The 57,671-nt window shown below is 36.7% G+C and carries 42 protein-coding genes and 1 pseudogene (2 of these 43 running past the window's edge); 12 read left to right on the top strand and 31 right to left on the bottom strand.

The window, feature by feature from the left end:
* The 5 genes in view from ACFOUY_RS07460 to ACFOUY_RS07440 are tightly spaced (at most 1 nt apart) and all read right to left on the bottom strand, a layout consistent with a single transcriptional unit that may run on beyond the window.
* Window positions 1–1,155: the 5' portion of a beta-ketoacyl-[acyl-carrier-protein] synthase family protein gene (locus tag ACFOUY_RS07460; protein WP_378959863.1), read on the bottom strand. 126 nt of this gene lie to the left of the window's left edge; 1,155 of the gene's 1,281 nt are visible here — the first part of the coding sequence; its start codon is at window positions 1,153–1,155; its stop codon lies off the left edge, out of view.
* Window positions 1,152–1,592, bottom strand: coding sequence for a 3-hydroxyacyl-ACP dehydratase FabZ family protein (locus ACFOUY_RS07455; RefSeq protein ID WP_378959862.1), 441 nt, complete (start codon window positions 1,590–1,592; stop codon window positions 1,152–1,154). The genes ACFOUY_RS07460 and ACFOUY_RS07455 overlap by 4 nt, the downstream gene beginning before the upstream one ends.
* 1 nt (window position 1,593) lies before the next feature.
* Window positions 1,594–2,646, bottom strand: a complete 1,053-nt coding sequence (locus ACFOUY_RS07450) for a type III polyketide synthase (RefSeq protein WP_378959861.1) — start codon at window positions 2,644–2,646, stop codon at window positions 1,594–1,596.
* The gene (locus ACFOUY_RS07445; RefSeq protein ID WP_378959860.1) at window positions 2,643–3,353 is read right to left on the bottom strand and encodes a methyltransferase domain-containing protein; all 711 of its coding nucleotides are present in this window, start codon (window positions 3,351–3,353) and stop codon (window positions 2,643–2,645) included. The genes ACFOUY_RS07450 and ACFOUY_RS07445 overlap by 4 nt, the downstream gene beginning before the upstream one ends.
* On the bottom strand, window positions 3,354–4,487 hold the full coding sequence (locus tag ACFOUY_RS07440) for an NAD(P)/FAD-dependent oxidoreductase (protein ID WP_378959859.1): 1,134 nt from the start codon (window positions 4,485–4,487) through the stop codon (window positions 3,354–3,356).
* Between ACFOUY_RS07440 and ACFOUY_RS07435 the strand changes: the two genes are divergently transcribed.
* Entirely contained in the window at window positions 4,488–4,808 is a 321-nt protein-coding gene (locus tag ACFOUY_RS07435) for a hypothetical protein (RefSeq protein ID WP_378959858.1), read from the top strand.
* 212 nt (window positions 4,809–5,020) lie between these two features.
* Here the strand turns inward: ACFOUY_RS07435 and ACFOUY_RS07430 are convergent, their stop codons facing one another.
* Both ACFOUY_RS07430 and ACFOUY_RS07425 read right to left on the bottom strand, forming a co-directional pair.
* The gene (locus ACFOUY_RS07430; protein WP_378959857.1) at window positions 5,021–5,464 is read right to left on the bottom strand and encodes a pyridoxamine 5'-phosphate oxidase family protein; all 444 of its coding nucleotides are present in this window, start codon (window positions 5,462–5,464) and stop codon (window positions 5,021–5,023) included.
* A gap of 603 nt (window positions 5,465–6,067) precedes the next feature.
* Window positions 6,068–8,497, bottom strand: a complete 2,430-nt coding sequence (locus ACFOUY_RS07425; protein WP_378959856.1) for a bifunctional YncE family protein/alkaline phosphatase family protein — start codon at window positions 8,495–8,497, stop codon at window positions 6,068–6,070.
* Between the two features lie 525 nt (window positions 8,498–9,022).
* Between ACFOUY_RS07425 and ACFOUY_RS07420 the strand changes: the two genes are divergently transcribed.
* From ACFOUY_RS07420 to ACFOUY_RS07410, 3 genes are all read left to right on the top strand, one after another.
* Window positions 9,023–10,939, top strand: coding sequence for a sialate O-acetylesterase (locus tag ACFOUY_RS07420; protein WP_378959855.1), 1,917 nt, complete (start codon window positions 9,023–9,025; stop codon window positions 10,937–10,939).
* Window positions 10,940–10,963: 24 nt separating this feature from the next.
* Window positions 10,964–13,165 carry a glycoside hydrolase family 52 protein gene (locus ACFOUY_RS07415; RefSeq protein WP_378959854.1) on the top strand — a complete coding sequence of 734 codons (2,202 nt, stop codon included), beginning with the start codon at window positions 10,964–10,966 and terminating at the stop codon, window positions 13,163–13,165.
* A 200-nt stretch (window positions 13,166–13,365) separates the two neighbouring features.
* Complete coding sequence (locus tag ACFOUY_RS07410) at window positions 13,366–14,427, top strand: LacI family DNA-binding transcriptional regulator (protein ID WP_378959853.1); 1,062 nt, start codon at window positions 13,366–13,368, stop codon at window positions 14,425–14,427.
* A 55-nt stretch (window positions 14,428–14,482) separates the two neighbouring features.
* On the opposite strand, the gene ACFOUY_RS07405 is transcribed toward ACFOUY_RS07410, so the two are convergent.
* The 12 genes from ACFOUY_RS07405 to ACFOUY_RS07350 form a co-directional block, all read right to left on the bottom strand.
* Window positions 14,483–15,661: a glycoside hydrolase family 88 protein gene (locus tag ACFOUY_RS07405; protein ID WP_378959852.1), complete on the bottom strand. Its 1,179-nt coding sequence runs from the start codon at window positions 15,659–15,661 to the stop codon at window positions 14,483–14,485.
* Window positions 15,662–15,688: 27 nt separating this feature from the next.
* On the bottom strand, window positions 15,689–17,812 hold the full coding sequence (locus ACFOUY_RS07400) for a polysaccharide lyase family 8 super-sandwich domain-containing protein (RefSeq protein ID WP_378959851.1): 2,124 nt from the start codon (window positions 17,810–17,812) through the stop codon (window positions 15,689–15,691).
* A gap of 16 nt (window positions 17,813–17,828) precedes the next feature.
* Complete coding sequence (locus tag ACFOUY_RS07395) at window positions 17,829–19,295, bottom strand: glycoside hydrolase family 28 protein (RefSeq protein ID WP_378959850.1); 1,467 nt, start codon at window positions 19,293–19,295, stop codon at window positions 17,829–17,831.
* A 17-nt stretch (window positions 19,296–19,312) separates the two neighbouring features.
* The gene (locus ACFOUY_RS07390; RefSeq protein WP_378959849.1) at window positions 19,313–22,180 is read right to left on the bottom strand and encodes a glycosyl hydrolase; all 2,868 of its coding nucleotides are present in this window, start codon (window positions 22,178–22,180) and stop codon (window positions 19,313–19,315) included.
* Window positions 22,181–22,190: 10 nt separating this feature from the next.
* On the bottom strand, window positions 22,191–23,024 hold the full coding sequence (locus ACFOUY_RS07385) for a sugar phosphate isomerase/epimerase (protein WP_378959848.1): 834 nt from the start codon (window positions 23,022–23,024) through the stop codon (window positions 22,191–22,193).
* Between the two features lie 3 nt (window positions 23,025–23,027).
* Window positions 23,028–23,843 carry a phytanoyl-CoA dioxygenase family protein gene (locus ACFOUY_RS07380; protein WP_378959847.1) on the bottom strand — a complete coding sequence of 272 codons (816 nt, stop codon included), beginning with the start codon at window positions 23,841–23,843 and terminating at the stop codon, window positions 23,028–23,030.
* A gap of 54 nt (window positions 23,844–23,897) precedes the next feature.
* Window positions 23,898–24,668: a 6-phosphogluconolactonase gene (locus ACFOUY_RS07375; RefSeq protein WP_378959846.1), complete on the bottom strand. Its 771-nt coding sequence runs from the start codon at window positions 24,666–24,668 to the stop codon at window positions 23,898–23,900.
* Window positions 24,669–24,685: 17 nt separating this feature from the next.
* The gene (gene nagA / locus ACFOUY_RS07370) at window positions 24,686–25,876 is read right to left on the bottom strand and encodes an N-acetylglucosamine-6-phosphate deacetylase (protein WP_378959845.1); all 1,191 of its coding nucleotides are present in this window, start codon (window positions 25,874–25,876) and stop codon (window positions 24,686–24,688) included.
* A gap of 150 nt (window positions 25,877–26,026) precedes the next feature.
* Window positions 26,027–26,665, bottom strand: a complete 639-nt coding sequence (locus ACFOUY_RS07365) for a carbohydrate-binding family 9-like protein (RefSeq protein ID WP_378959844.1) — start codon at window positions 26,663–26,665, stop codon at window positions 26,027–26,029.
* A gap of 127 nt (window positions 26,666–26,792) precedes the next feature.
* Window positions 26,793–28,373, bottom strand: a complete 1,581-nt coding sequence (locus ACFOUY_RS07360; RefSeq protein ID WP_378959843.1) for a RagB/SusD family nutrient uptake outer membrane protein — start codon at window positions 28,371–28,373, stop codon at window positions 26,793–26,795.
* Window positions 28,374–28,393: 20 nt separating this feature from the next.
* Entirely contained in the window at window positions 28,394–31,522 is a 3,129-nt protein-coding gene (locus ACFOUY_RS07355; RefSeq protein WP_378959841.1) for a SusC/RagA family TonB-linked outer membrane protein, read from the bottom strand.
* Window positions 31,523–31,759: 237 nt separating this feature from the next.
* The gene (locus ACFOUY_RS07350; RefSeq protein WP_378959884.1) at window positions 31,760–33,172 is read right to left on the bottom strand and encodes a sugar MFS transporter; all 1,413 of its coding nucleotides are present in this window, start codon (window positions 33,170–33,172) and stop codon (window positions 31,760–31,762) included.
* Between the two features lie 616 nt (window positions 33,173–33,788).
* Between ACFOUY_RS07350 and ACFOUY_RS07345 the strand changes: the two genes are divergently transcribed.
* The 4 genes from ACFOUY_RS07345 to ACFOUY_RS07330 all read left to right on the top strand — a co-directional run bounded on the left by ACFOUY_RS07345 (window position 33,789) and on the right by ACFOUY_RS07330 (window position 38,097).
* Entirely contained in the window at window positions 33,789–33,998 is a 210-nt protein-coding gene (locus ACFOUY_RS07345) for a hypothetical protein (RefSeq protein ID WP_378959840.1), read from the top strand.
* 141 nt (window positions 33,999–34,139) lie between these two features.
* The gene (locus ACFOUY_RS07340) at window positions 34,140–35,246 is read left to right on the top strand and encodes a fatty acid desaturase family protein (protein ID WP_378959839.1); all 1,107 of its coding nucleotides are present in this window, start codon (window positions 34,140–34,142) and stop codon (window positions 35,244–35,246) included.
* A gap of 65 nt (window positions 35,247–35,311) precedes the next feature.
* Window positions 35,312–36,802: a gluconokinase gene (locus tag ACFOUY_RS07335; protein WP_378959838.1), complete on the top strand. Its 1,491-nt coding sequence runs from the start codon at window positions 35,312–35,314 to the stop codon at window positions 36,800–36,802.
* A gap of 2 nt (window positions 36,803–36,804) precedes the next feature.
* A complete protein-coding gene (locus ACFOUY_RS07330; RefSeq protein ID WP_378959837.1) occupies window positions 36,805–38,097 on the top strand; it encodes a GntT/GntP/DsdX family permease in 1,293 nt (430 codons plus the stop codon).
* 36 nt (window positions 38,098–38,133) lie between these two features.
* On the opposite strand, the gene ACFOUY_RS07325 is transcribed toward ACFOUY_RS07330, so the two are convergent.
* From ACFOUY_RS07325 to ACFOUY_RS07295, 7 genes are all read right to left on the bottom strand, one after another.
* Window positions 38,134–39,336 (bottom strand): GAF domain-containing sensor histidine kinase, encoded by a 1,203-nt coding sequence (locus tag ACFOUY_RS07325; RefSeq protein WP_378959836.1) that lies wholly within the window; start codon window positions 39,334–39,336, stop codon window positions 38,134–38,136.
* Window positions 39,337–39,800: 464 nt separating this feature from the next.
* Window positions 39,801–41,216 carry a TolC family protein gene (locus ACFOUY_RS07320; RefSeq protein WP_378959835.1) on the bottom strand — a complete coding sequence of 472 codons (1,416 nt, stop codon included), beginning with the start codon at window positions 41,214–41,216 and terminating at the stop codon, window positions 39,801–39,803.
* Entirely contained in the window at window positions 41,200–42,516 is a 1,317-nt protein-coding gene (locus tag ACFOUY_RS07315) for an HlyD family secretion protein (protein ID WP_378959834.1), read from the bottom strand. The genes ACFOUY_RS07320 and ACFOUY_RS07315 overlap by 17 nt, the downstream gene beginning before the upstream one ends.
* A 12-nt stretch (window positions 42,517–42,528) precedes the next feature.
* Complete coding sequence (locus tag ACFOUY_RS07310; RefSeq protein ID WP_378959833.1) at window positions 42,529–44,202, bottom strand: peptidase domain-containing ABC transporter; 1,674 nt, start codon at window positions 44,200–44,202, stop codon at window positions 42,529–42,531.
* A 1-nt stretch (window position 44,203) separates the two neighbouring features.
* Window positions 44,204–44,884, bottom strand: coding sequence for a TetR/AcrR family transcriptional regulator (locus ACFOUY_RS07305; protein ID WP_378959832.1), 681 nt, complete (start codon window positions 44,882–44,884; stop codon window positions 44,204–44,206).
* Window positions 44,885–45,423: 539 nt separating this feature from the next.
* Window positions 45,424–45,663, bottom strand: a complete 240-nt coding sequence (locus tag ACFOUY_RS07300) for a hypothetical protein (RefSeq protein WP_378959831.1) — start codon at window positions 45,661–45,663, stop codon at window positions 45,424–45,426.
* The gene (locus ACFOUY_RS07295; RefSeq protein WP_378959830.1) at window positions 45,636–46,316 is read right to left on the bottom strand and encodes an arylesterase; all 681 of its coding nucleotides are present in this window, start codon (window positions 46,314–46,316) and stop codon (window positions 45,636–45,638) included. The genes ACFOUY_RS07300 and ACFOUY_RS07295 overlap by 28 nt, the downstream gene beginning before the upstream one ends.
* 105 nt (window positions 46,317–46,421) lie before the next feature.
* Here ACFOUY_RS07295 and ACFOUY_RS07290 point away from each other — a divergent pair, with 105 nt between their 5' ends.
* Both ACFOUY_RS07290 and ACFOUY_RS07285 read left to right on the top strand, forming a co-directional pair.
* Entirely contained in the window at window positions 46,422–47,111 is a 690-nt protein-coding gene (locus tag ACFOUY_RS07290) for an ABC transporter ATP-binding protein (protein ID WP_378959829.1), read from the top strand.
* Window positions 47,104–49,650, top strand: a complete 2,547-nt coding sequence (locus tag ACFOUY_RS07285) for an ABC transporter permease (RefSeq protein WP_378959828.1) — start codon at window positions 47,104–47,106, stop codon at window positions 49,648–49,650. The genes ACFOUY_RS07290 and ACFOUY_RS07285 overlap by 8 nt, the downstream gene beginning before the upstream one ends.
* 12 nt (window positions 49,651–49,662) lie before the next feature.
* Here ACFOUY_RS07285 and ACFOUY_RS07280 read toward each other — a convergent pair whose 3' ends face one another.
* Window positions 49,663–49,986 carry a hypothetical protein gene (locus tag ACFOUY_RS07280; protein WP_378959827.1) on the bottom strand — a complete coding sequence of 108 codons (324 nt, stop codon included), beginning with the start codon at window positions 49,984–49,986 and terminating at the stop codon, window positions 49,663–49,665.
* A gap of 277 nt (window positions 49,987–50,263) precedes the next feature.
* Here ACFOUY_RS07280 and ACFOUY_RS07275 point away from each other — a divergent pair, with 277 nt between their 5' ends.
* The gene (locus ACFOUY_RS07275; protein WP_378959826.1) at window positions 50,264–51,181 is read left to right on the top strand and encodes a DNA adenine methylase; all 918 of its coding nucleotides are present in this window, start codon (window positions 50,264–50,266) and stop codon (window positions 51,179–51,181) included.
* On the opposite strand, the pseudogene ACFOUY_RS07270 reads toward ACFOUY_RS07275, so the two are convergent.
* The 4 genes and pseudogenes from ACFOUY_RS07270 to ACFOUY_RS07255 all read right to left on the bottom strand — a co-directional run bounded on the left by ACFOUY_RS07270 (window position 51,162) and on the right by ACFOUY_RS07255 (window position 56,381).
* Window positions 51,162–51,418 (bottom strand): annotated as a pseudogene (locus ACFOUY_RS07270) (DUF7004 family protein). The gene ACFOUY_RS07275 and the pseudogene ACFOUY_RS07270 sit on opposite strands and share 20 nt — an antisense overlap.
* A 109-nt stretch (window positions 51,419–51,527) precedes the next feature.
* The gene (locus ACFOUY_RS07265; RefSeq protein WP_378959825.1) at window positions 51,528–53,981 is read right to left on the bottom strand and encodes an outer membrane beta-barrel protein; all 2,454 of its coding nucleotides are present in this window, start codon (window positions 53,979–53,981) and stop codon (window positions 51,528–51,530) included.
* 36 nt (window positions 53,982–54,017) lie between these two features.
* On the bottom strand, window positions 54,018–55,961 hold the full coding sequence (locus ACFOUY_RS07260; RefSeq protein ID WP_378959824.1) for a M56 family metallopeptidase: 1,944 nt from the start codon (window positions 55,959–55,961) through the stop codon (window positions 54,018–54,020).
* 27 nt (window positions 55,962–55,988) lie between these two features.
* Window positions 55,989–56,381 (bottom strand): BlaI/MecI/CopY family transcriptional regulator, encoded by a 393-nt coding sequence (locus tag ACFOUY_RS07255; RefSeq protein WP_378959823.1) that lies wholly within the window; start codon window positions 56,379–56,381, stop codon window positions 55,989–55,991.
* A gap of 194 nt (window positions 56,382–56,575) precedes the next feature.
* Here ACFOUY_RS07255 and ACFOUY_RS07250 point away from each other — a divergent pair, with 194 nt between their 5' ends.
* A protein-coding gene (locus ACFOUY_RS07250; protein WP_378959822.1) for a hypothetical protein crosses the window boundary here: on the top strand, window positions 56,576–57,671 show its 5' portion. The gene runs 272 nt beyond the window's last position; the window shows 1,096 of its 1,368 coding nt (coding positions 1–1,096); its start codon is at window positions 56,576–56,578; its stop codon lies off the right edge, out of view.

Here is a 57,671-nt window from a genome sequence, read left to right as displayed (position 1 = left end):
GGAGGAAATTTCTAAATTCAAATCCTTGCAATTTATGTTTGGGAAGATAAATCCTTCGTGCAACTGCAGCACGGAAGCGACGCATTCGATGCTGCCCGCCGCACTGATACAATGACCAATCATTCCTTTCAGCGAATTTATATAAGGAAAATTTTCTTTTGAGCAGCCAAGCGCAATCTTCCAGTTTTCAATCTCGAGTGCATCTTTGCTTGTTGCAGTCAAATGTCCATTAATAACATCGATATCTCCTGGTTTAATTCTGGCATCCTCGATTGCTTTTAAAATACAACGCTGAACAGATACCGAGTTAGGGGCGGTCATTGTCCCCTCACCACGCTGACCACCAGAGTTTATATGGCCACCGATTATCTCTGCATAAATCCTGGCATTTCTGGAGACCGCGCTTTCAAGAGATTCTAATACCAGTGCGCCTGCCCCACTCCCGGGTACAAACCCGCTTGCAGTTTTGCTCATTGGCCTACTCCCGCTTTCGGGCGAATCATTGTGCTTGAATGTACAAACCTTCATCGCATCAAAACCGCCCCATATATATGGACCACTATCACTTGTGCTACCGGCAAGCATTCTTTTTGCTTTACCGGACTTAATGTGTTCATAGGCCATCAAGATACTTTCAGTACCAGTTGCGCAGGCAGCAGAATTCGTACTGACCCTGTTTCCAAAACCGATTTTACCGCTGATAAAAGCACTGACACCACTAGCCATGGTTTGCGCTACAACACTACTACCTAGCTTTCTTATTTCAAGTTCATCGATTTTGTTGATCGCCCATCTAAACTTATCAATCCCAGAAGTTCCAGTTCCAAAGAATGTGCCACTATCCCAGTCAGGCTCAGCTGTATCGGCGATTTCAAGGCCAGAATCCCGCCAGGCATCGAGCCCTGCAATAACCCCATAAACAATCCCGGAACTATCTAAGTTTCTTATTTCAAGAGGCGTAAAGTATTGTGCTATCCGTACTGCATCAAGGTTGGGTTTACCCGCTATTTGGCAAGAAAAACCCAACCTTTCAAGTTCGGGCTGATGGCTTATGCCAGACACCCCATTTTCTATGGCATAACGAAATTCCTCAACAGTTGTTCCATTCGGCGCACATACGCCTAAGCCCGTAATCACAACCCTATTTTGGTTCATTTGTTAGCTGTTATCATGCCTGATATTATACCTTTACAAACCGTCTCGCCTGCAGCATTTTTCATAACGACTCTACATGATAATTTATTAAACCTGAAATAAATCTTTTCACTTTCAACCAAAACTTGCTCGCCCGGATACACAGGTTTTAAAAAATCAATTTCACTGGAGGTCATCGCGAGGCCAAAACCTTTTCCTATTGAGGTTTTCCCGACCAGATAAATACCTAAACACACCAAGCCAATCTGCGCCATGGTTTCTGTAAGTATGACTGCTGGAGTAATAGAAAAATCTTTGAAGTGTGACTTATAAAAGAAAAGCGTTTTATCAAACGTATAGGTACCTTTTACGCCGTCTTCATCCACATGCAACAGTTCTCCAACGAATAAAAAGTCCTTCCCATAAGGAAGTTTGCTAAGAATTTCTGCTTTAGTCATATTACCACTTCAAAAGTATTCTTTGTGCAGAAAAGCCTGGTCCAAAACTAAGCATCAAGCCCGTTTCCCCAGAACCAGGATTACTTTCCATATAGCTCTGTAACACATACAGCACCGTCGCACTACTCATATTACCATATTGTTTTAATACCTCTTTGGTCTGGTTAATATTTTTGCCGAGCTGACCAAATAGTTCTTCTACAACCTGGATAATTTTCCTTCCACCTGGATGAAAAATAAGATGGTCTATATCCGAAATTTCCAACCCGTTTTTTAGTAAAAAAGGATGAATTATTTCAGGAAAATGCTCGGCAATGGTTTCCGGCACTTCCACATCAAGCACCATCTGAAGTCCGGTATCGGTAAGCTTAAAGCCCATCATATCTTCGGACTGGTAAAAATGATACATTTCTTCTGCAAGAATTTCTGGTCCCTGATCAGATTCATGAGAGCTGAGCAGCACGCAAGCGGCCCCGTCTCCAAAAATTGCTGCACTGACGATATTGGCCATTGAAAAATCATTGAGCTGAAATGTTGCTGTCGGCGATTCGACAGCAATAACTGCGGCTCTTGTTCCAGGATTTGCCTTTAAAAAGTTTTTAGCATAAATCATCCCAGACACCCCTGCTGCGCAGCCCATTTCGGTAACTGGAAGCCTTACAATATCTTGCCGTAGGCCAAGGGCATTAATTAGGTAAGCATCAAGCGAGGGTATCATAATCCCGGTACAGCTTACGGTAATGATAAAATCTAAATCGACTGGTTTCCAGTCTGCTTTTTCCAAAGCCGAAGAAAGACATTGTTTACCGAGCTTGATCGCCGCCCGAACATAAATATCATTTCGCTTTTCAAAAGTTAAGTCAGAAAATACTTCTTCGGGGGACATTATCGAATACCTTTTATCCACCGCAGCTCCTTCAAATATTTTTTTAACCTTTCTGATAAATCGGTCGTCCTGTCCCGCTAACCAAATATCCAAAAATGGCAGAATTTCCGAAGTTGTTCTCGAGAAATCAGGTAAAGCTTTGCTTATTGTTTTTATTTTTACGCTCATCTTGTTTTAATAACCCATAAATACCTGAAAGCCCATCTCCAGCCTACATAACTTGAGGTAATGTCTAAATCTTTTTCGTAGCGCTTCAGATCTGCCCGCTTAAATCCACGTAGAATTGACACTAAACCATCTTCCCTTGACATATCATTAAGCTTAAATACATAGCTCAGTGCGGTAAAAAGCCGGTAGGCAAGGCTACTTCGTTCCAGATCATTTACAACTATACCTACGAAAACCCCTTTGCTAAGGTTGTTTAAAAGATTTATTATTTGGCTATCCGAAAAATGATGCAGTGTAAGGGTGAACAGCATAATATCGCAGCGCTCAGTATCTTTGCTTTGATCAAAAATATCACTGCACTGGTATTTTATCTCTGGATAGTGAAAAGAGCAGCTCACTGCATGGTCGATTGTACATTTATTGGCGTCTATTCCTTTCAATTTAAAGTTTAGATGATTTTTACGGGCATAATCCGCGAGCATCCTAAGCATGGCTCCATTGCCACAACCCACGTCAGTAATGCTTAGCTCAGCCGAATTATTTTTTTGCATCAACATCCCAATGCCTTCCAAAGTGACTTTGTTGCCACCAAGAAGTTTATTTATCGCAGCGATTTTGTCAAGGGCATCTGTTAAGATCTCACCTTCCATTGCAAAATCATCCATGATTTCTGCAGCTGTACTTCTAAATTTTGTACTTATTGGCATTTATTGAGAAATTGATAGTGGTTTTCCATGCGTCATTTTGATAGCCCTTGAAAGCAGACCAGGCATTTTAGTTAAAGTGCCTAGGGCTAATTTCTGGATAGGCGGAGTGTTGAAAACAGCGGACAAAATTTTTCCTGCAAAGAGCCTTCTTTGAAAAAGAGCTTTCCATTGCCTGGTATATTCTTTTTCCATTAACGTTCTGGAAAGTGCTTCAGTTCGGAAAAACCTAATCATGAGCTCAGCTGCAATTTTCGCACTGTGTATCGCCATAGCCATACCATTACCACAAAGCGGATGAATCAACGCCGCAGTATCTCCTATCATGATAATGTGATCAAAAACAGGTTCCTTTGGTTCAAAACAAATCTGACTTATGGTTAGCGGCGCCTCAAAAATCATTTTTGAATCTTCTAAAATATTTTTGAGAAACTTATTTTTATACAGCACTTCCTGCTGGTAGTTTTCTATATTCTTAAAATGCTTGAAACTGTTATAACTGGCGAGGTAACATATATTCAGTTTGTTTTCTTCAATTTTTGAAACCCCGCAATACCCTCCACTAAAATTATGTAGTGCAACCAGGTTGGAAGGGAATTTACCCTCATAGTGCGCCTTTACAGCAAGATAAGGGAATTTACTCAGCATAAAATCCCTTCCAAGCGTTTTATCAAGTGAGGATCTTTTACCAAAGGCACCTAGGACCTGTTTTGCAATGAACTGCTTTCCTAAATTAGTCTCAACAATGAAAAGATCATCCTCATATAGGACTTGAGTAACTGTAGCAAAAAGGACCGAAACACCCCTTTTTAAGAGTTCTTGATAAAGGAAATCATCCATAGCATACCTACTGAGGCCAAATCCACCGAGCGGCAAGCTAGCATTAAGAGAAGATCCGGAAACAGAACTAAACTGTAAACTAGTTATCAAAGATGGTTTGAGGCTTTCAAAGGAAATGCCCAGCCAGCTTAAATACGGAAGTACTTCATTGGAAACATACTCCCCGCAAACTTTATGGTGAGGATAAGAATTTTTTTCAATTAGCGTCACATGAAATCCAGATTGCTGTAAATGCAGAGCCGCGGTTAAACCAGCCAGTCCACCACCAATTACAAGCATTTCCGTTTCAATTTGCATATGCTTAAGGTAACAATTTCTCTGGTTTATTGTTCAGTAAAAAATAATTGGGCACAAAGAATTAATTTAAAAAAAATACACCTTTTTTTGATGGCAGCATTCTCTTTTATTAAAATACCTTGCGGAATGTCAATCATTATTACTGGTGTTATATACATTCACATTACTATGGGCATTAAGGAAAGAAAGGAAAAGCATAGAGAAGATCCGAGAATTAAAATTCTCGATGCGACAAAATTGCTCTCCCTAGGCCATGGTTATGATGCAACATCCAGTAGAAAAATTGCTGAAAAGATAGAATTCAGTCCCACGACTATCTAGAGGTTTTCTGATAGAAAGAAATATTTCTGACATAAAACTTGTAGCAATATCCTGAAAGCCTAATATAAGCGCATGTCCCAGAATTCCTCCACCAGCAAGAATAGATGTTACAGATTTGCCCTACTTAAGTATACTGAGGGCAATAAAAATTACGACACCAAAAGAAATATATAGACCATAGAGCCAAAAGGAATTGGAGATATAGAACAAGCTCAATAATCATCGTGTGTTTCATACTTCCCACTAATATCGGTAAGCTCTATTTTAAATACGATAATATTATCATGTAATTCTGGTTTTATGCCATGCGAAGGTTCTTCTGAAGGACGATTGGTTAATGGCATAATGCGGTGTATAATCCCTTGCATAGCCTGTTGTCTTTCCTCACTGCTCAATTCAATAGAATTGCCCCAAAGAATAGCACTTTTCCACCTAAAGGTGTCTTTTATCTCATCTACCTGAAAACATACCTTAGGATTGGCACGCATCATATCTACCTTTTTACCTTTTCCAGAATGCAAATAAATCGCATTATCCCGATACACATAATTGACTGGAACAATATAGGTTTCTCCGTCTGTATGACAGCCCAACCTACCGATAACCTGATTCTCGATTAAATCAAGTAATTCTCTTTTATTTAAATCTCCTAACATGATTAATATATTTGAATTCAGTTTTAATAACAGTTCAGTAAATCAATAACTCTATTATCAAAGTATCAAGGAATTTCGCCAAAATATTTACATTCAAAGATGGTATAACAAGCGGATAAAATAAATGATCTTCATCACTTTTAAATCAAATGATTAATAATGCATTCTGAAATTCATCATATCTAAGATATTTCAATGGGGTATTTACCATGTAAAATGAAGATCTTTATTCTATATGATCAAATGAGCTTTATAAAAATTTATTTTGCTCTATCTTTATAAGGCCTTATTTAGATTGGCATTTCTTTTTTCAAAAACGCATCAAACTCTCCGGATTTACAATAAAACTTAGTTTTTTTGTTCATGTTTATTTCTTCTTGAAGGCCTCCTACATTCAATCCTTCAAGATCCGTTCTAGCGGTTTGATTGGAACTGCAAAGTCTATTTTCAATTTCCTTTACGCTAAATAGCAGATCAGGCTCCTCATATAACCATTAAGAATAATGGCCTGTCTTTCATTAATTCCAGGAATTTTTCGAAAATTAATGACAAGCTTTAGCAGGACGAGACATAGGTTGTTAATTGTTAGAATTGAACAAAATTTTAATCATCATCTTTCTTTTTCTTTTCCAATATAACGAAAGCACTTCTTTTTGGAGCTGGCATTACTGAGTCTTCACCTTTCACTGACTTCCAAATTACGTCATTTAAATCTAAATCAGGAACGGCATCTTCACTGGCAAAATTAAAAAGCTCTGACCTTTTACTACTCTCATTTATAGCTAAATTCCTATTATCCAAGTTAATAGCAGGACGAACAGACATATAAGGTGTAAAGTTTGGTGTGCTTATGAAACATTCGAACAAAGGCACAGCTGCAGCATCATACTGACTCATTGGGGGTAAACCCAGAATCAGTTCCATCGTTCTCAAAAAACCAGAAGTTGAATACATGGTGTGTATTACCGCATTTCGTTTTACATAAGGACCTACTACATAAGCAGGTGAGCGGTGTGCATCAACATGATCCGGACCATTTTGTGCATCATCTTCTAAAATAAATACAACGGATTCCTTCCATACTGAGCTTTTAGAAAGGTGTTCAATAATTCTACCTACTGCTAAATCATTATCTGCTACAGCAGATTGAGGAGAAACCTTTCCTTTTTTCTGACCACTGGTATGGTCATTGGATATTCTCAATGTACTGAACTGTGGTACGGCCTTAGCAACCAATAGTGAATCAAAGTCATGCTCCCATGCATCTGCCCGCACCTGATCGGTGATATCCATATCAAAACCAGGCGAGTTAGGACTCATATGCCCCTTCAAAGATTTTATATTAGCTTTGCCATACTCACCAAATTCTCCGTAGCTTCTGTAAGTGATTCCAGCACGCTGACAATAATCCCAAATAAAACCTCCTTTGGGATAGGTTACAGAACGTCCACCTTCGTAATTTGTGGTTCCGCCTCTGGCACCATAGCTAGTTGGCCATGTTTTTTCGACCACATCCGTTGCGTAGGCCGCCATACTCCAATTATGTCCATCTGCACTAACTTCTGCATCAACATAAAAATTATCTAACAATACATAATTCATGGCCAAAGCATGCTGGTTTGGGGTAATCTTTTTGCCAAATAAGGTAAGAGATGAATCTCCATTGCCTTCCTTTATATCACCAAGTACCTGATCATAAGTTCTGTTTTCCTTGATAATATAAAAAACATGTTTAATAGGAGATTTTTCACCTAATTTCCTGGGAATAGGATTTCCCTCTTCACCATCCGCTAAAATTGTTCGTTGATCGGTAAATGGTGTATTAGCATAAACCTGTTTGGTAAACTCTTTTAATTGAACAAAATTTGGTATTGAGATAAAAGATAAAGTCCCCTTAAACAATCCTGCGATATATTGTAGCTTGTTGTTTGCCGTACTTCCCATCTGGTAGCCACTATTGTCGGCTTTGGATATAGGTTGCGGACCTTGAGGGTTGGCCATAGAAGTATTGCCCTTACCATTAGTTACCAATATTCGGTTGCCCGAAACCTTTACGCTTGTTGGATACCAACCAACTGGAATAAAGCCAGCGCTTTGGCTATAACCAGGGGTACTCACATCAAAAACTGCAAGGCAGTTATTATCAGCGTTGGCAATGTAAAGAGCTTTTTCATTTTTACTCAAGGAAAGACCATTAGTTGTAGAGCCCGTTAGCTGAGTGGCATATAATGTTGTAGAAATGGTTTCTACGACCTTGTTATTTATGGTATTAATTACAGAAACTGTATTATCATTTGCATTTGCTACATAAAGAAAGTTTCCTTTTTTATTTAAAAGTAGTTCATTAGGGTGATCACCAACTTCGATTAGGGAACTAATTTTCTTTTCATTCAAGTCAACTACAGCAACAGAACGACCTCCCCACAAGGAAACATACAATTTATTTTCATCAGCAGACAATTGACAACTATAAGCTATCGCTGGAAGCTGAATCCTGTTTTCTATTATTTTCCCTTTAACATCAATGATGTATAAACTACTGTCTTCCTTTGTCACAGTAAAGAGTTTGGTATTAATTTTATTGACCACTATACCTGCTGGACTAATTTTCGCCTTCGGCCATATCGGACCCAAGAAAATCGTGTCACTTTTACCGAGTTTATTAGCCTGGATATTGAAATCTAAAATTAAATTATCATTCCCGCCAGAAACATAAAGGTGCTTATCATCTTTACTAAAAGCCAAACCATACCAAGATTTCTTTAAAACCACCTCATCAAGAATTTTTTCGGTTTTTGCATCTATCAATTGTACTGTTTGTGTACTTTGACCATTATTGGTAACTGCAATAAATTTCTCCGAACTGCTTAACTGCATATTCAATGGTAAATCACCTAAATCTATTGAATGTCCTGCCGGACTTAGTTTCCAACCATTTGGCAATAAAATTTGATTCCCATTGACTTTTCCAGGTAACTGGGCAAAAACTAATTGAGAAATAGATATGAGAATGATAATTAATTTCAGCTTCATTTAAAATGCTAATTAAAAATATAAATTGCGATAAAAATCAACAATAATCTGATTTCCAACTAATCAAGAGCATATTATTGAATTTGAATTTTTAAGACAAGTTAGTCACACAATATTAATATTGTGTGAACAAACTATAAAATTAAACTTCGCCTGCATTCAAAAAAGATTTGCCCTACGAACAGCATTCTTAGTGCTTCAAAAAAGGCATATTGCTCGCATACCTGTTGGCAGTGCATACTCATATCTGTTATTAAAACATCTATCGCCTGCGTGTTATTTATAATTATTCCCGTAAGCAACTTGTCAGTTAAAATCAGTTCAAAAACACTTAGCATTCTCAACTGGAAACCATAAACAACAAAATTATCAAAATCTAAAATAATGCATTCGTGTACGGTAACTTATATGTTTTTTTATCATTTTTTTACCAACATTCAAATGAGATATTGTATTATTGTATTGATATATTTTTCAAACAATCATATATCTAACCATTTATAAAATCGATACCTCTTTTATCTTATGAAAAAATTAGCTTGTTGTGCCGCCATCTTACTATTATCTTTTATTAACGTAAAAGCTGAAGTTAGGCTCCCACGCTTAGTTAGCAATGGAATGATTTTACAACGCGATCAGACGATTAAAATTTGGGGTTGGGCTGATATTGGAGAAAAAATTACCTTAACGTTTAATAACAAAATCTATAAAACGAAGGCTAATGCAGACCAAAAATGGGCCATAGATATAAAGGCGCAAAAAGCTGGAGGCCCATACAATATGCGCATTAACAACATCGAAATAAAAAATTTACTTTTTGGGGATGTTTGGCTTTGCACGGGGCAATCCAATATGGAGGCCGCAATGGGCAGGGCAAACATTAAAGCAAATTACAGCCAGATTATTCAAAACAGTAATTACCCAGAAATAAGGCAGTTTACGGTTAAACGCGATATGGCTTTTACGCCCATGGAAAATGTAATCAGTGATAGCGGCTGGGTCAGCGTAAATCCTGAAACAATTTTATCCTTTTCTGCAGTTGCATTTTTTTTCGCAAAAGATCTTTATGAAAAATATCAAATACCTATTGGCATTATTAATTCAAGTGTAGGTGGAACCCCTATCCAATCCTGGGTGGACTATAAATCATTAAAATCATTTCCTGGATATGAAAAAATTGCCAAAAGGTTTCAAGACCCTAATGAATTAGCACAAACGTTGAATGCTCATCAATTAAAATCTGAATCCTGGTATAAATCGGTTAAAGAGGATGATTTAGGTTTAAAAGAAAAATGGTTTGAAGAATCCTACCACCCTCAAACAGACTGGAAGGAAATCACGAACCTAAAGCAATTTAATACAGAAAGCGTGGTCTCTAAATATGGGGTAGTATGGTTTAAAACAGAAATGGATATTCCTGCTTCTATGATGGGAAAAACAGCTATTCTTTCATTAGGCATGATGCATACAGAAGATGAAACTTTTGTAAACGGACATAAAATAGGATCGATTAATAGTGGTTATACGGCACGCGATTACAAGGTTAACCCAGGTTTATTTAAAGCTGGAAAAAACAGTATAACCATCCGTTTAACCAGCCCAACAAACGGACTTAGCTTTGATTCAAAAAACAATTACCTGCTTCACTTTGAAAAAGATACCATTACCTTAAATGAGCCTTGGAAATATAAATTCGGAATCGAGAAAGAACTTTTACCAAAAGGCAATGGATTATCCTTGCATACTCCTACTGCCTATTATTATGCAATGGTAAAGCCTTTATCTAATTATAAAATTAAAGGAATATTATGGTATCAGGGTGAAAGTAATATTCCCAAACCTGAAGAATATCAAAGTTTGCTCGGCTCTCTAATTAATCAATGGAGAAAAGACTGGCAAGATCCGATGTTACCTTTTATCTATGTGCAATTAGCCAATTATCTGGCTACGGATAAGGAACCCGAAAACAGCAATTGGGCTTTGCTCAGAGAAGCACAGATGAGATCGCTGGAAATACCGTACACAGCTATGGCTGTAATACACGATATTGGTGAAAAAGATGACCTCCACCCTCGCAACAAATCTGATGTAGGTAAGCGGCTCGCCTTGGGTGCACGAAAAATTGCCTATCATGAAAACATCGTGTTTTCAGGCCCCATTTACAAATCGATAACTATTGATGGAGAAAATGTAGTGATTTCTTTTGATCATGTCGGTTCGGGATTAAAATTTATTGGTGAAAAGTTAAATTATTTCAGCATATCTGATGATGGAAAAAACTTTATACCTGCCAAGGCTAAAATAGTAAACAATCAAGTTGTAGTATGGAATGAGCTCATCAGCAAACCAATTGCAGTTAGGTATGCCTGGGCTGATAGTCCTGATGGAGCAAATCTATACAACCAGGAAGGATTGCCTGCCTCAAGCTTTAAAAGTAACTAAAGGTTATAAAAACAAAATTTAACAATGGATTTTCGTAAAATATTTTTCTGTGCCTTATTGCTCGGTTTTGCTTTAACGCCCCGTGCACAAAGTTTTAAAGTCGATCAAAACTTAATTAGTACACCGTTAACGGACAGCACTAACTTTTCGCTTCTAAACTCGCGTTTAGGAAGCAGGTTCACTTTTTCACTACATAATGAAAACCAGAGCATGCAAACTGGAAGCCTTGGTTTTGACATGGATGAACAGGCTGGGTTACTAATTGCTTTAACCATTAAGGACAAAAACTATTGTTTTAGAACAACGAGACTTCCTAGAAATACCAGCTACTTGAAAAACCAAACACTAAAATTTGGTCCTGCATCCATGGAAATTACTGGAGAAACGCCTGAAGGAATCAAGGTATCATTTACCCTAATTTCTTCTTTTACTTCTTCAAAAGACTTAAATGATACCTCAGCTATCAAAACGCAGATATTTCCAGGCTTTTACATGCAAATCCGAGTTGCTAATGAAAGCCAGAACAATATAGATTGTAAGCTTAAAGTGGCTTTAGCTAAAACACCTGTAAAAAGCTTTAATTTCATGAATCTTGAACCCATTAAACCAGAGAACGCAGAACAAGTGCTTTTCTTTAAAGACAATGCTCATTTCAATAGCAAGCTTGCTTTAGCCGCAGTTAAACCTGCAGCAAAAGGCACCTTCAACGAAGATGGGTTTGGTGGTCTTTTTTATGAATTTAGTCTGGCCCAACAGGCTACAAAAGAGTTATCGCAGGTTTATGCTGCTCATAATGACAGTACTGTAATTGAAGACAAACGCATCAATCAACCTTTAAAATTCTACTACACCAACTATTGGAAAAATATTGGAGCAGTTTTAAAGTATGCCCAGGAAAACTATGAACAAAACATTATCCTGACTCAAAAATTTGAGGATAGCTTAATGGGCAGAGATTTAAGCAGGGAGGAGAAATGGGTTTTGGCTTTAGCCTTTCATACCGATTTGGCCAATACTTTTTTTTTACTTGACAAAAATAAAGAGCCGCGATTTTATGTTTCAGAAGGTAGATTTAAACATTTAAGTACTGTTGACGTAGCCCATGAAACGGAGGTAAATGCAATTTTCTCACCTTGGCGGTTAAAGCTTCAACTTAATCAATGGACAAACTATATTGCCCAGAAGGAAGTACGTGTAGCCGAAAACGCAACACAAAATAAACCAGCTTATCAACAAGGAATGACCTCAGCTGAATATGGCCCCTATTTATATCACGATGTTGGCGATTTACCCTTTGTAAGTGAAACAGCAAACTATAACTATGGCCCACATATGGCTGTAGAAGAAAATACTTCGTTCGTATTACTTTTATATTGGTACTGGAAAATCAGTAAAGACGATGTTTTTGTGAAATCCATGTTGGGTACAGTAGATGTATTACTCCAATCGGTTATAAACCGTGACACCAACGGCAATGGCATAGCAGATAAAGCCTATGGCTGGACCACATACGATGCCAACGAGGCGTTAAAGCTCTCTCCAGACAACACCTTTTTAGGCGCAAAACAGTTAAGTGCCTACGCTGTGGCTGCTGAAATGTTTAGGTCTTTATCAAACAAGGAAAATCACACAAGTTTTGATAATTCAAAAAAAGGTGTTGTAGATGGTGAAGGAATCGGTTATAAAAACTCTGGCATTTCGGTAAATAATGAAGCATTAAGAAATAAGCAGGCTCTTCATCTTGAAAATGAAGCCCGATTAATTCTTAATACTTTAAAAAAAGCGCAGCAAAAATATGGTTTTATACCCGTTAGCTTGGATGAGTCTTTCCCTAAGTGGAAACAGCGTTCGGTTGTAATTGGCGAAGGTTTATTTTTGCCTGGTCTGGCTGGTAGTAAATCGCCTTTGTTGCATGATTTGTCTGAGGTATTAAAAAAAGATTATGCAGCTACTTATCAACAAAGCATAACCGATTATGGCATCAAATTAACGACTGGGGAAGGAACGACATGGTTTAGCAAAACCATTGTAGCTGATGCGGTGGCTTCGCAATGGTATGGAATAAATCATTCTTCTGCGCCCTATATTTACAATTGGAATAAAAATAGTCCTTATGCTTACAATGATGGGTTGCTTAACAAGGGAGAGGTCTGGATTGGCTACTGGTATCCGAGAGGGATTTCGATATTAGCCTATTGGTTATTAAAAGACCCATCAAGAAAGTAACATCCGATTATTTTATGTTTAATAGAGAATAATCAACAAGAGCTGCCTTAAAAAAGGCAGCAAAATCATGCTAGAATTCAAAAACTGAAGGGGTAAATTATCTTATTTATACACTGTAATAAGCTGATTTTTAACCTCAAGTTTTGATTTTTTTTTTTCAAGTAGTAGTAATACTTTTACAAAAGAAAACAAGGGCAAATATGAAAGACAATGTGCTTATAGGTGTGAAGGAAATAGCAAGACAGGCCAATGTTTCTATAGGCACTGTAGATAGAGTTATACACGACCGAACTGGAGTAGCTGAGGTAACCAGAAAAAAGATATTGGCAATCATGAAAGAGCTGGATTACCAACCCAACATCTTGGCGAGAAGATTAGCTTCGAAAAAAGTCCTTCGGTTTGCGACTCTGATTCCAGCAGTATCATCAGAAACTGAATTTTGGGAAGCACCTTTAAAAGGTATTCAGCAGGCAGAAGCGGAAATAAAACAATTTGGAATTGTAATTGATAAATACTTTTATAATCAGAATGATAAGCAATCCTTTGTAGACCAGTCGAAAAAAATTCTTAAAACAAATGTTGATGGGGTGTTGGTTGCGCCGATCTTCATCGAAGAATCTCTGGCTTTTTCTAAATTGTGTAATCTTGCAAAAATCCCCCAGGTTTTTATCAACTCCGACATCCCCAATGAATCCAGACTGAGTTATATCGGGCCGGACTTATTTCAAAGTGGTCATCTTAGTGCTCATATTGTGAACTATTTGGTTGCAAAGCACGATAAGATTTTAATTGTTAATATTTCAAAAGAAATCGACAGCTATCATCACTTACTTAGAAAAGAGAAAGGTTTCATTTCCTATTTTGAAGGTCATGAGAAAGAAGTTCAGATTATAAAAACAGACATTACTCCTGAAACAGATTATGCATCTATCTCTATTAAACTTAGAGTGGTACTAGCAGAACACACGGACGTTAAAGTTATTTTTGTAACCAACTCCAGGGTTTTCTCTGTTGCACAATTTTTGGAGAAAAATGGTTTAAGCCACATCCGTTTGGTTGGATATGACTTTTTAACTGAAAGCATTGCTTATTTAAAAAAAGGTATTATAGACTTCCTGATCTGTCAAAAACCTCAGGAACAAGGCCATAAAGGTATAATGACACTGTATCAGAATTTGGTTTTAAATACCGAAATTGAGGCTACCTATTATATGCCTATTGATATTATAACCAAAGAAAACTATAAATCATACCGTAATTAAAACAGATAAGTCTAGAAATCAAGATTCCTACACCTTATTCTGTAATTGAGACAGGTTATTGAACTGTTAGCTTCTTATATCTCAACAGTGCTTCTAAATAATAATAATCCGCATATACTAGCGGCGTATCGATTTCAGAATTCCCTGGCTTATGTCCTACCGAATGTTTTAAAATAAAATTATTATTCTCCCCAATTTTCGCCGTGTATACTGGCGATGATAAGCTAACAAGCATATCCTCAGCAGTTTTGAAATATAGCTTTTGATTCTTTTTAGAAAAGGTACTCATTTCTAAAAACGCAGATGCAAATACCGCAGCAGCCGATGCATCTCTTTCTTCATTTGGAATATTTGGGGCATTAAAATCCCAATATGGAACTTTGTCTTCAGGCATATTGGGGTGATTAATAATAAAACTGGCGATACCTTCGGCTTGCTTGAGGTATTTTTTATCCTTAGTTTCCCTGTACATTAAAGCATAACCGTACATCGCCCAAGCCTGTCCCCTTGCCCAGGCCGAGGAATCAGCTGCCCCTTGATGTGTTTTCTTTCTGAAGACTTTTGTGCCTGGCAAATAACACACCACATGGAAACTACTATAATCTTTTCTAAAATGATGCTTAAGTGTATTATCAGCATGTTTTATTGCAATATCTCGCAGTTTTTTATCTTTTGTCTGTTTAGCAGCCCAACACAAAAACTCAAGATTCATCATGTTATCAATAATTACTGGGTACTCGCAATCGGCATGTTTATCCCACGACTTAATTAATCCGTAAGCAGGATCAAATCTGGTAGATAATGAATTTGCACCAGTAACCATAGGTTCTATATATTCATTATTTTGTGTTATCCTGTACCCATTACCATAAGAGCAGTACAGCATGAATCCTAAGTCGTGGGTTCTGGTATTATATTTCTCCTTGTCCAGGGCTCTAGTCCATCGATCTGCAGCCGTTTTCCATTTTTCTGCTCCAGTGTATTCATATAAATACCACAAAGAACCACCAAAAAAGCCACTGCACCACCAATCTGAAGTTCTATTATCAGCCTCACCGTTCTTTTTTGTTGATTGTGGAAACTGCGTTAAATCTTTGTGGGTTGCCAGCATTCCTTCATATTGCTTGGCCGCAATGCTAAATTGTTTTTCTACATCTATTAAAGGTTTATTTTGTGCCCTGCCACTGGTGACTTTAAATAAAATTAGGATAAAGAGTAAAGTTATTTTTTTCATTATTTTGGTTAGTTGATTGTTGTTAATTTATTCGAATTGAAAGCTTACGCTTTTTCCTTTATCACTGCCATTTGGAAAGCTTATCGATCGTTCTTCATTTTCCTTTACCCATTGCGAATTAAAACTGAGCTTAACCTGCGTTAAAGTCTGCGTAGGATCTGCCACATACACAGTTGGGGTTGTGGTTGAGGTATTTTTGATTAGTACGATACACGCCCTATCAACTTTAAGCGAAAAATTAGGTCCATTTAAAATTCCTGGCTCATGAAAAACTGCCTGAAGCATATTTAGAGCATTATTTTTCACCGCCTGAATGGCGCCATCGTTTGATAGTATTTCTACATCCGCATAGGGTTTCAGCATATCTTTTTCGCTTACACCGGGACGGACAATATAGGCGTAGGAATCATCAGCAGGATCTAGGCCATGCTCAAACCATAACTTAAACACTTTCCCTTTAACCTGCTCTTTTGAACGGTTTAGATTAATTAACGACCAACTACCTTTTTGAACCTGGTTGCTTAATTTTAGCTTACCTCCTTTAGGAAAGTAATAGCCGACACTATCATGCCATATCCATTTAAGATCCATTGAGCTAAGTGTATTATCAACAGAAATGAATTTGTTATTGGCCAATGCCTTAACTCTACCTTTTTGCCAGGCCTGATTAACTGTTGTGGTAATCGCTTCTTTAGCAAAGCTATTAATAGCTGCGCCAAGGCAAACAACTTCTCCATCGAAGAAGAACCATGCTTTTTTCGCCGTTACTTCATTGTAATTGAGCTGATATGCGGATGCGCCATAAACGCCGTCACTCACCCCACCAACAAAAACACCAACACCTCTTTCTCCCCATTCTATTGTAAGCTTTTGATCAATGGGATAATCTCGCCCTGTAACGCCTGGTATTTTATCCCATTCCCAAACGGGCATGATGTTAAAATATTCCTGCCCGCTTCTCTGGATATTGGTAGAACCATCTGGTAAAAATTTAGCAAGCAAATTTTCTTTATTGCCAGCTTCCGCCCTGACGGTTCGTTTGGAAACAGACCGAAGATTAAATGAATAAGCTGAGCGGTTATGCACCGTATAATCTGCTTTCCAAAAATGGATGTGTGCAGGCTTAATCATAAAAGACGGCGCTTCTTTCTGCATGATGCGTTTCTGCGCAGCCCCTAAAGCAAGTGCATTTTCGGGGTTAACTTTTTCTACCAAAGCTAGCAAGGCATTAGGTCCTCCCTTTGCAGTAATATCTATTTTATCTAAAACATCATTCCTGGAAACCCCTCTACCTTCTGTGTTGAAATCTATATACCGACCCCTTATGGTTTTTAAAAAGGTTTCATTTAAGTAATGGTCGAGAATTTTTACTTTCTCAGAAGACAATGCATAACTGGTACCCAGTAACCAGGAAGCAACCTTATATTCTCCGTTTAGGAAAACTTGTCCGTAGCTGGCGATTTGTAATTGCGGGCCGTGCTGCAGATAAGAATAATCCTTTTGTAATCCTTCTCTATTATCGAGCGTAATTGGTAAAAATGCCTGATGAACTGCCGAATCCATTAATGCTTTGTCTTTTGTTAAAGATGCCCTGTAAATAATATGCGTCGCTATATCAAGCTTATTGGCACCAATCGCTTTAACCACATTCCCCTGCTCCATGCTTTTTAGCAAGGAATCTTGTAGAGAGGTAGGTAAAATTCTGGTATTTTTCAAGAGCAATAAAATTTCTCCAATTGTGGTAGGAGATGCAATATCATTCTGAAACCAATTATTACTTTTAGGATTTTTAGCTAACCAATATCGCAGTGCCTTAACCGTGAGCGATTCCAATTTGGAGTTTTTCTCTATACCCTGGCCTTTCAAAGCCAGGGTTAAAGAAAATTGCTTCACTCTTTTTAAATGTAAAAGTGGTTCCCAACTGGTTTCGGCTACCGAAGAATAATTAATGGCAGGCCAATAACCTTCCCCGGTAATATCTGAAATATACTTTTTTACATCTTGATTTAGTTTCTCTGGCTCTACCTCAGCTTTTAAGTAATCATTTATTCTCGATTCAATAAGCGCAAATTCATCCTGACTATATGAAAACTTTGCGCCCAAGGTTAGGACAAGCAAGAGGACGCAAAACTTATGTAAAAAGCAGCTCATTTTGGCTAAAGGAGATTTAGTTAACGCTTACATTTGTCGATTTGTAAGTATACAATAGTTTTTTCTGTTCTATTTGTTCAAACTTCATCTTTTTAAGCAATGCATTGTGCACGTCATCCATCACGATAGGTAACCTGTAATCTTTTTTCTCTGCCTTTAAATTAATGTTTGAAAAGTTAATGTTCTTTGCATGTCTGACATAAATCCCCCAGGCTGGAACTTCTTTAAACATTGAAAACTCGGGATAACCAGCAGGAACTTCTGGTATGTTATCTAATTTGTCTAATGCTACAAAGGCCATAAACTTGCTTCCTCCACCTGGATAAGAAATGTCGAAATTGCTGAAGGTAACATCCTCAATATATTGACCTGGCAGGCCAGCAATAATTATTGGGGAAATATTTCTTGGCATATCTTCTATAGGTCCCTCGTAATCATAACCTGTATCGGCTTTACCGAGTGGCACATCTGCTACAACGTTTTTAATTAAAATTCGCTTCAAAGTAGATTTTTTACCCGCAAGCCTTTCTCCCAATCTTAAAAAGATAACATTACCTGTATTGGTACTTTTTAAACCATCAACAACGATATCTTCTAGAAAACCTCCATCTACACTTTGTAAAGCAATTGCCGAGCGATAGGTGTTATAAACTGTATTATTAATGATTTTTATGTTTTTAAAACCGCCTTTACCTGCCGTGCCTAATTTAATACCATTGGCGCTGGTTCTGACAATGTTGTTTTCGATAAGTATATTGTTGCAATAAAATTTTTCATTGTGTGACTTTAGACAAATCCCATCATCTGCCGCATTTATATTATTATTGGTTATAATAACATTATCACAATCAACCACATCAATACCATCACTATTCCAGAAAGCCACGTTATTAACCGTTATACTATCTATAACTAATTCTTTACAGCGTTCGTAAGTCTGCAGCCAGCAGGCCGAATTTTGCAATATGATCTCTTTAATGTTCACATTTTTACAGCCATAGAAATAAATCACCATTGGTCTGATTGATTCGCGAGTACGATCATACTTTAATATATCTTCTATTAAACCTGCGTTTGCATATTGTATGGAGTTATTAGCCAAGGCTCTACCCTGACCATCAATCATACCTTTGCCAGTAATTCCTACATTTTCTAAATCCCTGGCGTGAATAAGGGCCGTATTTCCGATTCTATCGTAATCGAATGGATTGGTTGAACCCAGTAATACTGCGCCTTCTTCGAGTTGCAAGGTTACATTCGATTTGAGATGAATAGAGCCTGTTAGGTAACGACCTACATAAAATATCAATCGACCGCCACCTTTTTTATTAATATAATCTATAGCAAATTGAATAGATCTGGTATTCATGGTCAGGCCATCTGATTTGATATTAAAAAAAGATGCTTTATAATCTTTTGCTGATACCGCCAGCGACTGTATAAAAATAAACAGAATTAAAATTATTGTTTTTTGATGCCTCATAATTTTTATGTTTTTATTTAAAATAAATTTACCGGACCAATTAGCCCCATTGATTGAAGTGGTTGTTCTTTTCCTTTATTATTTGTCCAATACTGTGCTGTAGTGTTTTCAGTTAGAGACTTCATATAATTCACCATAACAGTGGTAACTTTAACTTCGATATGATTTGGGCCTGCTTTCAGTAGGTTTTTAACGAGATAAGCCCTGCGCCCGTACCAGCTTACACCTAAAGTTTGTCCGTTTACGATGAGTGTTGAAATCCCACTTACCTTTCCTAAATCCAGATAAGAGAAATCTGTAGGATTCGAGACCTCCAGTGTATACTTGTAAGAAACCGTACCTGCAAAATGCATGAGTTGAGGTACATCTTTTAAATCAGTAAGCTTTAGCATTTCCTGGCTTTTAGATGTTCCATGCATAGCTTTGAGCTCTATTTGCCAAGGAGATTTTAAGCTGGTTGCATGGTTTGATATTTCGGGGATAGGTTGCCAGTTTTCACCATCTTTATCCTGGTTAAAAACAATGATTTTGGATTCTGCAGGACAGAGTTTTACTTTAAAATTTCTATCCTTCAAATTCAGTTTATATCTATCACCACTTGCTGCATCCCAAATCCAGGCTTGCCTTTTTTCTGTAATTTCGGTTAAAAATGTAGCATCGAGATCGATACTGAGGTGACTACTGGAATTGTTAATGACGAAAACTTCAGCATTATCAGCCTGGTATCTTACCTGTGTTATAAAAGTATTCGGAGCTGCGATTTTTAAGTAGGGTTTAATATTATAATCGTTCTGTACAGTTTTGTACCAATCCTTAAAATTAGATGAGGGTTTAGCTAAGTGTATAAATTGCTTAGGATATTTTTTTAATTCACCTATCCATTTCTGTACCTCCAAATCATTTTGCTCATGATTAAACCAGCCTAAAGATTGCTCAGGATAAGCTTCAATACAAAAAACTCGACCTCCTGATTTAACAAAATCGTATATTTTTTTAGCTGTTTGCGGCGACATACCCTTAACTTCTATTAAGAAAAGTGTATGGTACTTTCTCGAACCATACTTCAGCCAGCCACTCTTAAAGTCAGCATCTGCAATTACCTGTTCAGAAACATAATCGCAAGCATTTCCATTCTGGTGTATAGATTCCCAGATCAACATTTGATAAGGCGGGGTTACCTTATACGGGAAAGGTTCCATTTGTGCTCCAAATCCGCTCCACATATCGCCAGTAGGTGCCATTATTGCTATATCTGCAAAAAAGGTACATTGTTGTAATAATGCAGATTGCCTTGCTCTATAATCGGTATAGTGCTTAAAGTATGGCCACATTGTATTTTGTTCGTTAAAATAACCGCCGTAGGTTATCCAACCAGGAAAGGCTGCATTTTTTGGAGAATAATTAAATCCATGAAAAATGGGATGCGTAATTCCTGAAATGGTACTTTGATCACCCGCAATTTTAAAAAGTTCTAAAGACTCATTAAATACCATATCGGTATTCGTTAGCTCTTCTGAACTGACCAATTTTTTCCCTTTTAAATGGGCTGCCGATGAAACATATTTATTAATCATGGTGTTTCCTCGCCCCAGATGCCAAGGATATTTGGCAAAGTCCTTTTCTGATATTTCTTCACCAATGCCATATTTCATCCAGGTTTCGCCTTCAGGTATGTCCATTCCAAAGCTACCTTCTAAAGGAAAGTGGCCTCTACCATAAGCCTGTGCTCTTGATTTTATTTTATTTTCAGCACACCATTTGCTATAATTATTTGAAAATCTTTCTCGGAAGAGTTCGGCTTTGGTATATTCAAAATCATACCTCATCCTGTTTAACATACGTTCCATTTCTGGGCCAGTCTTCACATTATAGTTTAGGTCGCTTGTATTTCCCATTCTACCCGTTTTAAAAAGTAGAAATGGCAGATAAGGATAAAAATCATATCCTCTTCGTTTTTGAAATTCCAGGCGCATATCACCAGTCCAGTTTGCGCCTTCCATTTCTAAACTATCTACAAAAAAAGAACGGATAGAGCCTGCAAGAGGGCCAATTCTATGTTGAATAGAATCGGTGATTTTGTTTAAATATTTTTGAACGGCTTTTTGATTATAATGATTTAATACTGGCCCGCTACCGCCTGGAGTGCCTTGTATTACTTTCATAAAGCCATTAATCTTTACTAGTGCATGAACAGCGAATTTACCTTCGGGTAAATCAACCTTTATTGCATTGTTGGCTATTTCCGAAGTAACATTTTTAACCTGGTCTATGCTAATCAATGGATCAGGAACAATATTCACCTCCAAAATTTCTGGCTTTCGACCACTATAAGGGCTTAAAGTCGCTGGATCTGCCTCTTTAAAGAGATCAAAAAGAGATATTTCGGTTTTTAAAGGTCCTTGTATTTTTTTAACAGCAACCACGACTACCTGAGCACGTTCTTCGCCTTCTAAAAATTCTGCACCGAATGGAAATCCAGTTCCAGCTAAAAGATCGCAGGTCATATCCAGTTTTTTTGCTTCTTCTAAGGTAAATTTTAAAAGATCTATCCATTCATCACTTAGCCACTCCACTGATGGAATACCCATATTATCGGTATTGGACGGAAATGAAATCGGGCATATTTCAACTCCACCAATTCCTGCTTCTTTTAAGAGTTTAAGCTCTCTAAGCAGTTCTGTTTTTTCGATTTTATTCCCATTCCACCACCAACGAACAAATGGCCGATAAATATTTGATGGGTTTTTAAACAGTTGATATAAATCATTTCCACCATAACTGGCTAAACCACTAACAATTGATCTGGAAAAAGCATTACCATTGAACATTAAAAAACTTGCAGCAGAAAAAATAGCACTCTGCTGTAAAAAAGATTTTCTCTTCATATTTTCCCTTTTAACTGTATCTATTTTTCAGAAAATCTTTCATCCAGATATTCAGTCTCCACTGCTCATGAGCTAAAGAGATTGTTCTATCTCCCTTTATCAAATATGGAGCTGGCCCAAACTCTGTAGTAATTGAGATGGGCTCATTTCTTTCCCTTCTATAAGCCACCCATTTATCCCAAATCTGTAAATGGGCATTCAAAGCCTCTTTGTACTCTTCTGCGGCGGGTTCCCAAACCTGCGGTCCTTGGGTATGCCCTACTCTTGCATGAATATGACAGGCGTGTTTAATTGCCTCACTTACCGCAGACTGCTGATCTTCCAAATAACTTTCAGAAACACAAAACCAATGAGAAACATCAAGCGTTAAGCGCACAGTTTTATTTTTCATTAATATCTCTCCTACCCGATGTGCTGCATAAGACCATTTATTTCGATGTGTTTCCTGGTAGATAGGGATGTGAAATTCATCCTGAATCTGCTGGCATGCTTCCAGACAATGCTGCACCTGATCATCGTTAAAAAACTCTCGACCAGTTTGTGCACTGATAAACAATGGGGTTTTAATACCTCTACCGATATCTATTAATTTATTTAAATCCTCCTTTAAATGGGTTAAATAGAGCTCGAAGTTTTCATAAGGCCTAACTACAGCCATTACAATGGCATAATCCAATTCATAATGATTGAGCAGAGCGAGAACTTGCTTATAATCTCCCGATTCTGCAAATGGAAACCATTCTATCCCCGAATAGGAAGCTTCTTTTACCTGTTTTAAAAAGCTGGTCCAAGGAACATTTTCAAAGCCCCATCTTGGAGCTAAAAATTTCAAATCAGTATCCATGGGCTAGTCCTTGTAAATCAGTGGATTTTGTTCTTCGCTATCAAGCATATCTCCAACCGTAAGCGTCTTTAAATAGCTTTCTGGCAGAATATTAGGCTCTCCGTTAAAAGTATTTCCATCGGGCATATATGCACAGGTCATCGCTCTTCTGTAACCACTAGTCATATTTGCCCCAGCACCATGTATGGTGAGGCCGTTGTGAAAAGAACAGCTTCCAGCCTTCATACTTGCGGACACGGATACGACTTGAGCAAACTGCGGATAAGCCTCAAAAATACCATCCATATTTTTCCCTATGCCTTTGTTTTCGAATGTCGTTTCTTTAAAAGATGCAGGAATAAAGTACAAACAGCCGTTTTCGAGAGTTGCATCATCTAAAGCAACCCAAATCGATAAGGCTTTTCTATCAGAAAAAGACCAGAATGGAGTATCAAGATGCCAGGAAGTTGGGTTTGCCCAGGGACGTTTGAATAAAGCCTGATCATGCCAAATCCTAATGCCGCTGGCACCTGAGAGCTGAGCTGCCATTTTTCCAATTCGCTCGTCCAACATAATATTCTTCACTTTATCGTTGGTTTGCCAAAGGTTAAGTAACTGGTCAAAAACTTTAGAAAAATATTCTGAATCTTTATTGATGCCATCATCCATCCCCATCTTAGCTTCCTTCCCAGGCATCTTAAGCCCATTTCTTTCTTTTACCGCTTCTGTAACCGCTTCCCTCCACTCGGTCAATTCTTGAGGAGAAAGAAAATCTTCAATAACGATAAATCCATTAGTTTGGTAAAACTTAATTTGCTCAGTTGTTAATTCGCAATTCATTTTTTTTGAGTTTATTTTGGTTAGAAAACATTACACCTCTAATGCTCGTCAAGGCTATAGAAATTTATTATCGAGTAATGCGCTGCTTTGATCATCTAAATACAGAATCGCATTTTCATGAATTCTTAATAAAGTAGAAGGAAGATTATCGGTTATATGTTCACTTAAGGTTAGCAAAACAGCATTTGCCTTTTTCTCTCCCGGTACGGTACAAAATGCATATGGTGCTTTCAACAATGCGGGCAATGTTAAGGTTAGTGCATGCGTAGGCACTTCATTTAATTCTTTAAAACAACCGTCGTTTACTTGCTGGGTTCGGCATTGTAAATCCAGATCTACTCTTTTGACAAAGTAAGGATCATCTACATTAGCTACATGAGGGTCGTTGAATGCGAGATGGGTATTTTCACCGATACCAAGACAAACGATATCTGTTTCAAATTTATTCAGTAGCGCTGTGTACCGTAAACACTCTTTTTTGTAATCACCAGCATTACCATCTATATAGTTTACCGTATTGAATGATACTTTGTCAAATAAACGCTCCTTTAAAAAGTTACCAAAACCTTGGGGAGCATCTGCATCCAAGCCGATGTACTCATCCATATGAAAGGCATTTAATCTGGACCATTCCACATCTTTTTTGACAAGGGCCTGAAAAAATTCGTTTTGAGAGGGTGCTGCTCCAAAAATGATATTTACAAATGGCTGTTTGCTTAAAAGCTCATTTATTCGTTCACTTACTGCCGTTGCAACAGCTTCTCCCATCAAATTTCTGTTTTCAAAAATCTTCACGCTCAGGCGGTTTTTTATAAATTCTATCATTGAAATTTTCTTATTTCTTAAAAATCGGTTGCTGTATAAATTATTTCTCCTTTGATGATTGTCTTTTTTATATTGATTTTTTCATCAAAAATTAATACATCAGCATCCTTACCCACACTTAAGCTTCCTTTAATATCTGAGATGCCCATTATGGTTGCTGGCACATTCGAAATCATCCTTACAGCTTCTAGTAGAGAGACATCCGCCTGTTCTACCATTGTACGAACAAGTCTATCTGTGGTCGCAACGCTTCCAGCGAAAGAAGATCTATCTGCCATTATAGCCACACCATTTTCTACAATTACTTTTAAGCCCGTATCTTTGTTTCCAAGAACACTCTCGCCTTCAGGCATTCCAGCAGCTCGCATTGCATCTGTAATAAGCGCTATTCGGTCTGGTCCTTTAATTTTATAAACTAACTTTAATAATGGCGGAGGAAGGTGTATTCCATCGGCAATAATCTCTACATCCATAGTATCGATTAAAAAAGCGCTTTCAATTACCCCGGCATAACGATAAGTATTTCTTCGGGTTACCCCAGACATAGCGGAATAAAGATGCGTTGCTAAGCTGTAGCCGTTTTCAACTGCTTCTACAACTTCTTCGTAAATCGCATCTGTGTGTGCAATTGCAGCTATAATTCCTTTTGACTTTAGGTATTTACCCATTTCAACTGCACCTGGCAACTCTGGTGCAACGCTCCAGCGTTTAATTACATCCCCGTAATCAATTATTTCTTTATACTCTTCTACATCGGGATTTCGGATGTATCTTGGATCTTGTGCGCCGCTTTGATTAAGGGCGAAATATGGCCCCTCCAGGTGCAAACCAATAAATTGTGCACCTTGTGTATTTTTGAGGGTTGCACTTTTGTACAAATCGATTGCTTTTAATAGGTCTTCTTTAGAACAGGTTAAAGTTGTAGGCGCCATGGCCGTTGTTCCATACTTTGCATGAGTTTGAGCAATTTTAAGATAAGCCTCTTCAGTCCCATCCATAAAATCGTAACCACCACCCCCATGTATGTGAATATCAATAAAACCAGGAGCAATGTAGTTTCCTTTGGCATCAATAATCTCGTAATCATAAGTTTCAATATCAACCTCGCTTACCACCTCTATTTTTTGATCCTTTATTAACAGCGTACCATTGTTTATAATGCGGTATGGTGTTATAATATGACCATTAATTATTTTAATCTTTTTCATATGTATAAAATTATTTTCAATGGTTATGAAGCTATCATGATTTTATTCATTGGTGTTTGTGGTTGGCAAAATCATGATGGTTTCATATGTAGATATTCATTATCATGAATTATTCATTTTTTCTTCAATAAGCTGCGTAAGTTATGCTACTTAACTAAACTCAAGCTTCCCAAAGAATTGTGGCAAATGGAAGTCAGGTTTTTTAGCTTCAATATTACACCAGGAATAAAAATGTTTGTTCGGTAAATCATCACCGCATTTAAAAAAATTCCCTAAACCACTTTTTTGATTTAAACTACCTAAATTACTGTCTTCAAATACTTCAATTGGTAGCATTACCGTAACTTGCCAGCTATATTTATTACGACTATTTAAAGGAGCTGTTTGAATATTGATATGGGTACTGACCTTGTCTATTAACTTTTCGTCAAGTAGTTTTCGATTCAATCTTCCCTCGCCATACCCTATTAAAACAACCCCCATACAGTTGATTTCGATATTATAATATTTTTTCTGCGACTCGAAAGCGACAAAAAATTCTACGCAATTATCTTTATGAACCCGTCCATTGCTCTGATGGGTAGCCACTCTTATAATATCTTCTTTTACATAAAATTTTAAAAAAATTGCATCTCCAGAATGAGCAATAACAAAACTGGTTTGGCAATTACTTTTAAACTCAATCCAAGGTTGATGAATAATATGGTGCTGGGGCATTGTTTCTAATAACTCTGATACTTCTTGGATATCAGAACTTTGGCTAATAGAGGCTATTAACGGTATTCGCATTTTTCATCAAAATTATTTTCTTCAAATTCATTGTAAGCTGACCTCTAAAAGTTGAGAAACGTTAATTTTAGAGAGCAGGCAAAAAAGCAATGATCTGTAAACAGTGTTTTCTGCCTGTACTTATTTGTTATCTTATATATCCTGGATTTTGAGCCAATTTGGCATCTTTATTCAAGTCAATTTCACTTTGCGGAATAGGTAATAACTGATTGTATGATTGAACGGTCGAATTGTCTTTGAAATTCAGTTTTTTCAATCGGTCGACCAATGTGCCAGTACGAGCCAAAGTCATTCTTCGATTTTCTTCACCAATTAACTCTCTAACCCTTTCATCTAAAATAAAATCGAGCGTAATATCCGAAGCCGTTACCTGAGCGGCATTTGCACGGGTTCTAAGCACATTAATACTGGTAGCTGCCTCTCCTAATTTTGATTGTTTAAACTGTGCCTCTGCAAGCAAAAGGTAGGTTTCGCCTAAACGCATCATAACTAAATCCTTATAAGAACCATTTCCCGTTGGGTCTGCATCCAGATAATGGTTCCATTTGGTTGTGGAAGGAACAATTTTGTAAAGCGTATCGGCAGCCAATGGAACCACTTTCTGACCAAACTTTGCATTCTTCGGATCATTATAGTAGTAATCGCGATGAATATTATATTTAGAGTTACGCATGTCATTGCCTTTATATAGGCCATTTATAACCCATGGACTTAAACGGATACGGCCAATACCACGACCACCAAGTGAATCGCATACTAATAAACCTGCAACGTTTGAATAATAAGGAACCCAAACCCTTCTGTGTTGATCTAAACTTGAAGAACCTCCTGGAAGGTTATATTCCATTTCCTGAACCCAAATGGCTTCGGTATTTCCCTGTCTACGACGCAAGTTACCGTCGGTAAACATATCCGAAAACGGATCTCCTGCAAGTGCCTTTTTGACACCATATCTTGCATTAATAATTGAAAACTTTTTACTATTAATAACATTTAAGCATTGAACTTCAGCAAGGTCATTTTTACCTTGTCTCAAATAGGCTTCGGCAAGTAACTGTTGCGCAGCCTCTTTGCTTATTCTTCCTGGCTTCGATACTCCGTCAATTGCTGGCAAATTAGCACTAGCAAAGATCAAATCATCATTAATTAAGCTGTTTAAATTCTCCAAACTTGCTCTTACAAAATCAGTTTTTGGCACGTCTAAAGGTTGATCAATTAAGGGAACTGTTCCCCATAGGGTTACTAAAAAATTATAAGCATAAGCTCTATAAAATTTAGCCTCTGCTAAATACAGGTTTCTTTGTGCCGTAGTTAAAACACTCGTATTATCAGATGCGCCTTTTATAATTTGATTGGCATTGTTTATCACTTTATATGACCAGCTCCAATAATTTAGTGCAGCAGGACTTTCAGAATTTAGAAGTGCATAATTTTGAAAAGGTTCTGCCTCTCCAGCATCTAAACCATTTAAGGCAACGTCCGTTCCAACTTGGAAAATAGCTAGCAAAGACTGGGTTACCTGCATGGTGTATTGCTCGCGAACAGATGCTTGCAAACCAGCAATACCCGACTCCAAACCTGCAACATTCTTAAAGGTATTTAGGGGAGAGTAAGCGGAATCAGATTTTTCATCCAGAAAGCTTTTTTTACAGGAAATAAAGCTGGCTAAAACTGGAAAAATAAGTAGTAAAAAAGTTAATTTTCTCATGATTATTTCTTTTAATTTTTTTAACGTAGCGTAACATTTAAACCGAAAACAAAACTTGACACCAATGGATATATGCCATAGCTAAGTGGTGCATTAGCTGCACCAGCCTGGTTTCCATTCACACTTAACTCGGGGTCAAGACCAACCCAATCGGTAAAGGTGTGTAGATTTCGGCCACTTGCAAATGCAGTCAAACTCCCTAGTTTAAGTCTATTCAGGGTTTTTTCGTTGAAAGTGTAGCTTACAGTTATATCTTTTATACGGGTATAATTTTGCTTAACTGGATAAGCATAGAGTCTTGGATTGGTAAAAACTAAGGAAGGCTGTGTATTATTTCCATTCTCTGGAGTCCAGTAAGAAACTTCCTGAGGGATATTTACACGTCCGCCGTAAGTTTGTAAATTTAATAATGGATTATTAACTTTTGCCCCCTGTGAGGTTTGAATAAACACGCTCAAACTAAGCGCTTTGTACCTAAAGGTATTGTTCATACCACCAGTCCATTTCGGTAAACTTGTTCCCTGATAAACCTTATCTGCCTCTGTAATTTTATTATCGCCGTTTATATCAACGAATTTCAAACTACCCGGCACCGCTCCTGGATCTACTTTTGATGCGTCTTCACCAACCTGCCATACACCAGCCAATTGATAATCATAAATCGCATTTAATGGTTTTCCGATAAACCATTTGTTTCCTATATCGTCTTTATCGTCTCCGTAAAGAGAAACAATTTTGTTTCTGTTAGCAGAGAAATTAAAATTACTAGACCATGTAAAATCATCCTTTTTAATATTAATGGTACTTAAAGTAACTTCAATCCCTTTGTTTTTTACACTCCCTAAATTGTCGAAAATACTAGAGTAACCAGATATATTTGGAAGCCTACGGCTTAACAATACATCTTTAGTGCGGGTTTGGTAAGCTTCAATACTACCGCTTATTCTATTTTTGAAAAGGGAGAAATCGACCGCCAAGTTGGTTCCTCTTGTACTCTCCCAGTTTAAATTAACATTACCTAAAATTCCGTTTGCAAGTAAAGAACTCGAAACTAAGCCGATTGCAGTTACACCATTGTAAACGTATTTGGTGATACCTTGTGTGGTGATGGTTTGATAAACTCCAACGGCCTGATTACCCGAGGTACCATAAGAGGCTCTAAATTTAATGTTGTCAATTTGCTTAACATTTTTCAAGAAATTTTCATTGGAGATATTCCATCCAACTGCAACAGATGGAAATAAACCGTACTTACTCGTTCCAGATCCAAATGCAGAATAACCATCTCTTCTTGCTGTTGCGGTAAACAAATATTTACTCTTGTAAGAGTAATTTATTCGTCCCATTTGAGATACCAATGCTTCACGGCTATAGAAAGAAGTTGCTGTAACAACGCTCGCTCCACCGATATTATTAAATGATAAATCATCATTTATAAATGTTCTACCAGTAGTACCGTTTGTTGTATATTGTTTTTCCTGAGCGCTATACAACGCAGTTACATCTAAATGATGATCTCCCCAGTTTTTGTCATAAGTAAGAATATTTTCTACAATCCAGCTGTTTGTTTCTGTATTTGTAAGCCCTGCGGTTCCGCCAAATGTATCTCCTGCATCAATACCACTGTAGGTATTAGTTCTCGAAGGTAAAAACGCATAGTTTGCATTTAATCTATACTTTAATCCTTTTAAAAACGTCGGTTTAACTTCTGCATAAAATATTCCATTTAGGTTTTTATCTCTGTTGATAACATCAGAATTTAAACCAAGTAAAGGATTCCTAAAATTGGTTTCAGAGAACATTGGAAAAATTGTATAGTCTCCATTCGCCTCATATTCACGTCCGTAAGGACTCATTTGCATCGCTGCAGAATACCTTACGGTTCCTCCATCTGTATTATTATTTGCAAAAAATATTGACGTCCCTGCTGTCAACCAGTCTGTCACTTTCGCATCTAAATTTGATCTGAAAGACGCACGGTTGTATTGGTAACCTTTCAAAACACCTTTTTGCTTTTGATAAGCACCAGAGACAAAATACTTGATACGCTCGCTCCCTCCAGAAATACTTAGGTTGTGATCCTGAATAAAGCCATCCTGAGAAATTTCCTTCATCCAATCGGTTGTTTTACCCATGGTGTAATTCTCAATCTCGTATTGATTCGGCACAGGTGTTGCAGTAGGCGTTTGATTTCTCTGTTTCAGAAAATCAAGATATTTCTGAACATACTGCTCAGCATTTAAAGGTGTTAGCGTTTTATTCTGGAATTCAGGCCCTGCGTAAGCGCTATAACGAATTGTTGGCTCACCTGTTTTACCTCTTTTAGTGGTGATTAAAATTACACCGCTGGAACCTCTTGTTCCGTAAACTGCAACAGCAGAAGCATCCTTCAATATTTCTATTGATTCAATATCATTTGGATTGATATCATTCATCGAGCCTCCAAGATTACTAAAAGGTACTCCATCAATTACAGTTAAAGGAGCAGTATTCGCATTGATAGAGTTGACACCTCTAATTAGCACACCTGCAGAGCTCCCGGGAACTGAAGAGGTTTGGGTAATTTTTAAACCTGCTGTAGCCCCCTCCATAGCGTGAAGCACATTAGTTACAGGCAGTTGTGATAATCGCTCTTTAGGTACAGAGCTAACAGAACCCGTAATATCGGAGCGTTTCTGTGTTCCGTAACCGACCACTACCACATCATTTAGGTTGTATTTTTCATTGTCTGTTTTCATTAACACATCTATGACAGTCTGGTTCGAAACCGTTATAGTCTGGTCGGTAAAACCTACGTAAGAAAACTTTAGTAAGGCGCCCTTAGGTACCATTAATTGATAATAACCTTTAGCGTCTGTATAGGTGCTAATTTTAGTGCCAAGTACGGTAACAACTACTCCCTGAATCGGTCCACCTTCGTCCTTTACTGTTCCTTTTATCTGAATTTCATCGAGGGTTAATTTTGTTGATGGTTCAAAAGTTGACCATTTAGATCTAGTTAAGTCAGTATTTTTTACAATTGTTAAATTATTTGCTATTGCATTTGCACAAACTAATAGAAGAAGTGCAAGGAAAAAATAATTTTTAATCTTCAGTACCTTGTAAAAGTCGAAAAAATAGGATGCCCCTGGCATTATTTGTTTTTTCATTTTTTTTCGTTTAAGAATTGAATGTTTAGTTAGTATTTATTCAGGTTATAGTCCCGATTTTGTGGTAACAGGTTTATTTCTTAATGCTAGTTATGCATTACTCGCCTGACCAATGTTTTAGGTGTATGTTAGCTGCATTTCATGATTCTGGATTTAGTAATTGGTTTATATTTATTAGTAGGTTAGTCTAAAAAGTATTTCTAAAGAGTACAAGGCCAAAAAGCCCAGCTCCAGCATTTATTTATATTTTTTTTTCGGTTGCCACGATGTAATCTTATGTCCATAGAAAGCGTAAAACATCAAATACAGGTAACAAGGAAAAAGTATCCAATAGGCTGCTCTCTCATTATAGAGATCAGCGACATACCCATATAAAAGAGGAAAAATAGCGCTCCCACATAGGGCCATAATTAAGACTGAAGAGCCAACTTTTGTAAACCGTCCCAAATTGTTTAGTGCAAGTGGCCATATACCAGCCCAAACTAGGGAGTTGGCTAAACCAAGCGAAACGATGAACCAAATAGAAATATCTACTTTATGCCCTAAAAATGCATGGCTGCCATGGCTGTAAATAATCAGAAGCGTTAGAAACGCTCCAAGTAAAGTACAGGCACGCAATACATTGACTTGTGAAACGTATTTAGGAATAAGGATGATACCAGATAAATAGCCAATAATTGTGGTAAATAGGGTGTAAGACGGAAAAACTTTAGCTTCTAGGATCTGGATGCCCATTGAATTTGCATAACCGATAACTGTATCGATGGCAATCACCTGCGTTCCGACATGTAGGAATATCGCTAAAACACCCAAAATGAGGTATGGAAAATGAAACAAATGTTTTTTATCCGCATTTATAGCGGAGAGTTCAGAATTTTCCTCTTCAGTATCTATTTCGGGTAGCGGCGAGAAGCGTATAAATGCACCTAATATTGTTAAAACAATCCCTAAGATTGTATAAGGAAAAATAACTCTTCGAACCAACTCATTCAGAAAAGCGCTACGTTCTAATTCTCCCATTAAGTGAATCCGATTTAAGACCTCACTATCTGTTACCTTAAATATGACCGATGCAAATATTAGAGGAGCAATTAATCCGGCCGCTTTATTGCATATCCCCATTACGCTAATGCGTTTTGCTGCCTTATTTATTGGCCCAAGTATGGTTATGTATGGATTCGCCGCCGTTTGCAATATTGCCAGTCCACAACCAATTGTAAATAAACCCATTAAAAAAACACCATAGGTTCGACTTAATGCTGCAGGAATGAAAATAAAAACACCGGCAGCCATTATCCATAACCCAAACATAATACCCTTTTTAAAACCGACTGACTTTAGCAGGTACGAGGCAGGTATAGACATCACGAAATACGAAATATAGAATGCGAAAGCTACCAGATAGGACTCAAAATGAGAAAGCTCACAAGCGATTTTAAAATAAGGGATCAAAATGGCATTGACCCAAGTCACAAATCCAAAAATAAAAAACAGTCCCCCTAAAATTAATGTAGAGATAAGCGTTTGTTTCTTAGTTAAATTTCCTACTTCAATAACATTCCTATTTTCTTCTATTTTCATTACCCTATTTATGCTTAAAAAAAATAATCTAAAACAAACAAAACAAATAGTGTACGTACACGTAACTATGGTAAAAAAATTTGTACTATACTGACAGTTAATATTTGGTCTGGTTAGCTAATGTAAAACACACTAGCGTTAACGTACACGAATATAGAAATTTTATTATTAAAATAAAAATAGTAACTTTTTTATTTTAAAATAAAGTCCGCCTCTTGTACTCTCTCTGTGTTTCTAAGACAAGTAGCAAACAGATATGTTACAATCAAGAACAATACTCAAAAAGTCCAAACTATGAATTGGTTTGATCAATGACCTCATTCGGTTATATGCATTCCTATTCTAACATTTATCAATCGGGCACTTCATACCTAATGCACCCTATTGGCGTAGTATTTTCTTCTGCTCCTTTTTATAATCGGGCAAGGAGCTCGGCTGGTGCAAATGGGGATACTGAATTGCATACCAAGATTAAGGAAAATGGAGAGGAGTCAAAATTAAATTTTAAGGGCGTGCGATAGGTTCAATTCTTAATATCTAGACTGAACAACTTTAATTAAAATAAACAAAAAATGATCCCCGTTATAAAGCACAAATTTATTTTTTCCTTCTGTTAACGAAGCAGTTACAATTTTATAACAAAAACCGTTTAAAAGGCGAACGAAAAGACTTTAATTTTGCAATTATGGCAAATCAAAATATCAGCAAGTTATTGCAAAACAAGATTGAAGCGTTGAAATCGGAAGTGGAAAATGCGCAGGCAGAATTAAAGAAATGGGAGACTATGCTCGAAGAATACGCCATTCAACCAGAGAAATTTGAGTTAATCGCTACATTATTATCAAACGAGAATCTGGAAGCAAAAAAAGCAAAGCGAAAAAACACCGGGGCCTAATTTTAACATTGCTTAACAGAAATATCATTTAAAAGTCAGATCTAAAATCTTATATTTGACTTTTACCGTATCTATACTTAAATGCATCTGCGCTAGAGTATCTGTAAATTAACAGTATAACTCTACCAGTTTAAAATAAGTATGAGCAAAAAGCTAAAATTCTGCAATGCAGATCAATCCGGATTCTACGCTGCAGTACGCTGTGAGGTCGATAATTATTTCAGAACAGAAAAAATTTCTACCCATGCAAATTCTGCCATGTGGTTCAAAACAGTCTTTTTCTTATCTATCTATGTTGCTTTATATTTTCTAATTCTATTATCAGGATTTAGCTGGCCAACTTTATTGGCTTTGGCTTCTTTACTTGGTGCATTTGGTGCATTTGTTGGCTTTAATATCTGCCACGATGCCATACATAAATCTTTATCGACAAATAATACTATAAATAGCGGATTTAGCTACGTTTTTAACCTTCTGGGGGCGAGCCCATATGTATGGAACATTTGCCACAACATCGTTCACCACACGTACACCAATATTGCAGGTCATGATGAGGATATTGATGTTGCACCTGGCTTAATTCGGTTTTCGCCTTTAGAACCTGTTAATAAAGTTCAGCGTTACCAGCATTTTTATGCTTTTGTACTCTATAGTTTTGCTATGCTTTCATGGGTTTTCCGTAAGGATTATAAAAAATTTTTCCAGAAAAAGATTGGTGAGCATAAGAATAATCATTCAAAATCTGCATACTTCAATCTGTTCTTCAATAAGGCTATTTACTATTTTTTGTTTCTAGTCCTTCCAGTTTTTGTAATTGATATTCCCTGGTGGCAATTTTTATTGGGTTTCCTAGTGATGCAACTTTCTCAGGGGCTTATACTTGGATTGGTATTCCAGCTTGCACATGTAGTGGAAGGCACTGATTTTCCCCAGCCCAATGAACATGGAAATATTGAAGAAGCCTGGGCAGAACATCAATTGAGAACTACTGCAAATTTCGCAGGTAGAAGCAAACTGGCTGCATTCTTTTGCGGAGGCCTAAACCAACAAATTGAACATCACCTTTTCCCAAAAGTTTGCCACATTCATTATCCTGCTATTGGTAAAATTGTAAAAGAAACTGCATTAAGATATAATTTACCGTATATCGAAAATAAAACTTTTGGCGACGCATTAGGTTCCCATTATCGAATGCTGAGAAAACTTGGCCGAGATACCTATCGCCTTGACCCGCTTGTTAACAGATAGCATGCTAGGTAAATAATATTTCATTTTTCTACTCAAAAGCCTAAATTGCAATTTAAATATATTGCATGAAATATTTAATCGGAGTTGATATTGGTACTGGCAGCACTAAAGCCGTTGCATTAAATTTAGAATATCAACCAATAGCGACGAGTCAGTTTTTTTATCCAACCGAGACTACAAAACCAGGTTACAGCGAGCAAAACCCGGAGTTAATATGGGATGCTTTCAGCAAAAGTATTAATGAGCTAAAAGGCAAATTAGGTGACGACCCGATTAGCGTTGGTTTAAGCTCGGCTATGCATAGTTTAATCTTAAGTGATGAAGAAGGAAACGCTTTAGCACCTATGATGACCTGGGCAGATAATAGAAGTTCAAATGAGGCGAAGGATTTACTTGCATCAGAAGCAGGTAGACTTATTTACCAAGCAAGTGGGACACCGATACATTCTATGTCGCCCTTAACCAAACTCATCTGGTTAAAAAAACATGAAACAGAACTATTTCAAAGCGCATCAAAATTTATTTCTATAAAAGAATATATATGGTTCAGGTTATTTGGCAAATTTAAAATAGATTATTCTCTTGCATCCGCCACTGGTTTATTTAACATTCATGATTTAAAATGGAATCCAGAATCATTAAATCTGGCTGGCATTTCAGCTGAAAAGTTATCATCACCTGTTCAAACAGATTATCAGGATTCTGTATTAATTGATGCTTCAAAAAAATCGCTTCCATATTTGAACACCACTTTTGTTATAGGAGCGAGTGATGGTTGTTTGGCAAATTTAGGCAGTGATGCAACAGCTAGAGGCATAGCAGCAATTACTATTGGCACCAGTGGGGCTTTAAGATTGGCAAGTTCAAAACCATTGATTAATGCGGTGGGAATGACCTTTAACTACATTCTTGATGCGGAGACTTTTATATGCGGTGGACCTGTTAATAACGGCGGACTTGCTTTACAATGGTTGTTAAAAAACATTTTTAACAAGACTGAACTAAAAACTGAGGATTACAAGCAATTGTTTAAGGATGTAGCAGATACCCCGGCTGGAAGTAAAGGCTTAATTTTTCTACCCTATTTAACTGGAGAACGGGCACCGATATGGGACAGCGAAACCTGCGGAAATTTCTTCGGGTTAAACTTGCAGCATAACCAGAAGCATATGGCAAGAGCAGTTATTGAAGGCATTTGTTATGCACTTAATGATGTATTAAAAGCTGTTGAAGAAAATGCAGAACCAATAACACAAATTAATGTTAGCGGTGGTTTTGTTCACTCAAAAATATGGATGCAGATTTTGGCAAATATAACAGGCAAGAAAATTGTGCTGGTGTTACAAGAAGATGCCTCGTCAGTGGGCGCTGCTTATCTTGCGGCAAAAGCTGTTGGGTTAACTAAAAATTATCCTTCATCAGAAAATACTGTTCCAAAAATCATTATGCCGGATTTGGAGCTTCATAAAACTTATCAAAGAAATTTTCTCCTGTTTAAACAGCTGTATACAAATCTTAAAGAAACCATGCATCAGCTTTATCACCTCAATAATTAATTATGTCATTATTTATCGTACTCGCTGGCATTCTTTTGCTTTTTATTTTGATTATCAAGAAGCTAAATCCAATGATTGCCCTGCTTTTGGTTGCTATTATAACTGGTTTATTTTTAGGGATGCCTGCATCAAAAGTAATGAGTGCAGTAAGTAATGGAATTGGAAGCACACTTGGAAGCATGGTAATGGTTTTGGCTTTGGGTGCAATGATGGGAAAACTAATAGAAGATAGTGGTTCAGCTAAAAAGATTGTTTTTATTCTGATTAAATTATTCGGTCAAAAAAATATTCAATGGGCCGTTCTTTTAACTGGGCTACTCGTTGGGATTCCACTATTTTACAATGCCGGATTTGTGGTACTCATACCACTGGTTTTTGCAATTGCTTCGGCAACAGGTTTACCAAAATTATATATTGGTATCCCGATGGCAGCTGCATTATCCGTTACTCATGGTTTCTTGCCGCCACACCCTGGCCCGATTGCTCTAGCCGCAATTTTCCATGCAGATATTGGTAAAACTTTAATTTATGGCTTAACCTTAAGCATTCCTATAGCAATTATAGCTGGTGTTTACTTTCCAAGATTAATTATTAAGCGAGAAATTTCAACATCTAAGATTGGTTTTTCATTATCCGAAGAAGAGAATTTACCAACGGGTATTAAAAGTTTTTTCACGGCATTGTTACCCGTTGTATTAATTGTTGCAGGTACAGTAGGAACAGCCTTTTCTAATCCCTATATGCTGAAACCAATATTTACCTTTTTAGCAGATCCTACAGCAGCCCTTTTGATTGCCGTGATTATAACCGTTTTCGTTCAGGATAATACAATTGAGAAAACGATGGAATCTTGCGTTGAAGGTGTAAAAAGTATTGCCATGATTATTTTAATTATTGCAGCTGGTGGTGCATTCAAACAAATTTTGGTCGATAGTGGCGTTGGTGAAACGGTTAAAGTACTCACTTCAGGATTGAGCTTATCTCCCCTCTTTCTCGCATGGCTTATCACCGCCTCTCTTAGGGTTACTTTGGGCTCTGCAACTGTAGCTGCTTTAACCGCATCAGGCATTGTGCTACCATTTATTGGCACAGGCGCATCTGCCGAACTTATGGTTTTATCGGTTGGAGCAGGCAGCTTGATGTTTTCGCATGTTAATGATACTGGTTTCTGGATGTTTAAAGAATATTTTGGCCTCAATTTGAAACAAACCTTTAAAACCTGGACAATGATGGAAAGCATTGTATCTATACTTGGCTTATTGGGTGTATTATTGCTTAACCAGTTCGCCTTATAAAATAAATATTACCGAGGTTTACTTAGTTATGGATAATTAACTTACTGGGATTGAAATTTCAAAATTCGTTCCCCAGCCTTCTTCTGATGTAATTTCCATCTTACCATTCAAACTCTTTATATCTCCAATAACCATCGGCAAACCTAATCCGTAGCCACGTTCTCCAAATGTACCGTCTGACGATGCTAATACTCCGGTCATGATTTTATCAATCGCGGCGATACTTAATCCATTGCCATTATCAGAGACATTAATTTTCAAAGTTTTTGCCTTATCCAGAATTTCCAAATCAAGTTTCACGGTAACTGTTCCATAATCTGAGCTAAATTTAATCGCATTGGAGATCAAATTTCCTGTAATTTGCATCAGTTTTTCCTTTGAAAAGTTAACCTCTTGGTTTACGGAGCCAGTTTTAACTTTAAAGAAAATATTTTTTGCCTTTGCCTGAGGCATATATAATTGCTCTAACTTCTCTTTAAAAATTGTCGTATTAAAAATCTCACCTTTAAAACCTTTTTGTTCTGACAGGATTTCTTCCGTAAAATCTAAAACAGATTTAGTACTCTTATCAATCATAAAAACATATTCAATCAATTCTTCAAACTGATTTTTATCTCCTTTTTTTCTGATGATATCAATAATGCCAGTTATACCAGAAAGCGGACCCCGAATATCGTGTGCTGCTTTTCTGAGCTTTTTCTTTGCATCATCAAGGTCGGTATTCGTTTTCTGAAGTATTTTGAGATTGATAAGTTTATCCACTACTTCTTTTGCCAGAAGTTTAAGTAGTTCGATTTTATCCTTTGATAAGGTTTTAGAAGTTTGATCTAAAACGCACAATGCTCCAATATTATAGCCATTTGGTGTGGTTAATGGAACACCAAAATAGTACCTCAAATTAAGGGGATTACCTACGTAAAAGAAATGTTTTGAGCGATCATCCAACGATAAATCGCTGATTTCGAAGTGATCGTTTTCTGTAATGGTGTATTGGCAGATGGACTCTTCTCGAGGCATCTGATCGAGTTCTAATCCATAATTGGAAACAGACCACTGTGTAAACGAGTCGATAAGATTAACTAAAGATATATTGGTTCCAGATAGCTTTGCGGCTAAAGCAGTAATGTTTTCGAAATCACTTTGAAGATCGGTAAAGTCTGGGTCGAATTCTGATAATGCAAGTAATCGCTCTGCTTCATTTGCCGGTATTGGGCGAATGTGATTGATAGGGAAAGTCATAAATTATTTTTTCTGGGACGCTTACCAAATTATGGATTTTGATTGTGACTAAGGGTATTGATTCAAGTTTGTGTTATGAATATTTGAACATCTTTTAATATGCATTAAAGAGCTTACAAATATAACAACAAATACATTTCGGGTAAAACTTTAGTACAACTTAAAGGAGTTCTATCGGCAAATGTTTTGAAAGAAGAGCCAAAGTTATCCATCTCAATGCCATCTATAAATAACGGATGTGGTTACCTGAAAAGCCGTTTAGCGAGACCTTAAAAGAAGAGCCGACTCCTTAGGTTTCTCTACCACCATACACTAGCCACCCTATTCAAAGCCCCGGAAATATCTAGAGTGTTGTTGTAAAGCTGGGTTACATCAATAGCCGTTACATCAAAAGCTTGTCTATTAACTTCCTGGATGTTCCAATTCTAAAGATAGCATGCTATACATAATTGGGCAAGACAATTTTAAATCACCAAATCGCTAAAACTAGCGCTCATAAATTTAAGTTCGTTGTAACTTTTGAGAAATTTATAACGTAATTCAAGCATTTTCTCTTGTGCATCTATCAACTTGTTTTCTCTGCTATTGATGAGAAAAAGAGAACTTTCGCCATTTTGATATTTTGTTTCTTCTGCCTTTAATAAGCGATTATAATTCCCAATATTTTGCTGGGCAATATTAATCTGGCTGCGGTAATTAATTACTTCATTGGTATAACTGTTAAGCTTAGCGTTAAGCTCCTGGCGTTTTAAATCGGCATCTAACCGGTTTTGCATCACCTTCATTCTTGCCTGTCTATAATCTGCCCTTGCCTGCCTTAAAAATATAGGTATTTCTAATTTTAACCCGTATTGATAGTTGTTTTGAAAAAGCGGAAAAAAATTGGTCTGATAATTTTCCTTGTTAAAAAAGTTATAGGTAAAATCGATCTTAGGCAAAAAGCTTTGCCATTTCAACTTCCGTTCGCTTTCCAAAATATTTTGCTTTTGCTGATAATAAACTAGCGATAAATGAGCATTAATAGGCTGGGCATTCACCTGCACAATCAGCGCTGCATAGCGGCCGTAAGCATCGCTAGAGGTAATGTTCTCTGAAGGCAAAATGGGTTTAGTAATTTCAAATGGCTGCTGCCCTTCTCTCCATAAATACACAGAAAGGTCCATGGTGGCCTTAACATATTGTAAGTAAGCATCTTCCTTTTCCAATTCAAAACCTCTCAACTGCGATAATGTTTCTGTCGTATCTATAGCCGCCCGTTCTCCGTACTGAAACGTTTTTAAAGTTAAAGCCAGACGATTTTGGTTAATAGTTACAGCCCTTTGCTGCACCAAATATAACTCGTAGCATTTTACCCATTGCCAATAGGCATTTTCGGCATCTCTAAATAGCTCATTGGTAAGCAATTGCTGTTCGGCAGCAGTCATTACCTGTGCATATTTGGCCTGCTCTAGCATCGCTCTTCGCTTATCGTAGATTAGATTCTTCGCCAAGGGCACGGTTAAGCCAAATTGATATAGCCCACCCCGCGTGTCGCTATTATTCAGGCGTTGCCCATCAATGTAGTTATAACTACCGCTTACTTCTATACCATACCAAGTTGGAATAACCAGGCCAGCATTACTTTGCTCATAATAATTAGTTCCATCGATTGTTTTGGATCCTTTCTTGGCATCCACTATCGGATCGAAATTGCCCCTAGCCTTTAAAATCTCTACCTCTGCAATATTATTCTGCAATCTATATTTAAAAGCAAGAGGATGATATTTCTTTACAATGGATAAAAACTCTGGATGTGAAAGCCTTAATGTATCCTGCGCAGCAGAAACTTGGGCAACACTCCATAGGAGTAAAATAATCCAGGTTCTATTTAGATTTTTCATCTGCTGATTTCGATTTTTCTATTTTCAAACCATAATAATCTGGAGGAAAGCCGTTAATGTTTCGCCATAACTCGTACCAAATTGGCACATCGTTTAGGATAGCTATACCTTTTACACCTGCGCCAATTTTAATTTGAGGTGGCCATGGCTTTTCCCCCTTATCTTCAATAACCAAGGCTTTAAAAAGGCCATTGGCATTGATGTTATTTTCTATGGCGATTACTTTGCCAGAAAAAGTTCCATAGCTGGAATTTGGCCAGCCAGAGAAAACAATAGCCGGGAAACCATCGAAAATACACATTACTCTTTGCCCTATCCGAAGCAAGGGTAAATCTACAGGCTTTACATAAATTTCTATAGCATAATCTACAGTTTTAGGCACAATTGTGCCAATGCTTTCTGTTTCTTTTAAAATCTCACCTATACCGGCTTTATTTAGTTGCACGACCTGTCCGTCCTGAGAGGCCATGACCGAATACAATCCTTGCCTAGCTTGGTAATTGGCCGCCTGATTTTCTAATTTGGCAATTTCACCGCTACTTCCTTGAATTTGCCCCATACTTAAAAACCGTTCGCCTTCGGTTTTGCTCACCTTCTCCATGTAATCTTGGATAGTCGCATTTTGTTCTATATTAACGGTAGTAATTTCCTGACGCGTTTGCGCCAACTTATTTTCTACCGCTGTCTTTTTAGCTAATGCATTCTGATATGACACGCTTCTTTGTTGAAATTGAGTAAGGGAAACCAAGCCATCATCATACATCTTTTTCTGCCTGTTATACTGATCTTCACTAAGCTTAAGTTCGTTATTTACTGCAGCAAGCTCTGCCAATTCTGCCGCAACCTTATTATTTAGCTGCGCAATTTTGATTTTTAACTGTTCTAGTTTTAGAGTTCTTGCAGCATTTATAGCTTTCAACTGTGTATTTGTAGCACCAACTTTAGCCTGATAATAATCTCTTACGCCCTTCTTTGCCGCCACTTGTTCTCTGGTGCGCTGAAGTAATTGAGGATCTAAATAATCTTCCTTCACCTCAGCAAGCTGCAAAATCGTATCGCCTTTTTTAACATAATCGCCATTTTTAATGTGCCATTTAGTGATTCGACCAGGAATAGGCGAGTTGAGTTGTTGTGGACGCTGTTCCTGATAAAGCGTACTTACATTACCTCTTAAATGAATATTTTGAGTCCATGGTAAAAAAAGCACCACCACAAACGAAACTAAAAAAATGTAAAACCATCGCTTTACCTTAGAATCTTTATGAATATGATAGATATTATCGAAAGATTTGATTTTCATGATGCAATAAGTTTAGATTTTATCGATTTCAATGGTACCATCGGTTAAGCGTAGCTTTTGATCTGCAATTGCTAATAGTTCTTTTGCTCTCGATATCACAATAATTGTAGTTTGATGTTTGATGCTTATAAGATAGCTCACAACTTTACGCTTAAACTCATCATCCATTCCATACAATGGGTCTTCCAACATAATTAATCTGTTTTTACCTAAAAGCGCACGCAAAAGCGTAATTTTTTTCTTCCCGCTATGTGATACTTCAGTATCAGTTTCGCTAAGTTGAGTATCAAAACCGTTGCTAAACTGGCTTGAAAAATCTTCCAAACCAATCTGTTCGCACAAATCTATAATCTCTTCAGTGCTAATATCATCTCGGCCTAACAAAACATTCTCTAGTAAAGTACCTTTTATGATAACCATATCGTACGTATACAGTCCTATACTCTCTCTCAGCGCTGTTTTATTAAGGTTTTTGATTGGAATTTTATCATACAAGATCACCCCTGTGGTGGTTTCATAAAAACCAGCCATTACATTAAGTAATGTAGTTTTTCCGGCACCCAAGCTACCAGATATTACATTAATAGTATTTGGCAGTAACTCAATATTGATATTCTTTAAAATTGGTTTTTGATCGGTAAAAGCAAAGTTTACATCCTTCAGATTTACCGATAAGCCACCATTATCTTGCTCAAGCACGATTTCACCACTATTTTCTTCGTCTAAATCGGTAACTTTATTTAACTTAACCAGTGCCGCAATTACATCATAATAGCTTTCTAAACTTTTAATCAAGCTTTCTACGGCATTCATAATGGTAAGCACCACAATTTCTGTAGCGATAAATGCTCCAATATTTAGTTTTTGCTCTACCAATAAATATGTACCAATGGCCAGCATCACAAGGGTGATGATTACTTTGAAACCGATAATGGCTTTGTACTGAAACTCCAACACCTTAAAGTGATCGGTACGATGTTCGAGATAATTAACTACTCGCTCATCAGTACCAGTTAGGTGCATGTCTGCTTTAAAATTAATTTTAAAAGTTTTAATGGCGCTCGCCACATCTTCCAACCAAGAGGCAACCTCATACTTCTTATCGCTCTCTTCTAAACTAGAACGAATACCAGAATTCATGGTAAACCTAAAGACAAAGATCACGATGATTAATACCAACGCACCAAAGACCAAAAACCAAGGATGGTAAAAAGATAAAAGTAAAATACCAAAAGAAATCTGGATCAACGCGGTTGGGATATCCAACAATATTTTGGAGATACCTTTTTGCAGATTTTGAGTATCGAAAAACCGGTTGACTAATTCTGGAAGAAAATATTTTTTAGTAGATGAAAGGTTAATTTTGGGTATTTTTTTGGCAAAAGCTATAGAATATTCTACAAATATTTTTTGCTGAATTTTCTCGATGATCTGCATTACCTTAATTTTGAAGAAACCTGCTAAAAAAGTACCTAATACCACAAATGCAATAAGCAGATAAAGAGAAGTTACCATTGTTGCACCCATTACAAAACTTACAATAGCTTGTATGCCCAATGGAATACTTAACTGAACCAAGCCACTTAAAACGGCATATATATAAATGGCTGTAACATCTTTCTTTTCTTTGGTAATGTATTTAAACAATGCAGAACTGCTTACCTTAAAATCTTTTTCGTAGTACATATTAAGCTGGCGTAATGGTGTAAAAAGTTAATCTGGTTAAATATTTTAGCACATAATCTTTATGATTGCCCCTTTCTGTATTATCGGTAAGTTTAGGCAAATGCTCGCTAAAAAACTGCTGATCATGAGCGGTTTCCAATAGTGTGCTCGCTAAAGAACGGGGATAAGGAAAATGGGGCTCCAGCTTAAGAATCACCTCGCTAATAAATAAACATAGGCTTTTTAAGGGCGCAAACATCATCTCATTATTAATCTCATCTACTTCTTTTACAAGATAAGATTTACTGCTTTCAGAAATCACAATATGATGAAGATGATCGAGGTTATAATTGTGCAGATGGGTATGATGATCAATCTGATGGGTAATAATCTCTAAAATCAAAATCATTTTTTTAGTAGGATCATTTACCTCTGCCAGGAGCATTTTACAGACATACTCTAGATAACTCCAATACCAATTAAGAATATAGGTAAGCAGTTTATGCTTAGATGTAAAATAACGATAAATGGTAGGCTCGGTAGAATTGATATTATTAGCAAGTTTCTTAAAAGTAAATTGCTCAAAACCAATCTCAAAAATGAGCTCAATGGCGTTACTTACAATAGCTTTCCCAATCTCGGTTTGTTCGGGATCGCGAAGATAGAGGTGATCGTTTAACTTGAATTTAAGTAATACTTCCATAAAAGAGTTAGAACTCAAAAATAAAATTTTGCAGAACAGAAAAGTATTACTATTAAAATAATTACAAAATCATTACAGATAATAGTATTACTAACACAATCTGTTAGAGTTCTATATTCAGCTTTATGTCTAGTTCTAAAAGCAAATCGCACAATTATTATTGCAACGAAATTGCGTCTAAAAGAAAATCAAGTATATTAGCTAACCTCAGTATTCAAAGTATTATTCGCTTCTATAAAAACAAATGTTATTTAGGACAGCGGGGATTAATAAACTTTATCCACTACTTTGCAAGCTATAAGCCTAACTGAATGGTTATCAAGGGTATTTCCTGATTTTAATTTCAAAAAACCTGCAACTTCGACAGGATTGAAGGTAAACGTGATGGGCGAAGCCATTTCTACCAGAAGCATGGTGGGAACACCTTTTTTTCAAAAGTGAAGCATTGATTGATTAGAAGGGGAGAAAAGATAAACTTGACCTGGCTAATGCCAGGTAAAATCGGTACGATGTAGACTTCAATAGTAATTTTTTTATTTTCATATTTCTTTATCACCGTATGGCCCTGTTTGATAAACACCCTTATGATTATTTGGCTGAGGTGAATAAGAATGAATTGAACCATCCCACCATCTCTTACCTGTTTGGCCATCCATTTTAGGCTCAAAGTTAGCATAAGCTCTAAAGTATGGACATAAACCAGTTGGTGAAAGTGAATCTGCTATCCATCCTTCTTCAGTTGAAACAAAATCTATAGCAAAGGTTTTAAAACCACCCAAACATTTTCAGCGAGAATTTTATCTCCTTCAGCCGTCGGATGAATGCCATCTGCCTGGTTAAGTTTCGGAATTCCACCAACCCTATCTAAAAGAAAAGGAATTAGTTCCATATTATTCTTTTTAGCCAGTTCAGGAAACATATTTTTAAAATCGCTTGCATATTTAGCACCCATACTTGGTGGCATTTGCATACCTGCTATAATCATTTTTACATCTGGATATTTTGTTTTTACCCTATCAATAATATTCTGTAAGTTTTTTGTAGTTTCTGCGACAGGCACGCCACGAAGACCATCATTAGAACCTAACTCGAGCACAAAAATATCAACTTTTTGCTTGAGCAACCAATCTATCCGGCCTTTTCCCGCTGCCGATGTTTCGCCACTTAAACCACCATTAATTACATTATAAGGCAACTTTAAAGAATCAATTCTATTCTGTATCAACGCCGGATAAGCTTCTGTTGGGTCTAAACCATAACCTGCTGTTAAACTTGTACCAAAGAAAAGGATGTTTTTTATCGGTTTGGCATTTTGCTTAGCTGCCATTTTTGTAGTATCTGCATCAGCAGATTTATCTTTATTATCTGAATTTGAGCAGGCTTGTAATATTCCTGTCAAAACAATTAATAGCATCAAACGTTTTCGTAACATATCTATTTATTCTATCTCTTAAAAATCAAAAAGCCACTATCTTTAACGGATAAGGGTGCATTATGTTTTAATGCAAATTAATCAGAAAATTTAATTCTTTAGCCATTGGAAAGCATATTACACATCCGAAATGTAAGTAAAATATATCAAAGTGCAGGTCGCGAGTTAACTGTTTTAAACAACATTAATTTCGATGTTTCATCAGGTTCTACCTTAGCCATAACCGGTCCGTCTGGTAGTGGAAAAACTACTTTACTTGGCTTATGCGCAGGCTTAGACCGGGCAACTACGGGCTCTGTGGAGCTTAATGGTGTTGTTTTAGACAAATTATCTGAAGATGAGCGAGCAGCTGTTCGTAATCGTTATGTAGGTTTTATCTTCCAAAATTTCCAATTACTACCCACTTTAACAGCCTTAGAAAATGTTATGGTGCCGCTTGAATTGAGAGGTGCTAAAAACATTAAAAGCCATGCAATGGAATTGCTTGATAAAGTTGGTTTAGGCGATAGAAGTCATCATTACCCAATACAATTATCGGGTGGTGAGCAGCAAAGGGTTTCATTGGCAAGAGCTTTCTCGAATACCCCTGCCCTTTTATTTGCTGATGAACCAACTGGAAATCTGGATGCTGAAACCAGTGAAAAAATCATCAAATTACTTTTCGATTTAAATAAAGATGCGGGTACAACTTTAGTAATTGTAACCCACGACCCTGAATTAGCTGCGAGAACTAATCGTGTTATAAAAATGAAAGGTGGTTTAATTATCGCTGACGAAAATCCGAGTTATGTCTAAAAATTCAGTCCCAAAGCAAAGCGTTCCTATTTCGTGGCTTTTTAAAATGGCCTGGAGAGATAGCCGAAAAAACCGTTCGCGTCTGCTTTTATTTATATCATCGATCATTTTAGGAATTGCAGCCTTAGTTGCTGTTTACTCTTTTAAAGATAACCTTCAAAATGATATTGACAGGCAAGCGAAAGAACTTACAGGTGCTGATTTAATTGTAGAAAGCAGAAAAGCCGTAAGTAAACAAACGGTACAAATGCTTAAAACCATGGGCGATGACCGAGCAACAGAAAGCACTTTTGCATCGATGGTTTATTTTGTTAAAAATGGCGGTAGTCGTTTAGTACAAATGAAAGCACTGGAAGGAAATTATCCCTTTTATGGCGCTATCGAAACTACACCAGCTACAGCAGCAAAAAGTTTTCTTAGTGGTAAAGATGCTTTAGTGGATAAAACGTTGATGCTCCAGTTTAATGCTAAAACAGGTGATTCGATAAGCATTGGGGATTTAAGTTTTAAAATTGCTGGTGTTTTAGACAAAGCACCTGGTCAAACCGGTATATCATCAAGCGTTGCGCCTATTGTTTATATTCCTCTAAAATATTTGGATAAAACCGGTTTAGTTAAAACCGGAAGCCGAATTAATTATAAATTTTACTATAAATTCGATAGCCCAGCAGTGCTGGAAGCTACTATTAAAAAGCTTCAACCTAAACTCGATAAAGAAGGTTTGGATTTGGATACCGTGGCTGAAAGAAAAGAGCAAACTGGCCGTTCTTTTAGAGATTTAAACCGTTTCTTAGCGCTCACGGGCTTTATCGCTTTATTACTCGGTTGTGTTGGCGTAGGCAGCGCAATACATGTTTACATACAAGAAAAGCTCGCCGCAATTGCAACATTAAGGTGTATGGGTTTAAAAGCTTGGGATGCTTTTCTAATTTACCTAATTCAGGTTTGTTTTATCGGGATATTTGCCGCCATAATTGGCTCTATACTCGGCACTTTAATTCAATTCTTACTACCTATAGTTTTAAAAGATTTTCTTCCTGTAGAAATTACCATGCAGGTTTCCTGGTCGGCGATTGGACAAGGCTTATTACTCGGCTTAGTGATTTCAGTTCTTTTTGCATTGCCTTCCTTACTTTCGGTAAGGCGGATTTCGCCTCTGAACGCCATCCGAGCAACTTTTGAAGGCAATAGTAATAAGAAATTCGATTTTCTTAAAGTGTTTGTTTTCCTTCTGATGGTGGTTTTCATTGTTGGTTTCACCTACCTGCAAATGCGAGGCTGGATACAGGCATTGGCTTTTACGGCGGGAATTTTTATCGCTTTTTTACTCTTGATGGCATTTTCGGGTATACTAATGTTTATGGTTAGAAAGTTAATGCCTGCATCGCTAAGTTATTTATGGCGACAAGGTTTTGCCAATTTATATCGCCCCAATAATCAAACCCTCATGCTTACAGTTTCCATCGGTTTATCTACTGCTTTTATTTGCACATTATTTTTTGTGCAGGGGATTCTGATTAAACGGGTTACGCTTTCTTCGGGTTCGAGCCAGCCAAATATGGTTTTGTTCGATATTCAAAGCACACAAAAGAATGAGGTTAGCAATCTTGCAAAATCTTATAAATTACCATTGATGAATCAAGTTCCTGTTATTACGATGAGGATTGAAGAAATCAACGGCAAAAAAGCAGGTGCGGATAGTACAAATAAAAGAGCATTTCGTAATGAGATTCGTGCAACTTATCAGGATACTTTAACTGCTGCAGAAAAAATTATCGACGGAAAGTGGATAAATAAAGTTAACAACCCAAATGATGTTGTCTACATTTCACTTGACCAAAATTTTGCCAAAAGTATAAAAGTAAAACTTAATGATAAAATTGTATTCAACGTTCAAGGGATGCTTTTGCCTACAGTTGTAGGAAGTTTACGCGAAGTGAACTGGAGCCGAATGCAAACAAATTTTAGAGTTGTTTTTCCCGCTGGCGTTTTAGAGCAGGCGCCACAGTTTCACGTTTTAATGACCCGAGTTCCAAACAGTGAAACATCAGCGAGTTTTCAAGGTTCTGTTGTGCGCAAGTTTCCTAATATTTCGGTTATCGATTTAGGTTTGGTTTTAAAACTTTTAGATGAACTACTTGGCAAAATCAGTTTCGTAATTCAGTTTATGGCTGGTTTCAGTATGATTACTGGTTGGATTGTTCTGATATCAGCTGTGATGACAAGCAAAAACCAACGCATTAAGGAAAGCATTTTGCTTAGAACAATGGGCGCCAGCAGAAATCAAATTCTAGCAGTAAATGCCATTGAATACTTTTTCTTAGGACTTTTTGCCGCAGCTGCTGGGCTAATACTTGCTTTAAGTGGCAGCTGGGCTTTGGCCAGATTTAGTTTCGACGCTTCTTTTATTCCTCCATTTTTACCAACACTTTTGCTATTTGCAAGTGTGGTTTTATTGGTTGTCATAACCGGAGTTTTAAGTAGCAGAAGTATTTTAAACAAACCCCCACTTCAAATTTTAAGAAACGAAGGAAACTAGAAAATTCATCCGTTAACGATGAACGCGGATTGGATTGTAAGCAATGATGTATTCAGAATTATTATGTTGTGCACCTAAATCGTTAAGCGGTTCAGTTGCAAAAGCCGGTGTACGGTTTAATACAATTTTAACCAATTCAGATAATTTTAATAGTGATTTAGACTCGATTTGAGTCGATACTGTAGGATAATATTTTTGCTCTATTTCTGCTTTCTCTTCAGCATTTGCAAGTGTTAATTTCCAGTTTTCATCTTTCTTAAAACCGTGTTCCTTTGTTGCGCTGTTTAAAGCAAATGCATACATTTTTGCCTGAAATTCTATAGTTTGATTTTCCATATTGATAATTAGCCACAAGCTTTTTAATTATAGCCCATGCGTTTTGCTTAATCCTGACTTTTAAAGAAAATCTCGTCTTAAAAGGCGATTGAAATTTCGCCCTAGCAGATTTAATTTTTCGGTCCGGAGATTGCGACCTTCTTTTTGATTTTACAAATTTACTTAAAATAAACGGGAGCTTTGTTTCTAATTTCGTTTTAATAAAAAATCAATATTTTTATGCTAGCCGAATAGATGGATTTTTATAACTTGTAGATTATTTCATTGCCTTTAAAATTTGCCAAACACATCAAAACATAATCAAAATGCCAAACCGTTTTTAAAATGGGCTGGAGGAAAAACGCAATTGATTGCAGCTATAGAAAGCCATCTGCCTAAAAATATAGAAAGTTTAAAAGATTTAACTTACATAGAACCATTTATTGGTAGTGGTGCTGTTTTTTTTTGGTTTATTCAAAAATTTGGCATTAAAAAAGCGATAATAAATGATATTAATACTGATTTAATAAATGTTTATCAAGCCATTAAAGAAGTGCCAGAAAGCTTAATCAACTATCTTAATATAATTGAAAAAGATTACTACGCCTTAGGTACAGAAGAAGAAAAGCAAGCTTACTTTTTAACCAACAGAACTAAATTCAATTTAAAAAAAGCTGAATTGGTTGAGCTTGCTTCACTTTTCATTTTCCTGAATAGAACCTGTTATAATGGATTATATCGTGTTAACAGCAAAAACATATTCAATGTCCCTTTCGGCAAATATGTAAAACCAAAAATTTCTGACCCAACAAATATTTTGGCCATCAGCAAGCTTTTGCAAAATGTTACTATTTTAAATGGTGATTATACCCAAACACTTAAACACTGCACAAAAAATAGTTTTTTCTATTTCGACCCACCTTATAAGCCAATTAGCGCAACTTCATCTTTTAATGCTTACGCGAAAGGCTCATTTAATGATCAAGAGCAAATCAGGCTTGCAGATTTTACGGAATTATTGACTCAAAAGAAACATCTCTGGCTACTCAGCAACTCTGATCCAAAAAACAACAACCCTGCTGATGCTTTTTTTGATGAATTGTACGGGAGGAATTTGAACACCATTTTAAGGGTTAAGGCAAAGCGAATGATAAATTCGAACGCAACTAAAAGGGGTGAAATAAATGAAATTCTAATCATGAATTATCCTGTTTAAAATTCAAAATCCTATTTGTTTCATAATTAAGTCTAAATCTCTCCATTTTTTCCCTTTTCGAAAAATTTGCTGCATACTGCGGGCCTTGATTTTCAATTAAAACTTGATAGATGCCTAGTCTTTTAATCCTTTTTTTAATATGGCATGTTCTTTATTTTCTTCTGCAATCATACCAGCGTAAATTACAGTGGGCCAAATATTCATTTCTTCAGCATGTTCAAGATAACCTTCAGCCATCCCATCGATCAATGTTAAAACTTTAGGATTAATTGTTTTATCCGGTGGGATATAAAACTTACTATCAATCGATAATAACGGCAACTTCAAATAAATAAACAAAAATACTCTAATTTTTTACCCTATTTTTTTCGGTATCGGCGCCAGTAGTTTCATGCTTTGCAGGTGTAGAAAAAGCCTTACCAAAACGGTAACTGTAGCTCAAAATAAAGCTTCTGGAATCTTGTTTGTTCGTCCAGTTTGCTTCTGTTGCGGCAAGATTATTAATTACACCAACAAATATTCTATCTCTAAAAATATCTGATGCGGATAACTTTAATGTACTTTTTGGTGATATTTTTTTCTGCAAAGCTGCACCAAACTCATGAACGGAACCTATTAGAAATTGAACACTTGAAAACTTTGTTTGATATCGAAAGTTAGCTTCAGCACTCCAACTTGGACTTATTTTAAACTGAAGATTTGGATTTGAGCGAAAATAAGTTCCTCTGGTTACTAAATATCCTGTGTAAAAATCAGTTTTCGAAACAATGTTTGCAAACTCCATGTAAATATGCGTGGTTAACCATTTAGTGATATCCAAATCAGCATTTACAGAGATATTTTTAACAGTTCCTTTACCGATATTTGCAGGTCTGCTGTAATAAGTTCCATTTACAATTTCTATAGTTTCATTTACATCGTCCCTTATCCAGCTGTAACCCAATGTGGTTGTTATTTTGCTTTTAAAAGTGTGAGAGAGTTCTAAGCTTTGAGTAAAGGCTGGTCGCAGGAAAGGATTACCAACGTAATAAGTAAACTTATCTAACGGCGAAAAAAATGGATTTAAATCTTGATAATAAGGTCTATCTATCCGTCGACCATAATTTAAGCCAATTTGATTATTCGACGCCGTATCTAATTTATAAGAAAGATAAATGGTTGGAAAAAAACTATTGTATTTTCTTTTGAAAGAAGAATCGGGCTTAACCAAGTTACCCAGTTGATGTCCATCTGAAACTGTATTTTCAAATCGCAACCCTGCTTGCAGAGAAAATCTTTTACCTTCCATGTTCATATTTAGGTAGGCGGCATTTATATTCTCTTTATATATAAATTGGTTCGTTTTATCGTAATCTATTACCGTTTTATTATTTGCAGTATATAGGTAATTGGCAGCATTATTGGTTTTAGTGTAACTGGTTTTTAATCCCGCCTCTAGCTTCCATAACTTATTAATTGGCCTGGTATAATCCGTTTTTGCTGTGTAGATATTAATATCAGATGGCAAATCTCCAGTGAGAATATCCTGAGATTTGAGCTGCATATTCGGGAAATAACTATAGTTTAAGTAATTCTGGTCAGTTTGATTTCTATAAGTTAAATAATCTAAGTCGAAAGTAATGTCACCTGCCTCTTTACTAAATTTGTGCCTATAGTTTAAATTTAATGCCGCATTTTTATAATTGATATTATCAGTATTAATTGCTTTAATTATAGAATCTGGCTGTTTTATCGCATTTAATAAGTTGCTGGTATTGTTGTTTATTTGCTCAGAAATTCTACTCATTCCGGTAAATACAAAGCCCCATGTTGTTTTTTCATTTTGATAAAAGTCTATACCCGTTTTTGCATTAAAGGTATTCCCATGTCGGCGGAAATAAGAATTTTGATTGAAGAAGTACTTTGGCGAGTTATCTTCATTTTTATACACTCTATTCAAATCAAGATCTGTAAAACTGTTGTTTAGGTTGTAGCTTAAGTTACCAAATACATTGATTTTGTTTTTTCTGTAATTAAAATTAGCACTATTATTTGAACGGGTTAGCTGTCCTTGATTCAAGCTCAGATTAACGCTTCCATTAAAACCGGCAACTTTATTTTTCTTAGTTTTAATGTTGATAACACCAGCATTTCCAGCGGCATCATACTTGGCTGGTGGATTTGTCATCAGTTCTATTTGCTCTAATGAGGATGATGGCAGTGAGCGCAAATAATTCTCCAAATCGGTCCCCGAAAGATAAGTCGGTTTATCATCAATAAAAATACTAACACCGCTTTTACCTTTAAAACTTATCGCCCCATTTTGGTCAACATTTACACCTGGAGATTTCGAAAGAACGTCTAAAGCAGTTGTTCCTGCATTTGAAATCAATGCATCTACATTAACCACGAGTCTATCTATTTTCTGCTCAACAAATGCTTTTTTACCACTAACATTAACTTCTTTAAGATTGGTTTCCGTTGCGGATAACTTAATATCTTTTAAATTGATTTCAGGATTTGATGCATTCAAATCAAGCTCGCTACTTTTATAAATTCCGTAGCCCATAGAAGAAATGCGCAATTGGTATTTACCGTAAGAAATGTCTTTGAAATTAAAGGCACCATCTATCTCGCTAAAAGTTGTTTTCAGTAAAATTGAATCCTTATTATTATACAGGGCAATTGTGGCATATTCAAGACCCCTATTTTCGTGGCTCAATACGCGGCCGTAAATTTTAGTCGAGGGCACTTGTGCCTGTACAAAATTAAAGGCAATAGTTATCCATAAGGCAAAAAAAGCCAGTAATTTGAATTTCATAAATAAAGAAGAGATTTTGAGTTGGGGGGAGTTTACTTAATTTGAATTGGTTTCAAACTTATAAAGTAGAGCGGTGTTATCTTGTCGCAGGTATTTGTTTTTATATTTCTGATGGTTGCTTTCATTTTGCTTCACATCATTAATAATTAAACTATTTTTATCGAGTTTGTACGAAAGTTTTTTATCGCTTTTGATAATACCATCGCTAATCATATCCTTAATTATTCTCTTATAATCGTGCACATCCGCATCTGTACTGGTTACCGATTCTGTAGTTCTTTTAGTATTAGTTTTACTAATGGTTTTTGAATTACTACGACGATAGTCTGTTGATCCTAACTCGCCAGAGATTCCTACAGCTCCGGGTATTGTAACTGGTATAATGGGTGCAACTGGCGTAACAGGACTAATAGGTGTTTTGATTGAAATACTTAACGGAACATTTGGAGTTGGTGGTGCAATTGGCGCTGATGGAGTATTTGGAGTTGGTGGCACGCTTGGTGCCAATGGAAACGTATTATAGTTAAAATTCCTGTTCGCATCATAGCGTTTTGCCTCCTTTTGATATTTATCTGATTCTGCCTGATATTTCTTCGATTCAATATCGTAACGTTTCTGATGAGCATCGTATTTTTTCCTATCAGCATCGTACCTAAGCTGGTCTACATCATAACGTTTTTGAGCAGCATCGTATTTCTTTTGAGCAGCTTTATATTTTTCGTCTTCCTGTTTAGCCTCTATTTCTGCCTTAATTGCATTCGCTTCCTGCTCCTGTCTCAAATTTATTTCTTGTTCCATACTCAGCTTTTCAGCTTCCTTAGCTTTTTTAGCAATATTGCTTTCTAATTTTGCCTTTTGTTTGGCTGCTTTCCTTTTAAGGGTATCTTGTAAGTTTTGGCCCTGGGCAACCAATGGTGCAATTGGCCCTTGTTTTTTATTCGATTCTGCTACGTTTTTAAAAGCCGCTGAGCAAATCACTACAGATACCAATGCGATGGTTAATATTGTTTTTTCCATTTTATTTAAAGTGGTTTTAGTGTCGAATAACATGCGACTGATTCGCTGGAAAAGATGGTTCTTTTTTCCAGTTAATGCCATTGCGAATCTTGGTGCATTTAACTGAAACTCCTGACAGGTAATTAAAGCTTTTACATAGTTTCGCTTATCATCCATATGTAAAACAGCTAAATCATCACAGCAATTTTCACGTTCATTTCTAATTAATTTTGAAACCCATAGTATTGCAGGATTAAAAAAGAATACAATTTCGATAAAGCTTTGAAGTAAATTGACCAGATAATCTCTTCGTTTAATGTGCGCCAATTCGTGGCAAAGAATAGCCTCCACTTCTAAATCAGTTAAGCCATTTAAAAGGCCTAATGGAATTAAAACCAAAGGTTTAAAATAACCAACAGCCATCGGCACCTGGGCAATACCCGATTGTAATAGGCCAACTGTTTGTGTAACACCTATTCTTTTTGCCAGCTGATTTATTTTATCATCCCACCTGCTACCAGCAGCATATACCTTATTATTGCGGAGATGATAAACACCGTTTAGGCCAACAAAAAGCTGAATAGTTTTGGCGCAAATAATTAAAAACCATATTAAAACAATCTGTGATGCATATCCATTCCAAACATTTAATATATCGTTTACGCTCGAAAACATATTCGTTCGCAAAGCAGATGAAGAATTTTGAGCAACACTTTTAGCATTTACTAAAACCACATTCGTTGAGGTAACCAAATTTTGATTGCCCAGCGATTTGTAAAAAATAACTGCTGTTGTTATAACAAATAACAACAAACTGCCTGTTAATAAATTGTATCTTAATGTTGCAGCTGTTTTTCTGGTAGAAAACATAATAATTGCAACTAAAAGTGACAATAAAATGCCTAGCCAAAGTGAATGAAATAGTGTTGTGCCTAAAGCATGAAGCCAGTTAGAAGGCAAAAACTTTGTTAAATCAAATTCCATAATGTGGTTCGTTTAAGGATTTATACTTTAATTTTCCAGGTTATCTAACAACCTTTTTATTTCTTCAATATCTTCTTTAGATGTCTTTTCATTGCCAAGCAGCTGCATAACTAGCGATGAGGCAGATCCTTTATATAAGGTATTTACAAACTTATCCAGTAATTGGTCTTTAGTTTTCGATTCTGCTTCCACCGGAATGTAAATATGTTTCATCTGGCTTTCATCGCGTTTTAAAATTCCCTTCTCTGTTAAAATTTGCATTTGTTTTAATGTGGAAGTATAATTTACCTCACGCTGTTCATTCAATTTATCATTAACGAAACGAACGGTAGATGGCCCGAATTCCCATAAAACCTGAAGGATTTCCAACTCAGCTTTAGTTGGTTCTGGAAGATTACTATCAGAATTATTACTTTTCATAAACCAAAGGTACGATAGTTTTCGTACGAAACAAATATTATGTCATGTTTTTTTGTTAGGGTATAAAAATGATGAGGCTAAGTTTCTCTTTTTTTTAAAACCTTTCTAAAAATCGTGTAAATCATTTCGATAATAATGTAAAGTTTCAAAAGCATACAATATTAATTTTGCTCTACACAAATGAAATGAATCCGATGAGTTTAAATTTTAAAATATTATGTCTGCTGCTGTTAGCAGGCTCATACGCTGCGAACGCTCAGCATAAAATGCACATGCCTGCTAAAAAAGACACAGCAAAAAACAGCGTCGATACAAGCATGAAAAACATGGATCACTCCATGCATAATATGAACACAGGCACACCAATGAGCCATGCTTATTCTCTCAATCTTCCAATGACTAGAAATGGTTCTGGAACTTCTTGGCTTCCAGATGCCGCTCCAATGTATGGCTTAATGCTACATTCAAAGAAATGGATGTACATGTTACACGGAAACATTGCTATACGCTATACAAAGCAAGATATTGGGAATAAAGGTAATCGTGGTGGAGATAAATTTGATGCACCCAATTGGTTTATGGCCATGGGGCAGCGTAAAGTTGGCGAAAATGGCCTGTTTCATTTTGGGGCCATGTTGTCGTTAGATCGGTTAACAGAAGGCGGTAGCGGTTATCCACTACTTTTCCAAACTGGCGAAAGCTGGAAAGGCAATCCTTTAGTCGACAGACAACATCCACACGATTTATTCTCTGAACTTTCGGTAGCCTACACCTATTCATTTTCTAAAAAAACCGACCTTACCTTCTACCTTGGTTATCCGGGCGAACCTGCTTTAGGTTCTGTTGCTTTTATGCACCGTCCTTCGGCTTTGGCTAATCCTGATGCACCAATCTCTCATCATTGGAATGATGGCACACACATCACTTTTGGCGTTGCAACAATTGGTTTTAGGTATGATAAATTTAAAATCGAGGCATCTTCTTTTACCGGACGAGAACCCGACGAAAACCGTTTCGACTTCGATAAGCCAAGGTTTGATTCATATTCTGCCCGATTATCTTATAATCCGAATAAAAACTGGGCTTTACAGGTTTCTCATGGCTGGATTAAGAGTCCGGAAAGTTTACATGCAAATGAAAACGTAGAACGAACCATTGCTTCTGCTATTTATGCTTTACCGCTTGGCGATGAGCAAAATTTTAATGCGACTGTATTATGGGGATTAAACAAAACAAAAGGACATGATGGCGAAAATGCTGCTTTGCTTGAAGCTACTTACCGTATAAAAA

Origin of the sequence: Pedobacter jamesrossensis (assembly GCF_042650905.1) — a bacterium.
In the GTDB taxonomy this organism is placed as follows: Bacteria; Bacteroidota; Bacteroidia; order Sphingobacteriales; family Sphingobacteriaceae; genus Pedobacter; species Pedobacter jamesrossensis.
This window is presented reverse-complemented; position numbering and strand designations above follow the sequence as displayed.

What these genes read in the sequence shown, in the direction of transcription:
- ACFOUY_RS07455 (WP_378959862.1), bottom strand. Translation starts at nt 1,592, where the DNA reads ATGACTAAAGCAGAAATTCTTAGCAAACTTCCTTATGGGAAGGACTTT.
- ACFOUY_RS07450 (WP_378959861.1), bottom strand. Translation starts at nt 2,646, where the DNA reads ATGAGCGTAAAAATAAAAACAATAAGCAAAGCTTTACCTGATTTCTCG.
- ACFOUY_RS07445 (WP_378959860.1), bottom strand. Translation starts at nt 3,353, where the DNA reads ATGCCAATAAGTACAAAATTTAGAAGTACAGCTGCAGAAATCATGGAT.
- ACFOUY_RS07440 (WP_378959859.1), bottom strand. Translation starts at nt 4,487, where the DNA reads ATGCAAATTGAAACGGAAATGCTTGTAATTGGTGGTGGACTGGCTGGT.
- ACFOUY_RS07435 (WP_378959858.1), top strand. Translation starts at nt 4,488, where the DNA reads ATGCTTAAGGTAACAATTTCTCTGGTTTATTGTTCAGTAAAAAATAAT.
- ACFOUY_RS07430 (WP_378959857.1), bottom strand. Translation starts at nt 5,464, where the DNA reads ATGTTAGGAGATTTAAATAAAAGAGAATTACTTGATTTAATCGAGAAT.
- ACFOUY_RS07425 (WP_378959856.1), bottom strand. Translation starts at nt 8,497, where the DNA reads ATGAAGCTGAAATTAATTATCATTCTCATATCTATTTCTCAATTAGTT.
- ACFOUY_RS07420 (WP_378959855.1), top strand. Translation starts at nt 9,023, where the DNA reads ATGAAAAAATTAGCTTGTTGTGCCGCCATCTTACTATTATCTTTTATT.
- ACFOUY_RS07415 (WP_378959854.1), top strand. Translation starts at nt 10,964, where the DNA reads ATGGATTTTCGTAAAATATTTTTCTGTGCCTTATTGCTCGGTTTTGCT.
- ACFOUY_RS07410 (WP_378959853.1), top strand. Translation starts at nt 13,366, where the DNA reads ATGAAAGACAATGTGCTTATAGGTGTGAAGGAAATAGCAAGACAGGCC.
- ACFOUY_RS07405 (WP_378959852.1), bottom strand. Translation starts at nt 15,661, where the DNA reads ATGAAAAAAATAACTTTACTCTTTATCCTAATTTTATTTAAAGTCACC.
- ACFOUY_RS07400 (WP_378959851.1), bottom strand. Translation starts at nt 17,812, where the DNA reads ATGAGCTGCTTTTTACATAAGTTTTGCGTCCTCTTGCTTGTCCTAACC.
- ACFOUY_RS07395 (WP_378959850.1), bottom strand. Translation starts at nt 19,295, where the DNA reads ATGAGGCATCAAAAAACAATAATTTTAATTCTGTTTATTTTTATACAG.
- ACFOUY_RS07390 (WP_378959849.1), bottom strand. Translation starts at nt 22,180, where the DNA reads ATGAAGAGAAAATCTTTTTTACAGCAGAGTGCTATTTTTTCTGCTGCA.
- ACFOUY_RS07385 (WP_378959848.1), bottom strand. Translation starts at nt 23,024, where the DNA reads ATGGATACTGATTTGAAATTTTTAGCTCCAAGATGGGGCTTTGAAAAT.
- ACFOUY_RS07380 (WP_378959847.1), bottom strand. Translation starts at nt 23,843, where the DNA reads ATGAATTGCGAATTAACAACTGAGCAAATTAAGTTTTACCAAACTAAT.
- ACFOUY_RS07375 (WP_378959846.1), bottom strand. Translation starts at nt 24,668, where the DNA reads ATGATAGAATTTATAAAAAACCGCCTGAGCGTGAAGATTTTTGAAAAC.
- nagA (WP_378959845.1), bottom strand. Translation starts at nt 25,876, where the DNA reads ATGAAAAAGATTAAAATAATTAATGGTCATATTATAACACCATACCGC.
- ACFOUY_RS07365 (WP_378959844.1), bottom strand. Translation starts at nt 26,665, where the DNA reads ATGCGAATACCGTTAATAGCCTCTATTAGCCAAAGTTCTGATATCCAA.
- ACFOUY_RS07360 (WP_378959843.1), bottom strand. Translation starts at nt 28,373, where the DNA reads ATGAGAAAATTAACTTTTTTACTACTTATTTTTCCAGTTTTAGCCAGC.
- ACFOUY_RS07355 (WP_378959841.1), bottom strand. Translation starts at nt 31,522, where the DNA reads ATGAAAAAACAAATAATGCCAGGGGCATCCTATTTTTTCGACTTTTAC.
- ACFOUY_RS07345 (WP_378959840.1), top strand. Translation starts at nt 33,789, where the DNA reads ATGGCAAATCAAAATATCAGCAAGTTATTGCAAAACAAGATTGAAGCG.
- ACFOUY_RS07340 (WP_378959839.1), top strand. Translation starts at nt 34,140, where the DNA reads ATGAGCAAAAAGCTAAAATTCTGCAATGCAGATCAATCCGGATTCTAC.
- ACFOUY_RS07335 (WP_378959838.1), top strand. Translation starts at nt 35,312, where the DNA reads ATGAAATATTTAATCGGAGTTGATATTGGTACTGGCAGCACTAAAGCC.
- ACFOUY_RS07330 (WP_378959837.1), top strand. Translation starts at nt 36,805, where the DNA reads ATGTCATTATTTATCGTACTCGCTGGCATTCTTTTGCTTTTTATTTTG.
- ACFOUY_RS07325 (WP_378959836.1), bottom strand. Translation starts at nt 39,336, where the DNA reads ATGACTTTCCCTATCAATCACATTCGCCCAATACCGGCAAATGAAGCA.
- ACFOUY_RS07320 (WP_378959835.1), bottom strand. Translation starts at nt 41,216, where the DNA reads ATGAAAAATCTAAATAGAACCTGGATTATTTTACTCCTATGGAGTGTT.
- ACFOUY_RS07315 (WP_378959834.1), bottom strand. Translation starts at nt 42,516, where the DNA reads ATGAAAATCAAATCTTTCGATAATATCTATCATATTCATAAAGATTCT.
- ACFOUY_RS07310 (WP_378959833.1), bottom strand. Translation starts at nt 44,202, where the DNA reads ATGTACTACGAAAAAGATTTTAAGGTAAGCAGTTCTGCATTGTTTAAA.
- ACFOUY_RS07305 (WP_378959832.1), bottom strand. Translation starts at nt 44,884, where the DNA reads ATGGAAGTATTACTTAAATTCAAGTTAAACGATCACCTCTATCTTCGC.
- ACFOUY_RS07295 (WP_378959830.1), bottom strand. Translation starts at nt 46,316, where the DNA reads ATGTTACGAAAACGTTTGATGCTATTAATTGTTTTGACAGGAATATTA.
- ACFOUY_RS07285 (WP_378959828.1), top strand. Translation starts at nt 47,104, where the DNA reads ATGTCTAAAAATTCAGTCCCAAAGCAAAGCGTTCCTATTTCGTGGCTT.
- ACFOUY_RS07280 (WP_378959827.1), bottom strand. Translation starts at nt 49,986, where the DNA reads ATGGAAAATCAAACTATAGAATTTCAGGCAAAAATGTATGCATTTGCT.
- ACFOUY_RS07265 (WP_378959825.1), bottom strand. Translation starts at nt 53,981, where the DNA reads ATGAAATTCAAATTACTGGCTTTTTTTGCCTTATGGATAACTATTGCC.
- ACFOUY_RS07260 (WP_378959824.1), bottom strand. Translation starts at nt 55,961, where the DNA reads ATGGAATTTGATTTAACAAAGTTTTTGCCTTCTAACTGGCTTCATGCT.
- ACFOUY_RS07255 (WP_378959823.1), bottom strand. Translation starts at nt 56,381, where the DNA reads ATGAAAAGTAATAATTCTGATAGTAATCTTCCAGAACCAACTAAAGCT.